This is a genomic window from Streptomyces thermoalcalitolerans (assembly GCF_039525155.1).
Taxonomy (GTDB): Bacteria; Actinomycetota; Actinomycetes; order Streptomycetales; family Streptomycetaceae; genus Streptomyces; species Streptomyces thermovulgaris.
On record NZ_BAAAHG010000032.1, the window covers coordinates 1 to 56,948 of the forward strand.

Here is a 56,948-nt window from a genome sequence, read left to right on the forward strand (position 1 = left end):
CCCGGTCCGGCCCGGCCGGGCCGCGGCGGCCGGTGCCGGGCTCGGCGCGGTCACCGGTGTGCTGGGCGTCGGCGGCGGCTTCCTCGCCGTGCCGGCCCTGGTGGGCCTGCTCGGTCTGCGCATGCGCGCGGCGGTGGGCACCAGCCTCCTGGTCATCACCGTCACCTCACTGGCCGCGCTGGTGATGCGGGCCGGTACGGTCCCCGGGCCGGACTGGGCGGTCGTCGCACCGTTCGCGGGGGCCGCGGTCCTCGGTGCCTGGGACGGCGGGCGGCTGGCCACGAAGGTGTCCGGGACTGCGCTGCAACGGGTCTTCGCCGTGATGCTGCTGGCCGTGGCGGCGTTCATGCTGACCGACGTGGTGGTGTGATGCGCGACCGGCCGGTGCGGCGGGCGTCAGGCCAGCGACAGGAACAGCTTCTCCATACGGGCCCGCATCCGGGTGGCGTCCTCACCGTTCGTCCGGCCGGACTCGATGTCGGCCACGCACTTCTGCAGGCCGGTGGCGATGATGGCGAAACCGGCGCGGTCCAGGGCTCGGGAGGCGGCGGCGAGCTGGGTGACGACCTCCTCGCAGTCCCGTCCCTCCTCGATCATCCGGATCACCCCGGAGATCTGCCCCTGCGCACGGCGCAGCCGGTTCAGGACGGCCTTGAGGTCGGCCTCCTCGAGCTCCAGATCCACGATCACTCCTTGCGAAATACCCCTGGGGGTACTGTACGTCCCGATTCGGGAGCGTGTCGACCACATCTGTGTCCGGAAAGGATCCGAACCGTCATGACCCTTCCCACGCCCTCCACGCCCTCCACGCCCGAGGCCCTCGCCGTCGAGCAGGCGCACTCCCGGCTCGAGGGGCTGACCGTCATCGACGTGCGCACCCCCGGCGAGTATGCCTCGGGGCACCTTCCCGGAGCGCTCAACATCCCGCTGGACCACATCCGGAAGGCGCTCCCGGAACTCCGGCAGGCCGCGGCGCGCGGTGACCTCCTGATCGTCTGCGCCTCCGGTGCCCGCTCGCAGAAGGCCTGCGCGCTGCTGGCCGAGCAGGGCGTGTCCGCCGCCACCCTGACCGGCGGCACCGAGGCATGGGCCGCCGCGGGCCACGAATTGAGCCGGCCCCTGGCCTGCGAGACACGGGCCTCCTGGAGCATGGAACGCCAAGTGCGCCTCACCGCGGGCGCCTTGGTGCTGCTCGGTCTGCTCCTCGGCCTGGTCGTGCACCCGGCCTTCCAGATCCTGTCGGCGGGCATCGCGGGCGGGCTGGTCTTCTCCGCCCTCACCAACACCTGCGGCCTGGCCGTCCTGCTCGCCAAGCTCCCCCACAACCGGCCGCGCCCGGCCGGGCTCGACACGGCACTCGCGGCCCTGCGCAACCGGTGAGGACCGCCGGACGGGGCCGGCCCGCTCCCGGACTCCCGTGGGCCGAGAAGCCCCGGTCACGCCGACGCCCTCCGCCCGCTCGAAGGCGGAGGGCGTCGGCGGCCGGCTGGTGCCGCCGGGACGGCGAACGGGACCCGCCCGTCAGACCGCGCCGGGTCGCGGGACGGACGGTCCGGCGGCCCGGCCGCGGAGCACGGCGACGGGCACGGAGAGCCCGTCTCAGACGGACGGCGCGGTCGTGGGGCGGGCGACGAGGGCGATCGCACCCAGGTGGGCCTGGTGACGGCGGAAGACCCGGCGCATGCGCAGCACCCGGCGCAGGGCCACCGGATCCCGCAGAGCCCGGCCGGTGATGCGCAGGGTGCGCGCGAGTCCTTCGTCGGCGACGAGCCGCCGGGGTTCGAGCAGCGCCATCGGGGCGATGCGCCGGGCGGTGACGGTGAAGCCCCCGGCGGTCAGCAGGTCGCTCCAGCCGGACGGGGTGAGGGGGCGGGCGCCGACATGAAGGGCATCGTTGAGATCCGCGCCGATGCGCTCGGCGAGCGCCGGATCGATGCCGTCGGGAAGCAGGCACAGCTCGTGCAGGGCGTACCGGCCGGAGGAGTCCGCCAGAAGGCGGCGCGCCTCCGCGACGATGCGCCGTTTGGCGGGGTCGGGCCGCATGGACAGCATCGCCTCGCCGTAGACGACGGTGGCCGTGCCGTCCGGCAGTCCGGTGCGTGCCGCGTCGGCCCGCACCGCGCGGACATCGGTCCGCCCGGGCACGGTGAGGGCGCTGAGCGACGCCACCGCCGCGGGATCGCGGTCGACGGCGGTGTAGTCGGCCGGACCGCGGGCGAGAGTCAGCCGGGCGGTGGCCCCCAGCCCGCCGGCCAGCTCCACCACCCGGTCCTCGGGGCCGATGCGCAGGGTGTCCAGCATCCAGCGGGTCAGTGCCACACCGCCGGGGCGCAGCACTCGCTTGCCGAGCCGGGCCAGCAGCCAGTGGCCGGGCATCCGGGCGGGGTCCAGCTCGTCGCCGGGCAGGGGAGGAGAGGAGTGGGACGGTTTCGGGTGGCCGGTGGTCGCCATGAGCGCGCCTCGCTTCCTGCCGGCGTTCGGCCTTCTCGGCTCGGGCCTGCCCACGCCTGCGTGAGCAAGCCTATGCCCCAATTCTGTCCGTGTATGGGGCCTGATGTCCCTTCTTGAGTGCTCTGCCGTGAACACCCCTCCTGGGGGTGGCCGGCAGGGTTCAGTGCGGGTACGCCCCGGCCGGTGCCGACCGCAGACCACCTTCACCGGCCGGGGCGCGATGTGCGCCGCTCTCACACAGCGCGTCGGGAAGGCAGACGGTGTGCCTCCCCGGATACCGGCACCGGGGTGGAGGACCGGCGCCGGTAGACCAGGTAGGGGCGGACGAGATAGCCGATCGGGGCGCTCCACACATGCACCAGCCGGGTGAACGGCCAGGCCGCGAAGAGCAGGCAGGCGCTCAGGGCGTGCAGCTGGAACAGCAGCGGCGCACCGGAGATCGCCTCCGGCTGCGGCTGGAGGGTGAACAGCCCGCGGAACCACACCGAGACGGTCTGCCGGTAGTCGTAGCCGCCGCCGAACACGTTGTGCGCGACCGTGGCGAGGAAGCCGAGCAGCACGGTGGCGGACAGCAGCGGGAAGAGCACCTTGTCGCTGCGGTCGGTGCCGAGCCGGATCCGCCGGGTCAGCAGCCGGCGGGCGCACAGCATGCCGAGCCCGGTGACCATGGCGACGCCCGCCACCGAACCCGCCCACACGGCGACGGTGTGGTAGGCGTGCTCGCCGATGCCGGCCGCCTCGGTCCAGGACGCGGGCACGGCGAGCCCGACCACATGCCCGGCGATCACCATGAACGCCCCGAGGTGGAACAGCGGGCTGCCCCAGCGCAGCCAGCGGTGCTCCAGCAGCTGGCTGGTGCGCGAGGTCCAGCCGAACTGGTCCTGCCGGTAGCGCCAGACGTGCCCGACGGCGAACACGGCCAGACAGACGTAGGGGAAGGCGACCCACAGCAGGAGGTCGGTTCCTGAAGCATTCATCGAGGACCATCCGGAGACGTCGGAAGGGACGGTGGCACAAGGGTGGGGGCGGCCCGGTCGGGCGGGACGAAGGTGCCGGGCGGGGCGAACAGGTCGCCCGCGTACGGCTCCAGACCGACGTCCTCGTCCGGCGGTCCCTCGGCGGCCAGTTCGGCCACGGCCGCGAGATCCGCCTCGGTGGCGGGCGGCATCAGCGTGAGCAGCGCGGCCAGCAGATGCCGGTAGGGCGAGGCCGCGTCGGCGAGCGCCTGGTGGATCAGCATCAGACCGCGCCGGTGCCGGCGCAGCGGCGCCTCGCCCGCACCCGGTCCGGACAGCGCGGCGAACTCCAGCACCACCGGCAGATGGTCGGGCAGTTCACCGCTGCCGTTCTCCCAGCCCGCGGCCCGGTAGCACTGGGCCAGGGCGAGCAGGGCCATGCCCCGGCGGCGGGTGTCGCCGTGCAGGTAGTAGGTGAGGTAGAGGCTGCTCTTGCGGCGCAGGTCGAACATCTCGACGTAGTGCTGCTCCAGGGCCTCGGGCTTCTGCTCGGTGAACCAGGCGGTGAACGCCGCCAGTTCGGTGGCGGCCGGGGACGGGGGCAGCGCCTCCACGGCGGCGGCCACGGTGGGCCGCGCGGCGACCAGCTCGGCGTCCGGGTACTGCAGCAGCAGGGACAGCAGCCGCAGCACCAGCGCCCGCTGCTCGGTCTCCTCGGGCGTGAGCCGGGGCGGGCGGCGCGTGGTGGCCGCCCGCAGCCGGGCGCGTACGATCGAGGGCACCGTACCGGGCAGGGGGCTCATGGCCGGCCTCCGGCGGGGGCCTCGGAAGCACTCCGGCGCAGGGTGGGGATGCCGAGCATGACCTTCCGCTCGGCCGGCCCGCCGTGGGACTCCACCGGGCAGCGGTTCTCCAGGGCGGTCAGCGCCGCCGCGTCCTCCTTGTGCGCGGCCGGTACGACGTACCGGTCCTGGTACTTGGCCACCGCCAGCAGCCGGTGCAGATCCTCCGCCTGGCGGGCGGTCAGCCCCACGGCCTTGAGCGCCGTCTCGTCACCGGTCCCGCTCAGCATCTTCTCGCGCATGTACGAGCGCAGCGCGGTCAGCTTCATCAGCACCCCGGCGACCACGTCCGTGTCCCCGGCGGTGAACAGTTCCGCCAGGTACTCCAGCGGAATGCGCAGCCGGGTGACGGCGGCGAACACATGGTCCGGGTCGTCCTGGTCGCCGCCCGCGGAGGTGACGGCGTCCAGGACGGGGGAGAGCGGCGGCACGTACCAGACCATCGGCAGCGTGCGGTACTCCGGGTGCAGCGGCAGCGCCACCTTGTACGTGGACACCAGCGCGTACACCGGCGAGCGGCGGGCCGCCTCCAGCCAGTCCTCGGGAATGCCGGACTCCCGGGCCCCCGCGATCACCTCGGGATCGTTCGGGTCGAGGAAGAGGCCGCGCTGCGCGTCCAGCAGGTCCCGCTCGTTGGGGGTCGCCGCGGCCTCGCCCACCTTGTCGGCGTCGTACAGCAGCAGCCCCAGGTAGCGCAGCCGGCCCACACAGGTCTCCGAGCAGACCGTGGGCTGCCCCGCCTCGATGCGCGGGAAGCAGAACGTGCACTTCTCCGCCTTGCCGGTGACGTGGTTGATGTACACCTTCTTGTACGGGCACGCCGTCACGCACATCCGCCAGCCCCGGCAGCGGTCCTGGTCCACCAGGACGATGCCGTCCTCCACCCGCTTGTACATCGCGCCGGACGGACAGGCCGACATGCAGGCCGGGTTGAGGCAGTGCTCGCACAGCCGGGGCAGATGGAACATGAAGGTCTGCTCGAACGCGAACTTGACCTTCTCGGCCCACTCGCCCCTCAGATTGGGGTCGCCGCCCGCGTGCTCGGGCGCACCGCCCAGGCCGTCCTCCCAGTTGGCGCCCCAGGTGATGGAGGCCGGCTTGCCGGTGAGCACCGAGCGGGGGCGGGCGACCGGCATGTCCGGGCCCGCCGGGGCGCTGACCAGGTTGTCGTAGTCGTACGTCACCGGCTCGTAGTAGTCCTCGAGGGACGGCAGGTCGGGGTTGGAGAACAGCGACAGCAGCCGCTTGCCCCGTCCGCCGGAGCGCAGCACCAGCCGGCCCTTGCGGTCCAGCATCCAGCCGCCCTTCCACTGCTCCTGGTCCTCGTAGCGGCGCGGATAGCCGACGCCCGGCTTGGTCTCCACGTTGTTGAACCAGGCGTACTCCACGCCGGTCCGGTTGGTCCAGGTCTGTTTGCAGGTGACCGAGCAGGTGTGACACCCGATGCACTTGTCGAGGTTCATCACCATCGCGATCTGGGCCAGTACACGCATCAGTAGTCGACCTCCTGGCTGCGACGGCGGATGACCGTGACCTCGTCACGCTGGTTGCCGGTCGGGCCGTAGTAGTTGAAGGCGTAGGTGAACTGGGCGTAGCCGCCCGCGAGGTGGGTGGGCTTGAGCAGCAGCCTCGTCAGCGAGTTGTGGATGCCGCCGCGTTTGCCGCCGACCTCGGCCTTCGGCACGTTCACCGTGCGGTCCTTGGCGTGGTACATGTACACCGTGCCCTCGGGCATCCGGTGGGTGACCACCGCACGGGCGACCACGACGCCGTTGCGGTTGTACGCCTCGATCCACTCGTTGTCCTTCACGCCGATCTTCTCGGCGTCCGCGGTGGACATCCAGATCACCGGGCCGCCGCGGGACAGCGCCAGCATGTAGGCGTTGTCCTGGTACTCGGAGTGGATGGACCACTTGGAGTGCGGGGTCAGATACCGCACCGTCACCTCGGCGCGGCCCTCTTCGTGCAGATGCTCGTCGCCGTAGTGCCGCAGCGCGTTCAGCGGCGGCCGGTAGACGGGAAGCTGCTCGCCGAGCTCGGCCATCCAGTCGTGCTGGACGAAGAAGTGCTGGCGGCCGGTGAGGGTGTGCCAGGGCTTGAGGTGCTCGACGTTGATCACGAACGGGGAGTAGCGGCGGCCGCCGGTCTCCGACCCCGACCACTCGTAGGAGGTCATCACCGCGCGCGGCTGGGTGCGGGTGTCGGCGAAGGTGATCCGCTCGGCCTCGCGCTCGGCGGACAGCTCCGCCAGGCCCTTCCTGCCGGTCTGCCGCTCCAGTTCCCGGAAGCCCTCGGTCGCCAGCCGGCCGTTGGTGGTGCCGGACAGGGCGAGGATCGCCTCGCACATGTTGCTCGCGGTGGCCAGCGACGGCCGGCCGGCGCCGACGCCGTCGCGCACGGTGCCGCAGCGGCGTCGCAGCTCCTCGATCTCCCGGTCCGGGCGGACGGTGACCCCCTTGGTGGTGGTGCCGAGGGTGTCGAGCAGCGGGCCGACGGCGCGGATCTTCTGGGCCACGGCCGCGTAGTCGCGCTCCACCACGACCAGCTTCGGCATGGTCCGGCCGGGAACCGGTTCGCACGCGCCGGTCCTCCAGTCGCGTACGACCCCGCCCGGCTGGGCGAGTTCGTCCGGGGTGTCGTGGGTGAGCGGCACGGCGAGGACGTCGGTGCGGGTGCCCAGGTGCTCGGCGGCCAGCTCGCTGAACCGGTCGGCGATGCCCAGGAAGATGTCGTAGTCGGTGCGGGCCTGCCAGGGCGGGGCGATGGCCGGGGTGAAGGCGTGCACGAAGGGGTGCATGTCCGTGCTGGACAGGTCGTCCTTCTCGTACCAGGTCGCGGCCGGCAGCACCACGTCGGCCAGCAGACCGGTGGAGGTCATCCGGAAGTCCAGGGTGACCAGCAGGTCGAGCTTGCCCTCGGGTGCCTCCTCGCGCCACACCACCTCCTCGGGCCGCTTGTCCTTTGGGGTCTCGGCCGAGCGGACGGCCGCGTCCGTGCCCAGCAGATGGCGCAGGAAGTACTCGTTGCCCTTGCCGGAGGAGCCCAGCAGATTGGCCCGCCACACGGTCAGCACCCGGGGGAAGTTGGCCGGGTCGTCCGGGTCCTCGACGGCGAACCTCAGCCGTCCGGACTTCAGTTCGTCCACGATGTACTCGGCGACCTCGCGTCCCTGGGCCGCGGCCTCGTCGCACAGATCCAGGGGGTTGCGGTTGAAGCCGGGGTGGCCCGGTGTCCAGCCCAGACGCACGGCCTGCGCCAGACAGTCCGCGAACCCCTTGCCCTTGAAACGGCCCGCGCCGAGCGGCGAGGCCAGCTCCTCGGGCCCGAAGGCCTCGTAACGCCACTGGTCGGTGTTGAGGTACCAGTAGGAGGTGCCCGCCATGTGCCGGGTCGGCCGCTGCCAGTCGAAGGCGAACGCCAGGTGCTGCAGGCCGGTCACCGGACGGACCTTCTCCTGGCCCACGTAGTGCGCCCAGCCGCCGCCGTTGACGCCCTGGCAGCCGGTCATCGTGGTCAGCGCCAGGAACGCCCGGTAGATCGTGTCGGAGTGGAACCAGTGGTTGGTGCCCGCACCCATCGCGATCATCGACCGGCCGCGTGTGCGCTCGGCGTTGCGGGCGAACTCCCGGGCGATCCGGGCCGCCTGCTCGGCCGGCACCGAGGTGATGGTCTCCTGCCAGGCCGGGGTGTACGGCTGCGACGCGTCGTCGTAGCCGAGCGGCCAGGTGCCCGGCAGACCGGGCCGGGCCACCCCGTACTGGGCGAGCAGCAGGTCGAGGACGGTGGTGACGAGCCGGCCGCCGATGCGCCGCACGGGCACCCCGCGCATCATCACCGAACCGCCCTCGGTGGCGCCCTCGTCGAACCGGGGCAGTGCCACCTCGACCGTGTCCTCGGCCGTCTCCAGCAGGCTCAGCTCGGGGACGACGTCGCCCAGGTCGAGGTTCCAGCGGCCTCGCTCGGCCTCACCCCATCTGAAGCCGAGCGAGCCGCCCGGGACCACCGGCTTGCCGGTGGTCCGGTCCAGCAGCACCGTCTTGAACGCCGCGTTCTCCTCCTCGGGCTCCTGTCCGCCCTCTTCCCGGCCGAGGTCGGCGGCGGTCAGGAACCCGTCCGGGACGAGCCCGTGGGAGCTCTCCCGCAGCGTCACCAGGAACGGTGCGTCCGTGTAGGTCCGCAGATAGTCGCGGAAGTAGGGCACTTCGCGGTCGATCAGGAATTCGCGCAGAATGACATGGCCCATGGCCATCGCCAGTGCCCCGTCGGTGCCCGGGTGCGGGGACAGCCACTCGTCGGCGAACTTCACGTTGTCCGCGTAGTCGGGGCTGACCGCGACGACCTTGGTGCCGTTGTAGCGGGCCTCGGTCAGGAAGTGCGCGTCCGGGGTGCGGGTGACCGGGATGTTCGACCCCCACATGACCAGGTACCCCGCGTTCCACCAGTCGGCCGCCTCGGGGACGTCCGTCTGGTCGCCGAACACCTGGGGCGAGGCGACCGGCAGGTCGGCGTACCAGTCGTAGAACGACAGCAGGGTGCCGCCGATCAGCGACATGAACCGGGCGCCGGCCGCGAACGACGCCATCGACATCGCCGGGATCGGCGAGAAGCCCGCCACCCGGTCCGGGCCGTAGGTCTTGATGGTGTGCACATGGGCGGCGGCCACCAGCTCGGACACCTCGTCCCAGTCGGCGCGCACCAGACCGCCCTTGCCACGGGCCCGCTTGTACGCCCGTGCCTTCGCCGGATCCCCGGTGATCTCCGCCCATGCGGCCACCGGGTCACCGAGCCGGCGCCGGGCCTCGCGCCACATCTTCAGCAGCGTGCCCCGCACATACGGGTACCGGACCCGGCTGGGGGAGTAGGTGTACCAGGAGAACGAGGCACCGCGCGGGCAGCCGCGCGGCTCGTACTCGGGGCAGTCCGCGCCGATCGACGGATAGTCGGTGGCCTGGTGCTCCCAGGTGATGATGCCGTCCTTGACGTACACCATCCACGAGCAGGACCCGGTGCAGTTCACTCCGTGCGTGGAGCGCACCACCTTGTCGTGGGCCCAGCGGTTTCGGTAGAAGCCTTCCCACGTGCCGTCTCCCTCGCCGAAGACGGCGCGCCCGTCGGCGGAGACCTCGCCACGGGTCAGCAGCCGGCGGGTGGCCAGAGGCCAGCCCTGTCCGGCACGAGGCTCCCGCTGCCGTGCGTTCTCGTCGTTCTCCATGGCCGGAAAACTAAGGCTGGGCCCACCGGGAGATCCTTGGGCCGAATGCCCTCGGCACGGTGTCCGAGGGCCCTCGTCCGCCCGCCCGATCAGGGACCAAGGGCCCTATGGAAAGGGTCTCTTGGCGGAGGAGACACAGGGCCCGCACGGTGCAGGCTGGCGCTGACCGAATCGGAGGCAGCGCATGTACGACAACACCCGGTGCCGGCCTGGTCTCATCCCCCGTCCCAGGCCGAGGCCGGCACGTCGTACGACATGCGCCGTCCTCCGATTCGGTCGCCGTCCGGCCGTCAGCCTCGTCTGCCCTGACTCCCAGGCGGCCGGACGGTGGGAAGGGCGGGAGAAGTGAGCGCCGGCCGGGCACCCGGGGGCGGACCCGGGGTGCGCGACGGCCGAGCGGTCCGGATGCAGCGGCAGGACGTGGGGGAACGGCCCTTCATCGTGATCTGGGAGTCCACCCGGGCCTGCCCGCTGGCCTGCGTGCACTGCCGTGCCGAGGCCGTCCCGGACCGGGACCCGCGCGAGCTGGACACCGAGGCGGCCAAGGACCTGATGCGGCAGATCGCCGCCTTCGGACAGCCGGCCCCGCTGTTCGTGATCACCGGCGGTGACCCCTTCCAGCGGCCCGACCTGCTGGAACTCATCGCCTACGGCAAGGAGGCCGGGGTCCGTGTCGCCGTCTCGCCCTCGGGCACCCCGACCCTCACCGCCGAGCGGCTGCGGGCCGTGCACGAGGCGGGCGCGGTCGGCCTCTCGCTCAGCCTGGACGGCTCCACCCCCGAGCTGCACGACGGCTTCAGAGGAGTGTCCGGCGTCTACCGCTGGACCCTCGACGCCTGGGACACCGCCCGCGCGCTCGGCATGAAGGTGCAGATCAACACCACCGTCGCCCGGCACAACCTGCACGACCTCCCGGACATCGTCCGTCTGGTGCACACCCATGGCGCGATGCTGTGGAGCGCTTTCTTCCTGGTGCCGACCGGACGCGGCACGGCCCTCGGCGCGCTGACGCCCGAGGAGACCGAGGACGTGCTGAACTTCGTGTACGACATCGGCCTCACCGTGCCCGCCAAGACCACCGAGGCCCACCACTTCCGTCGCGTCGTCCTTCAGCGCCGGGTCCTCGCCGGCCTCGGCGAGGACCACGAGAAGGTCCTCGGGCTCGGACCCCTGTACCGGAAGCTGCGCGACCGTGCGGCGGAACTGGGCCTGACCGGCGGAGGCCGCCGGGCCCGCCGCCCGCCCCTCGACGTCAACGCCGGCCGCGGTTTCGTCTTCGTCTCGCACACCGGGACCGTTCACCCCAGCGGGTTCCTGCCGCTCGGCGCGGGCAGCGTGCGCGAGCAGCCGCTGACCGAGATCTACCGCACCTCCGAGCTGTTCACCGGCCTGCGCTCCCCCGACCGGCTGGGCGGCCGGTGCGGTTCCTGCGAGTTCCGCCGGGTCTGCGGCGGCTCCCGCTCCCGCGCCTACGGCGTGACCGGCGACCCGTACGCCGAGGAGCCCTGGTGCGGCTACGTCCCCGGATCCTTCCCCCACCAGCGGGAACTGGCCGCGCTGCTGTCCGGAGAGCTGTCCAGAGAGGCAGAACGCGGCAACGGCAGCCGGCCGACGGACCTGCGAGGAACATCATGAACGAAGTCGAGGGCGCTCCCCAGGCGGAAGGACGCAAGCAGCTTCCGCTCCTTCCGCCCGCCGACACCGATGCCCGGTCCAGCCGGTTCACCCGGTCGGGAGTGCGCTCCCGCCATCTGCGGGCGCACATCCTGGTCGCCGGGTGGGCGGTCCTGGCACTGCTCGCGGCCACCGCGCAGGGAACGCTGCCGGTGGCCCGCTGGCTGGCGGTCCACCTGTTCCTGCTGGGCGCGGCCACCACCGCGATCGTGGTGTGGAGCGAGCACTTCGCCGTCGCGATGCTGCACGCCCGGCGGCCCGACCGGCGGTGGAGCGCCGTACGGCTGGGCGGGGTGAACCTGTCCGTGGCCGGGGTGCTGACCGGGGTGTGGGCCGATCTGCCCGCACTGATCGTGGCGGCCTGCGCGGGACTGGTCGCCGCCGTCGTCGCGCACCTGGTGGTGCTGGTGCGCATGGGCCGGGGTGCGCTGGGCGGCCGGCTGGCGCCGATCACCGTGTACTACCGGGCGGCCGCGGCGGCCCTGGCCGCCGGAGCGGTGCTGGGCGGGCTCCTGGCCGTCGGCGCGGTGGGCCCGCACGGGCACGCCGGTCTGCGGCTCGCCCACATCCACCTCACCCTGCTCGGCTGGATGGGACTGCCCGTCCTGGGCACCCTGTTCATGCTCTGGCCGACCGTCCTCGGCGTCCGGATGCACGAGAACACCACACGGACGGCCCGCTGGGTGCTGGCGCTCACCGGAGGCGGACTCGCGGTCGCGGTGACCGGGATGGCGGTCGGACGGCACGAGGCGGCGGCGGCCGGGCTCGCCGTGTACGCCGCCGGAGTGGCCGTCGCCGTACGGCTGCTGACGGTCACCGTGCGGCGGGGACGCAGCCCTGTCTCGGCGTCCGCCGCCTGGACACTGGCGGCGTCCGCCGGATGGCTGGTGGCCGGGGTGGCCGTCGACCTGGTGCTGCTGGCCACCCGCTCCGCGACCGCCGCCCTCGACGGCGTCGACGTGCTGCTTCCGCTGTTCCTCCTCGGCTTCGTCGCACAGGTGCTCATCGGCGCGCTGACGTATCTGCTGCCGGTCGTGCTGTCCGGCAGCCCCGGGGAGCGGGCCGGACTCCGGGCGGTGCTGGAGCGGGGCTGGGCGCCCCGGCTGATCGCCCTCGACCTGGCCGTCGCACTGCTCGTCCTGCCCCTGCCCGGCCCCGCCGCGACGGCGGGGACGGTGCTGGCAGCGGGCGCCGCGGTGGCGTTCCTCGTGCCCGTCGTGGCGGTGCTCGGCCGCCGTGTCCGGCCGGACGGGCCGTCCCGGGCGCCCGCGCTGATCGGCACCGCGGTGGCCACCGTCGTCACGGTACTGGCCGTGCTGGTCGCCAACAGCGGGACCGGCGGGACCACGGGCAGTGGTTCGCACGAGGCCGCCGGAGCGGGAGGCGTCGGCACCGTCACCACCACCCGCACGGTGTCCGTCTCCCTGCACAACATGCGCGTCACCCCGAGCCGGATCGAGGTCGCCCGCGGAACCGCACTGCGCCTGCGGGTCACCAACCGCGACGCACAGCGCCACGACCTGAGGATCGAGGACGGCCCCGCCACCCCGCTGCTGTCCCGGGGGGAGTCCCACACCCTCGACCTGGGCACCGTCACCTCCGACCGCAAGGGCTGGTGCACGGTCCCGGGCCACCGCGCCGCCGGCATGAGCCTGGACATCGTGGTCGACGGCGGCACGCACGGTTCCCCGGAACAGGACGGCCACACCATGGCCACCGCACCGGGCAAGGGCCTCGACCTCGCCGCCGGCTTCTCCCGCGGCTGGCGGCCGCGCTCCGCCGTGCTCCCCGCGGCCCCCGGTGCCACGGTGCACAAGGTCGAACTGCGCGCCCGGCGCACGACGGTGGAGGTCGCCCCGGGCGTACGGCAGGAGATGTGGACCTTCGGCGGGACCGCTCCCGGCCCCACCCTGCGCGGCAAGGTGGGCGACATCTTCGAGATCACCCTCGTCAATGACGACCCCACGATGGGGCACGGCATCGACTTCCACGCCGGCGCCCTCGCCCCCGACCGGCCGATGCGCACCCTCCAGCCGGGGGAGCGGCTCGTCTACCGGTTCCGCGCCGAGCGGGCCGGCGCCTGGCTGTACCACTGCAGCACCGCGCCGATGCTCCAGCACATGGGCAACGGCATGTACGGCGCCGTGATCATCGATCCGCCCGGGCTGGCGAAGGCCGACCAGGAGTACGTCCTGGTCTCCTCCCAGCTGTACCTCGGCACCCCGGGCAGCGAGGGCCAGGTCGCGAAGATGCGTCAGAACACCCCGGACGCCTGGATGTTCAACGGCGTCGCCGCTCAGTACGCCAAGGCGCCGCTGAAGGCACGCGCCGGGCAGCGGGTCCGCTTCTGGGTGGTCGCGGCCGGTCCGAGCGACGGCATCGCCTTCCACGTCGTGGGCACGGTCTTCGACACCGTCTACAAGGAGGGCACCTACCTGCTGCGGCCGGGCGACAAGGGCGGATCCCAGGCGCTCGACCTGGCGCCCGCCCAGGGCGGCTTCGTGGAGACGGTGTTCCCCGAGGCCGGCCACTACCCCTTCGTCGACCACGACATGCGCCATGCCGAGGCAGGGGCGCACGGCATGGTGAAGGTGGAGTGATGGACGGAGTCGGACTCTGGCAGCTGGTGCGTTTTCTGCACGTCACCGGTGCCGCGCTGTGGGTGGGCGGCCAGCTGGCCCTGTCCCTGGTGGTCCTTCCGCTGTCCCGCCGCATCCTGGCGGCGGAGGCCCGCGGCGACTTCGTCGCGCGGGTGGGCCGCCGGTTCGGCATGCTGACCGGGGCCGTGTTCCTGCCGGTGCAACTGGGCACCGGCTGGGCCATCGCCTGGCACAAGGGCGTCACCTGGGCCTCGCTGGCCGACCCCGGCTACGGCCGGATCCTGGTCACCAAGCTCGGCCTGTTCGTCCTGGTCATGCTCGCCGCGGCCGCGCACGGCTGGGCGCACGCCAAGGGCCGTTCCGAACTGGCCCGCGCCCTCGCCGTGGCCTCCCTGGTCGGCTCCCTCGGCGTCGTCCTGCTCGCCGCCGCGCTGCCCGCCACATGACCTGACGGCGCGCGCGGACGGCTCTGCCGTGGACTTCGCAGGCCACGTCCCTGGCCAGGGCGCAGTGCACGAAGTCCACCGGGCACGCCGGGGGAGCACCCTGCCCGGCTTTCCGGGCGTTCACCTGTCCGCCCGGCTCTTTGGAGCTCATCCGTCCGGCTCTCCGGGTGTCCACCCGTCCGGCTCTCCGGGTGTTCACCCGTCCACGAGGGGCTGCTGGCCCCTCTCATCCCCTGCGTTGCGTGCCGGGACGACCGGGTACCCGGCTCCCTGCGTCGTCCACGGTCGCGTTGTCCATGCCCGTGTCCACGTGCGGTCGGGCCTTGCCGTCACCGGACCGGCCGTCCGGTCCCGGACGCCGGGACGGCGGTCCCTGCGGGGTGGGGACGGTCCGCCCCGAGGCAGGGACCCTCGGTCCCTCCTCGGGGATGTGCGCGGCTGCGGATAGTGACAGCGGGCTGCCGAGCCGGCCGGTACGTGCCGGCGGGCGCTTCCGGGCGCCGCTGAACGCCGGTGAACACCGATGACCGAGGAGCCCGCGGTCCGGGGGAGACCCCGGCGCCGTACGACTGCACGAGCGAAGGGACAAAAACGGCATGCAGGAGCCGTTGAGGACGAAAGAGGAGAGGTCGGCGCCGGACCCCGCGCCCGTGCCGGGGCGGGCCTGGCTGATGCTGGCACTGGCCACGGTGGGCTTCGCCGTGAACTTCTGGGCCTGGGCGCTGCTCAGCCCGTTGGGTCCGCGTTTCAAGGACACCCTGGAGCTGTCCTCGTTCGAGCAGTCGCTGCTGGTGGCGGTGCCGGTCGTGGTCGGGTCCCTGGGACGCATCCCCGTGGGGGCGCTGACCGACCGGCTCGGCGGGCGGACGATGTTCTCGCTGGTGTCGGCGGTGACCATCGTGCCGGTGCTCTATCTGGGCCTGGCCGGGCACTCCTCGTTGCTCGCACTGCTGGTGGGCGGTTTCTTCCTGGGCATCGGCGGTACCGCCTTCGCCGTCGGTGTGCCCTTCGTCAACGCCTGGTTCCCGCCGCGGCGGCGCGGTCTGGCCCTCGGCATCTTCGGCATGGGCATGGGCGGCACCGCGATCAGCGCGCTGACCACGGTGCAGCTGGTCGACGCCCATGGCATGGCCACCCCCTTCCTGGTCACCGCGGCCGTCCTCGCCGTGTACGCGGTCGTGGCGGCCCTGGTGATGCGGGACGCGCCCGGACACACCGTGTCGACCGAGCCCATGACCCGCCGGCTGATCGCGACCTGCAGGCTCGGCGTCACCTGGCAGGCCTCGGCGCTGTACGCGGTGGCCTTCGGCGGTTACGTCGCCTTCTCCGTCTACCTGCCCACCTACCTGAAGAACAGCTACGGCCTGAGCCAGGCGGACGCCGCGAACCGGATGGCCGGGTTCGTGCTGCTGGCCGTGGCGATGCGGCCGGTCGGCGGCTGGCTGTCGGACCGCATCGGCGCGGTGCGCGTACTCGGCGGAACGCTGGCCGTGGTGCTCGTGGGCGCGTTCGTGCAGTCCACGACCCCGTCGCTGATGCCGGCCGGCACCATCGCCTTCCTCGCCATGGCCGCCGCGCTCGGCGCGGGCAGCGGCGCCGTGTTCGCCCTGGTGGCCCTGCTGGCCCCGCCCAAGCAGGTCGGCTCGGTCACCGGCATCGTCGGCGCCGCCGGAGGCCTGGGCGGCTTCGTGCCGCCCCTGGTGATGGGGTCGCTGTACGGCGCCTACGGCTCCTACGCGATCGGCCTGATCCTGCTGGGCCTGGTCGCCACCGCGGCCCTGGCCTTCACCGGGACCGGGGTGCGCAGTGCCGTCACCCGGCGCACCCGCCGGGCGACCGCCCAGCCCCTGCCGCACTGACCGGACCGACCGGACGGGGAGAGAGGCCCAACGGCCCCCGTCTCGTGCCCCGGCGGCCCCTGGCGGGGCACGCCGGGGCACGAGACGCTGGCAGGGGAGCGGATCGAAGCACAGGAGGTGTGCGCCATGGTTTCGCCCGTTGTCGCCGGAGTCGATGGTTCCGAGGAGAGCCTGGCCGCTGCCGAGTGGGCCGCGCGCGAGGCCGAGCGCCGGGGGCGCAGCCTGCGGCTGTTCCACGCCTGGAACTGGCATCCGGGTCCGGCCGGCGTGCGGGTGGACGCGGCCCGGCGGCGCCGGGCCCGGCAGGTGCTGGGCCGGGCGGAGGAGCGCATCCGCAAGGCCTGCCCCACGGTGCGCCTGGAGGAGGAACAGGTCCTGGGGCCGGCGACCACGGCCCTGCTCAGGGCGGCGGGGCGGGCCGATCTGCTGGTGCTGGGATCGCGCGGCCTGAGCGGCTTCACCGGCTTCCTGGTGGGCTCCGTCGCCCTGGGCACGGTGGCCCGGGCCACCTGCCCGGTCGTCCTGGTGCGGGCCGGTGAGGAGGCCGCGGACGAGCACTTCCCGGAGGCCGACGGCAGTCCCTCCACCCGTACCGGCTACCGGGACGTGGTGCTCGGCCTGAACGTCGCCCTGCCGTGCGACGCGGTGATCGATTTCGCCTTCCGGGAGGCGCAGCTGCGCCGGGCCCGGCTGCGGGCCGTGTACGCCTGGCAGCAGCCGTCCGCGCTGGGTCTGGGACCCGGTGAGATCGCGCTGGTGGACGACCCCGGGCGGGCCGAGGAGTGGCAGAGTTTCCTGTCCGCGGTGCTCCGGGTGTGGCGGGACAAGTACCCGGAGGTGGACGTCGTGGAGACGGTGGTACGGGACAAGCCCTCGACCGCGCTGGTGCGGGCCGCCTCCGGCGCGAGCCTGCTCGTCGTCGGCCGCCGCCCGTCCGCCCGCCCGGCGGGCCCGTCCACCGGACCGGTCACGCACGCCGCCGTCCACCACGCGGGCTGCCCGGTGGCGGTCGTCCCCCACGAGCCCCACGGATGAGCCGCCCGCGGTGAGGGCCCCGGAGCCTCTCGGGCGTGAGCCCGGCGGCCCCGGCGGCCCGTACAGCGGGACGGGCCTCTCCGCCGCACCGGGTAACCTGTCGGGGTGACCGGCTCGGATGCATCGGATGCAGCTGCCTCGTTCCGACTCGCGTACATCCCTGGGGCGACGCCCGCCAAGTGGGTGCGGATCTGGAACGAGCGCCTCCCCGACGTCCCCCTCATCCTGGTCCAGGTCCCGGCCGCCGAGGCCTGTGAGGCGCTGCGCGACGGCGCGGCGGACGCGGGGATCGTCCGTCTGCCGGTGGACCGCACCGTCTTCAGCGCGATCCCTCTCTACACCGAGACGACGGTGGTGGTCGTCCCCAAGGACCACGTGGTGACGGCCGTGGACGAGGTGTCCCTGGAGGACCTCGCCGACGAGGTCGTCCTCCACCCCCTCGACGACGTCCTCGGCTGGGACCGACCGCCCGGCGAACCCGCCTTCGAACGGCCCGCCACCACGGGGGACGCCGTCGAACTGGTGGCGGCGGGCGTGGGCGTGCTCATCGTCCCCCAGTCGCTGGCCCGCCTCCACCACCGCAGGGACCTCACCTACCGGCCTGTCGTCGACGCCCCGCAGTCGAGCGTCGCGCTGGCGTGGCCCGAGGAGGCGTACACCGACCTGGTCGAGGAGTTCATCGGGATCGTCCGCGGCCGGACGGTCAACAGCACCCGGGGACGCGGCGCCCGGACCCAGGCCCAGCGCACGGAGCAGCAGGCCGGCGGCAAGGGCTCTCGCCGCAAGCCCGCGGCGACGGGCCGGTCCGCCGGGAAGGGCCGGTTCGCCGGGACGACGGCCCGCGGCCGGCGCGGCGGCGGCGTCAGGGGCGGCCGGCGGGGCAGGCGGGGCCGCAGGGCGTAGCCGCGCCGGACACGGAGAGCGCGCCCGGACGGCGTACGGCCGGACGCGGCAGAAGAGCCCGCTCCCCGGTCACCAGGAGCGGAAACGGCCACAAGGAGCGCAGACCCCGGTCGCGAGAGCGGAAAGGGCCCGTTCCCCACGCGTGGGGAACGGGCCCTTGTCGTACGAGGGACGGACTGCGGGTCAGCGGACCGGCGCGCCCTGCGGCTGCTGCGGGGCGATGCCCAGCGCCGTCGTGTACTTGGTCACGACGAGCTTGCCGATCGCCGGGTACGGGCCGAGCGCCTCCGAGGCGGGGCAGTCCACCTCCTTGGCGGCGGCCTCGACCAGCGCGGTGTCGATCTCCGGGCCGATCAGATACGGCGCCAGGGCCAGCTGCTGCGAGCCGGAGGAACGCAGCTGCTCGGCGACGCCGGCGATCGAGCCCTCCTGGTCCAGGGCGGCCGCCATCACCGGCACGGCGAGGCGGGCGGCGAGCAGCATGCCGGTGATCCCGGCCGCCTGCACGGCCTCCTCGCCGCCGACCGACGCGAGGATGATCCCGTCCGCCGCGGTCGCCACGGTGAACAGGCGGGCACGGTCGGCGCGGGCCAGCCCCGCCTCCGACAGACGCACGTGCAGGGCCTCGGCGAGCAGCGGGTGCGGGCCGAGCACATCGGTCAGCTCGGCCGCGATCCGGCTGTCCATGACCGCCTGCCGGATCTGGCGCAGCAGCGCGCTGTCCGGACCGGCCAGCAGCGGCACGACGATCCCGACGGGACCCTCGGGCTCCTTGGCCTCCACACCGGCGGCAATGGCCTGTTCGTAGCGGGCGGTCCGCTCCTCGGCCGCGTGAGTGAGCACAGACTGCAGGGTCGGGTACTCCGCGTCGTCCCCTTCGAGGTACCCGATACGGGCCTCAAGGCCGGGAAGCTCGGAGCGGGCGATGCTCACGATCTCCTCGGCGAGGCTGCGCGTGGCGGTGCCGGCGGTGCCCGGTACCGCGAGGACGAGCGCGGGCGCGCCCTCGGGAACCGTCAGCGGTTCGGGCCGGCGGTGCCGTCCGGGCTGACGGGGGCGCGGCATTCGTACTGGCAGGCCGGACGCGGGCCCAGTGGGGGAGCTCATGGCGCCGCATGTTACTGGCTTTGCGGGTTTCTCTGTTCGGGGAGGGGGCGGGTGAGCGTTATCCGTCCGGTTTTGTCTGTTGAGTTGTGCGCGGATTCGAGCCGAGCGGCTTGTGGACGGGATCAGTTTCCCGGTGGAGGCGGTACGTACAGCAGCTTCTCGTCGCTCGGCAGTGCGAGGACGTCCCTGGCCAGATCGATGGCGATCCGCACGCAGCCGTGCAGGGGATCGCCCTCGGCGCGCACCAGCCGCGCATGCGGCAGCCTGTCGGCCAACTCGTGTTCCAGCGGCATGAGGAGAGGGCTGCCCAGCCTGAACAGGCCGCCGGTCAGGGCGAGGAGAGGCTCCCCCGAGGAAGGGCAGACCGCCGCGGCCGCCTCGGCCATGTGCCGGGCCGCCGCACGCAGAATGTCCGCCGCGACCGGGTCGTCCGCAGCGCAGAGCGCCACCTGGGGAGCGAAGGAGGCCAGGAAGGCGGCGCGGTCGGAACGCGGATAGAGCCTGCCGGGCAGTTCCTGCACCGGCCCGAACGCCTCCTCCGCGCGGGCCAGCAGGTGCACCGAGCCGCCGTCCCGTCCGTCGTGGGCGCGCAGCGCCGCCTCCAGGCCCGCCCGGCCGATCCACGCGCCGCTGCCGCAGTCGCCGAGCAGGTGGCCCCAGCCGTCCGCGCGGTGCCAGCCCGTCAGATCGGTGCCGATCGCGATCAGACCGGTCCCGGCGGCGATCACCGCACCCGGCCGCGGCCCCAGGGCGCCGGTGTACGCGGAGACCGCGTCGGCGACCAGCGCGACCCTGCGCACGCCGAGGTGCTGCGCCAGCGCGCCGGGCAGTTCGGCGCGCAGCGCGTCGCCCAGGGTGGCGAACCCGGCGGCGCCCAGCACGGCCGTCTCCAGGTGCTCCACGCCCGCCTCGGCGGCCAACGCCCGTGCCATGGGCACCAGTTGCTCCATCAGGTGCTCCGGGTCGATGCCCCGGGTCCCGGTGCGCACCGGCTCCATGGACTCGTGCCGCGCCAGCGGTCCGCGGCCGGGCACGCCGACCACGACCCGGACCCCGGAGCCGCCCGAGTCCACGGCGAGGAAACCGGTGGTGCAGGTTCCGGCCGTCATGACGGACGCCGGTCCACCGGCTGTCCCCGCCGGCCGGACGACGGGCCGGCGGCGCGGCCGGACGGCGAGGGGAGGGAACAGGCGGGGCGGGCCGACGGGAACCGGCCGGCCGGCGGCCGCACCCCGGGCACGGCGGATAACGACAGTTCCACCGCGGGAACGAACGATGCGGGGGATCTGTGTCCGGGACGAAGGGCCGGCCGGGCGTGACGGCCGTGGCGGCGGTGGCGGAGCGGTGCGGTCACTGAGTGCAACGGACTTCCCTCCTCCCTTCCCTCCCTGCGGCCGGCTGCGCGATCCACGTGATCCGCTCGAGCGGTTCGAGCGGTTCGATCGGCTCGATCGGCTCGACGGCCTCGGGGAGGAGGAAGACTAGCGCCCGGGGAGGCCCTTCTCGTAGGGGTTGGTCCGCAGGTACGGAATGTCGGTGTGGGCCACTAGAGTGGCGTGGCGTGGCACGACGACCGTTGCATGAACTTGTTGAGGCCGGCTGGGCGAAGGCTCTGGAACCGGTGGCCGGACGCATCGCGGCGATGGGGGACTTCCTGCGCGCCGAGGTGGCGGCGGGGAGGACGTACCTCCCGGCGGGGCACCATGTCCTGCGGGCGTTCCAGCAGCCTTTTGACGAGGTGAAGGTGCTGATCGTCGGTCAGGACCCCTACCCGACACCGGGTATGGCGATCGGCCTGAGCTTCGCGGTCTCGCCGGAGGTGCGGTCGCTGCCGGGCAGTCTGGAGAACATCTACCGGGAGCTGACCTCGGATCTGGGTCTGCCCCGGCCGTCCAACGGTGATCTGACCCCCTGGACCCGGCAGGGCGTGCTGCTGCTGAACAGGGCGCTGACCACGGCTCCGCGCAGGCCGGGCGCCCACCGGGGCAAGGGCTGGGAAGAGGTGACCGACCAGGCCATCCGTGCCCTTGTCGCACGGGGGCGGCCGCTGGTGTCGATCCTGTGGGGGCGGGACGCGCGCAGTCTGCGTCCGCTGCTCGGGCAGTATCCGGCGATCGAGTCGGCGCACCCCTCGCCGATGTCGGCGGACCGGGGTTTCTTCGGCTCGCGGCCGTTCAGCCGGGCCAATGAGCTCCTGGTGCAGCAGGGGGCCGAGCCGGTGGACTGGCGTCTGCCGTAGGCCGCCGTGCACGTGCCGGCCTCGCGGCCGGCGTCCGATGCCGCGGCGGACGGAGCCAAAGCGGTCAGCACTCTCTACTCTCGGCGGCATGACCACTCTGACCGCCGCCGTCGTCCAGGCCGCCGCCCCGCTGTTCGACACGCCCGCCGCGCTGGTCCGCGCCGAGGAGCTGATCCGTGAGGCCGTCACGACCCACCGGGCCGAGGTCGTCGTCCTGCCCGAGGCGTTCCTCGGCGGCTACCCCAAGGGCCTGGACTTCGGCATCACCGTCGGCAGCCGCACCCCGGCCGGCCGGGAGCTGTTCAGGCGCTACCACGCCGCCGCCGTCGACGTCCCCGGCCCCGAGGCCGACGCCCTGGCCGGCCTCACCCGGGAACTGGGCTGCCACGCCGTGGTCGGTGCGGTCGAACGGCAGGGCGGCACCCTGTACTGCGTGGCGCTCTTCTTCGGGCCGGACGGCTACCTGGGCCTGCACCGCAAGCTGATGCCGACCGCTGCCGAACGCTACCTGTGGGGGCAGGGCGACGGCTCCACCCTGCCGGTCGTCGACACCGGCACGGCCCGCCTCGGCGCGGCCATATGCTGGGAGAACTACATGCCCCTGTTCCGCACGGCGATGTACGCCAAGGGCGTCGACCTGTGGTGCGCCCCGACCGTCGACGACCGCGACGCCTGGCAGGCCACCATGCGGCACATCGCGCTGGAGGGCCGCTGCTTCGTCCTCAGCGCCAACCAGTACCTGCGCCGCGACGCCCTGCCCGCCGACCTTCACCCCGTACAGGGCGACGCACCCGGCACCGTGCTGATCGGCGGCGGCTCCGTGATCGTCTCACCGCTCGGCGAGGTCCTGGCCGGGCCGCTGCGCGACGGCGAGGGCATCCTGACCGCCGAACTCGACCTCGACGACCTGGCCCGTGCCCGCTTCGACTTCGACCCGACCGGTCACTACGCCCGCCCGGACATCTTCACCCTCCGGGTGGACGAGTCCGCCCGCACCACCGTGACCGGAGCCGGCGGTCCCGCCGGGGACGGACGGTGAGGACCTGCCGGGCGGTCCGACGCGACGGCGGTGGGCGCGGCTTCCCAGCCTCTCCGTTCCTTTTTTTCTTCCTTCTTCTCTCCTTCTCCTCGTTCTCCGGCCTTCTCCGACAAGTTCCTTCTCCGGCGGGCTCGCCCCCGGGCCGTGCCGCGGCCGTCAACCGATCACCGCCGCGCGCACACAGAGCACGTCCGGCAGATGCGAGGCAAGCAGCTGCCAGCTGTCGCCGTCGTCCGCCGACGCGTACACCTCGCCGTTGCGGTTGCCGAAGTACACGCCCGCCGGGTCCGCGTCGTCGGTGCACAGCGCGTCGCGCAGCACCGTGCCGTAGTGGTCCTCGTCCGGCAGGCCCGCCGTGAGCGGCTCCCAGCTCCTGCCCGCGTCCGCGGTACGGAACACCTGGCACCGGCGGCCGGCGGGCACCCGGTCCATGTCCGCGTTGACGGGGAAGACGTACGCCGTGTCCCCGCGGTGCGGGTGGGCGGCCATGGCGAAGCCGAACGTCGACGGCAGGCCCTCGCCGATGTCCGTCCAGTGCCCGCCCCCGTCGTCGCTGCGGTACACCCCCCAGTGGTTCTGCAGGTACAGCCGGTCCGGGTTCCGCGCATCCTGTGCGATCTTGTGGACGCACTGGCCGAACTCCGGGTTCGGATCCGGCAGGAACACCGCGGACACACCGGAGTTGGACGGCGTCCAGCTCGTCCCGCCGTCGGACGTGCGGAACACGCCCGCGGCGGAGACGGCGACCGTGACCGCCTTCGCGTCGCGCGGGTCCGTCACCACGGTGTGCAGGCCCTCACCACCGCCGCCCGGCGTCCACTTCGACCGGGTGGGGTGCTCCCACAGCGGACGGACCAGCGCGAAGCTCTCGCCCCGGTCCCCGGAGCGGTACAGCGCGGCCGGTTCCGTACCCGCGTACACCACGTCCGGCTCCGCGGCCGCCGGGTGCAGCTGCCACACCCGCTCCAGTGAGGCGCCCGTGTCCTGGGGGAACTTCACCGCCGGCCGGGCCGGTTCGGTCCATGTGCGGCCCAGGTCGTCGGAGTGGAACACCGACGGCCCCCAGTGCGCGCTGTCACCGCCGGCCAGCAGCCGCGGAACGGTGCCGCGGGTGTCGACGGCGACCGAGTACACGGCCTGCGCGGTGAAGTACGGGCTGTCGTCGAACTCCCAGACGCCGCCGCGCCGCCGCCCGATGAACAGGCCCTTGCGTGTGCCCACGGCGAGCAGTACCTCGGTCATGCCGGTCACCTCCGCGAGGTCTTCGTCCGGACCTCTTCGTCCTGGACACCGGTCAGTGTGCACCTCGCCACTGACAGTCACGCCAGGGCGGCGTCGTCGCAGGTCACCACGGCATGGCCGGGGCTCCGCCCGGTCTTGTGCGCGTCCCGGGAGCCCCCGTACGGATCCCGGAAGCCCCCATACGGACGCTGGGAGCCCCCTACGGACGCCGGGGCGGGGGACTCGTCGTTGAGCACCGGGGAGCCGCCCTTCGTACGGGAGGGCGGCCCGTCAGGTCATCGGTCCGTCAAGGTCCATCGGCCCGTGAGGAGGATGCCGTCGATGGCGTTCCGTGTTCCGAGGGCGTGGCTGTGGCGGTGGCGCCGCAGTCCGCTCAGACGCCGCGTCGACACCGTGGAGGCCTGGGTTCTGCTCGGCACCTGGGTCCTCACCGTTCTCACCGGGGTGCTCGCCGGCTGGACGGCGGCCCGGGAAGTGGAGCGCGGGCTGGCCCAGGAGCGCCTTCAGCGGCGGCCCACGACCGCGCTGGTGACCGAGCGGGCACCCGGCCTGCCCGCAGGGAGCAGCCAGGTCCGGGTGTGGGGAAAGGTGCGCTGGACCGCCGGGGACGGCACCGAGCGCACCGGGCATGCCCGGGTACGGCCCGGCAGCGCGGCCGGCACTCCCGTCACGGTGTGGACCGACTACCGGGGCCGCCTGGTGGCCGAACCGGCCACGCCTGCCGTGGCCCGCGCCCGGGCCGGGGCGACCGGCACTCTGGTGGGTGCGGGTGCCGCCGCCGTCCCCCTTGCCGCGGGCCGCGTCCTGCGCACCCGCCTGGAGCGCCGCCGCATGGCCCGGTGGGACGCCGAGTGGGCCCGCTTCGGCCCGCTGTGGAGCCGCACCATCCGGTGAGGCCCGGTGCGTGCGCCCGGAGGTCCTACCCCGGCAGGGACCGCTCCAGGATGGCGTCGAGGTCCGCGCCGGCCGGCAGGGTGCCGAAGGAGTGGCCCCAGTCGCCGCCGAGCCGGGTCGCGCAGAAGGCGTCGGCGACGGCGGGCGGAGCGTACCGGACGAGCAGGGACGCCTGGAGCGTCAGCGCCATCAGCTCCACCAGGCGGCGTGCGCCCACCGGTGAGGCCTCGCCCAGACCGGCCTTCAGCCGGGTCACCGCCGCGTCCAGACGGGCGTCGGCCCCCTGGGCCGCGCCGAGTTCGGCGAACAGGGCCTCCGCGGTGGCCGGCTCCCGGCTCAGCGCACGCAGCACGTCCAGGGCGTTGACGTTCCCCGAGCCCTCCCAGATCGACAGCAGGGGCGCCTCGCGGTAGTGCCGGGGCATGCCCGACTCCTCGACATAGCCGTTGCCGCCCAGGCACTCCAGGGCCTCCGCGGTGAAGGCCGGGCCCCGCTTGGTGACCCAGAACTTGCCCACGGCGGTCGCGATCCGCCGGAACGCCGCCTCGCCCTCCCGGTCGCCGTCCGCGCGCACCGCCCGGTCGGCCGCACCGGCCAGCCGCAGCGTGAGCGTCGTGGCGGCCTCCGACTCCAGCGCCAGGTCGGCCAGTACGTTGCGCATCAGCGGCTGGTCGATCAGCGGCGCACCGAAGGCGACACGGTGCCGTACATGGTGGCCGGCCTCCACGAGCGTCTTGCGCATCAGCGCCGCCGACATCATCACGCAGTCCAGACGGGTGCAGTTGACCATCTCGATGATGGTCTTGACGCCCCGCCCCTCGGGCCCGACCAGCCAGGCCACGGTGTTGTCGAACTCCGGCTCGGAGGAGGCGTTGGACCGGTTGCCCAGCTTGTCCTTGAGCCGCTGGATGCGGAAGGTGTTGCGGCTGCCGTCGGGCAGCACGCGCGGCACCAGGAAGCAGGACAGGCCGCCCGGGGCCTGCGCGAGGACCAGGAAGACGTCGCACATGGGCGCCGAGGTGAACCACTTGTGCCCGCGCAGGGTGTAGACGCCCGGCTCGGCGGTCGGCGTGGCGGTCGTCGTGTTCGTCCGTACGTCGGAGCCGCCCTGCTTCTCGGTCATCCCCATGCCCGCGAGCAGGCCCCGCTTCCCGGTCGGCGTCCGCAGTCCGGGCTCGTACACCCGGCTGGTCAGCAACGGCTCGTAGACGGCGGCGAGTTCGGGCTGTGCGCGCAGGGCGGGCACGGCGGCGTACGTCATCGACGTCGGACACCCGTGCCCGGCGTCGGTGTGTCCCCACACCAGTGCGCCCGCGATACGGGCCACATGGGCGCCGGGCCGGTCGTCCGCCCAGGGTGCGCCGGCCAGCCCCTCGGCGACCGCGGTCCGCATCAAGTGGTGCCAGCTGGGGTGGAACTCGACCTCGTCGATCCGGTTGCCGTACCGGTCGTGGGTGCGCAGCTCGGGCTCGTACCGGTTGGCCTGCTCGGCCCACTCCTGCGCCTCCTCACCGCCCGCCAGCGCCCCGAGCCGCCGCAGGTCCGGCTCGGCCCAGCCCGCGCCCTCCCGGCGCAGGCCCTCCAGCAGCGCCGCGTCGTCGGACGCGTCGTACGGGGTCAGGGGAGGGGGCTGGTTGGTGACGGTGTGGGTGGAGGACGACGGTGCGTGCGCGAGTATCGAGGCCATGCGGCTCATGTTGCACTGTCTCTGCGGTCGCATCAATAGTGCAACATCGGGGACGTACAGTACGTGCCCGTGAACGCCTCCCAGGAGCCCTCCGGAATCGAGCTGCGCCCGCTGTCCGCACGGTCGGTGGTCCTGAGCCTGCTGCTGGGCACGCACCCGCCCGAACTGCCGGTGAGGGACCTTGTGCGGGCCGTCGAACCCCTCGGGGTGAGCGGATCCACCCTGCGGGCGGCGCTCAGCCGGATGGTGGCCGCCGGGGACCTGCGGCGCTCGGACACCGTCTACGGCCTCAGCGACCGGCTGCTGGAGCGCCAGCGGCGCCAGGACGCGGCCGTGCACCCCGCCACACGGCCCTGGGACGGGGAGTGGGAGATGGCCGTGGTGACGGCGACCGGCCGCGGGCCCGCCGAACGCGCCGATCTGCGCGCCCGGTTGACCGCCCTGAGACTCGCCGAACTCCGCGAGGGCGTCTGGCTGCGCCCCGCCAACCTGTGCCGCCCCTGGCCCGACGACCTGGACCGGGTGACCCGGCGCTTCACCGGCCGCCCCGGGCTCTCCGCACCGGACCTGGCCGCGAGCCTGTGGCCGCTCGAGGAGTGGGCGGCCACCGCCCAGGCGCTGCTCGCCCACCTGGCGCGCGCGGAGCGGCCGGCCGACCGCTTCACCGTCCTCGCGGCCGTCGTACGGCACCTGCTGGCCGACCCCGTCCTGCCCGCACCGCTGCTCCCCGCCGGCTGGCCCGGCCCCGGGCTGCGCGCCGCGTACACCGACCACCGGCGGGAACTGACCGAGGAGATGCTCGGCCGCACGGGGCGGTGAACCGGTCGCCGCCCACCGGCGGCTCGCCGCCCGCGTCCCCGTCCGAGGGCGTCCGCGTCCACGCCCGGAGCACACCACGCCCATGTCCGGGGCGCCCGCGTCCGCGGCGTCGTCCTGCTCGCCGTCCCGCGCCGTACGGCAACGGAGGGAGCACCCGGCGGGAGGAGTGTCCGGTGGCGGGGGCGTGACCGGTGACGTTCCCTGGGAGTGGGCCCGAGAGGGAGGGGGTGACCGGCACGGCCGTGGGCACCCGGGCGGCACGCAGGACGGTCTCACCTCGCGAGGAGAGTCATGGCTGGGCAGAAGTCGTCATCGGCCCTTGCGGCGCCGTTCCACGGCGCGGCCGCGGCGCTGCGAAGGGTGCCGGGCGCCGGGGTGGTGGGCCGGGCCGCGCACGAAACGCCGGACAAGGCCGGCGCCGTGTCGCCGCGCGGGCGGGGGAGCGCGGTCCGCACCGGGGCCGGAGTGCTCGGTGCCGCCGGTGGGGTGGAGCGGCCCGTCGCGCTCACCGGCGCGGCGGCGCCGAGGCCCGAGGAAGGAACCGGTTCCGGGAGGCGGGCCGCCCCGCCGGACACCGGAACGTCGGGCAGGACGCCCCGGGAGAACGCGTCCACCGGCCCTCTCGGCCCGACGGCGCGGCCCGGCCGCACCATCCTCTGAGGGGGGCGTCATGGTGCTCGGTCTGCTGACGGCACCGTCGGCCGCCGCCGGCCTGCTCGCACGGGCGGCGGCCCCCGTGGTGGGAGCGGCCGCCGGCGCGGTGGCCGGAACCGCGCGGGCCGGTGTGCGCGGCGTGGACGCCGCCGTACGGGTCGTGCGCGTCGCCGGGAACGCGCTGCCCGGCACAAGCCCCCACTGGCGGTCCGGCACACGGGCGCACCTCGCGCTGCGGCCCGCGGACCCGGACCGGGTGCGACGCGCGGGCGGAATGGAACACCTGACCCGGCACCTGGCCGCGGCGCTGGCCGAGCGTCCGGACGTGCTCTTCGCCTACTGGGACCAGGGGCTCGCGCGTCTGGTCGTGACCGTGGCGGAGGAGGAGGCCGCCGACCGGGTCGTGGACCACGCCTGTGAACTCGCCGTCCGGCACGGGCTGGTCCTGGCGGGCGACGACCCGGAGGAGATGACGCATCCCGCCGACCCGGCCGGAGTGCGGGACGCCGCGGTCGCGTTCGCCGCCGACCTGGTGGGCATCTTCGCGGCCCTCGGCGCCTACTTCCTGCGCCTGCCGCCCTCGCCCCGCATGGTGACCGCCGTGGTGACGCTGCTGCGGGAGAACCCCGGATTCCGCGACCGGCTGCGCGCCCGGCTGGGCAGGTCCCGCATGGAACTCCTGCTGGCCTGGGCGAACGCGGCCGCGCACGGCGCCGGCCAGACCCCCGCCTCGCTGATCCTGGACGGGGCGCTGCGTGCCGGCCAGCTGGCCGACACGATGGCCCGCTCGGCCGCCTTCGACGCGGTCCACGACGAGCTGTGCGCCCCTCGTCGCACCAGCGTGGCCACGGACGTCTCCGCCCGCCCGCCGCTGCGCATCTCGCCGGCCCAGGAGTACGCCAACCACGCGTCCGCCGGCAGTCTGGTGGGCGCGGTGGCGACCCTGCTGGTCAAGCAGCAGCTGTCCGAGGCGGCCGAGGCGGTGCTCGCGGGGTCGCCCAAGGCCGCGCGCTACGGACCCGCCGCCTTCCAGTGCGTCCTCGGCACGGCGCTCGCCCGGACCGGTGTCCTGGTCCGCGCCCCGGAGCGGCTGCGGCAGCTGGAGATGGCCGGCACCGTCGTCCTGCATCCGAGCGCGCTGCGCACCGGCGGCGGCGAGGCGGACCCGTGGGTCGAGCCGGTCCTGGACGCGGCCCGCCGGGCCGGTCTCAGGGTCGTCGTGGTGGAGGACCCGGCCCTGGAGGACTTCACCGCCCTCGCCGACCAGGTCGTGGACGCCCGGCGTCCCCTGGACGACGTGGTGTACGGGCTGCGCGGCGGAGAGGGGGCGGTCATCACCGTCGCCCGGGTGCGGACCGCCGACGACCGCGACATCCTGGCCGGGCTGCGCGGCAGCGACATCGCCATCGCCCTGACGGACCGTGACGCCGCCGTGATGTGGGACGCGGACATCATGGCCCTGCACGGACTGCCCGACGTGTGGCGGGTGCTGACCGCCGTCCCGGCCGCCCGGACGGTGGGTCACCGGGCCCAGACCCTCGCCAGGTCCGGCGCCGCGCTGTCCGGACTGCTCGTGGCCATCGGCGAGGCACGGTCCAAGGTCAAGGCCAAGGGCGGCGTCGGAGCCGTGCGCCGTGCCCTGCTGCCGGGACTGCGGCACGCACCGGTCGACATCGCCGCGGCGATCGCCCTGCTGTCCGGGACGCGAGCGGCCCTCGGCGTGGTGTCGGCCCCCGCCCCGCACCCGCACCCGCGCGTGCACTGGCACGAACTGGACCCGGACGAGACCCTGGAGCGGCTGGAGCACCAGCCGGACGACGCCGTACCGAGCCCGCTGGAGCAGGTCACCGAACGGATCGGCAGGACCGCCGGCCGTCTTCTCCGGCACCCCGCCCTCACCCCGGTCCGCTGGACCTACGACCTCGGCCGGGCCGTGCGCGGCGAACTGCGCGACCCCCTCACCCCCGTCCTGGCCGTCGGTTCGGCGGCCTCCGCGATCCTCGGCTCCGTGACGGACGCCCTGCTCGTCGTCGGCGCCCTCGACCTGAACGCCCTGGTCGGCGGCGTTCAGCGGCTGCGCGCCGAGCGGGCGCTGTCCGGGCTGCTCGCCGAACAGAAGCGGAAGGCGCGCATCGCGCCCTCCGGGAACGGGGCCCCGGCCGGCGAGCCCCGTACGGTCGACGCCGGAAAGCTGCGGCCCGGCGATGTGATCGAGCTGAAGGGCGACGACGTGGTGCCCGCCGACGCCCGGCTGCTGTGGGAGGAGGGCCTGGAGGTCGACGAGTCCGCGCTGACCGGGGAGTCGCTGCCGGTGCAGAAGCAGGTCGCCCCGACCCCGCACGCCGCGGTCGCCGACCGGCTCTGCATGGTCTTCGAGGGCACGACCGTGGTGGCCGGACAGGCCCGGGCCGTCGTGGTCGACATCGGGGAGCACACCGAGGCCGCCCGCGCCGTGCACCTGGCCGCCCGCACGCCCCCGGCCGCCGGGGTGCAGGCCCGGCTCCAGGAACTCACCCGCAAGGCCCTGCCGCTGACCCTGGCGGGCGGAGCCGGGGTGACCGCTCTGGCGCTGCTGCGCGGCACCCCGATCCGCGAGGCGGTCAGCGGCGGCGTGGCGGTCGGCGTGGCCGCCGTCCCCGAGGGGCTGCCGCTGGTGGCCACGGTGGCGCAGCTGGCGGCGGCACGGCGGCTCAGCCGCGGGGGCGTCCTCGTACGGACCCCGCGGACGCTGGAGGCGCTGGGCCGGATGGACACCCTCTGCTTCGACAAGACCGGCACCCTCACGGAGAACCGGCTGCGGGTGGTGCGGGTCTCCGACACCGCCGGGACGATCCACGCGGCCGGCGACGAGGAGGCCGCACCGACGCTGCGGGCCGCCGCGCGGGCCTGCCCGCGGCTGAACGGCGGCTCCGACCGGCCGGTGCACGCCACCGACGAGGCCGTCCTGGAGGCGGCCGGCCCCGACCCGGACTGGGTGCAGCTCGAGGAACTCGGCTTCGAGGCCGCCCGCGGATACGCCGCCGCCGTCGGACACACCCAGGACGGCCCCCGGGTGCTCGTGGTCAAGGGCGCCCCCGAGACCGTCCTGCCCGCCTGCGCCGGCCTCCCGGCCCACGCCCCCGGCACCTCGCAGGAGCTGGCCGGGCGCGGACTGAGGGTGCTGGCGGTGGCACAGCGGCGGCTCGACGAGCACGAGGACGTCGGCGACGCGCTCGAACACGACCTGCGGGAGCTGGAGTTCATCGGTCTGCTGGGGCTGTCGGACGTGCCCCGCGAGACGTCCACGGCCCTGGTGCGCGGTCTGTACGAAGAGGGCGTACGACCGGTCATGCTCACCGGGGACCACCCGCAGACCGCCCGGGCGATCGCCACCGAACTGGGCTGGCCCGAGGACACCGTCGTGGTCACCGGCGACGAACTCGCCGCCGCGACCCGCAGGGTCCGGGCCCGGATGCTGCGGGACGCCGGGGTCGTGGCCCGGGTCGCGCCCGAGCAGAAGCTGCAGGTCGTCGAGGCACTGCGGGACGCGGGACGGGTGGTCGGCATGGTCGGCGACGGCGCCAACGACGCCGCGGCGATCCGCGCCGCCGACATCGGCGTCGGCATCAGCGCCCGCGGCTCGGCGGCCGCGCGCAACGCCGCCGACATCGTCCTCACCGACGACGACCTGACCGTTCTGATCGACGCGATCGGCGAGGGCCGCGCCCTGTGGCACAGCGTCGCCGACGCCATCGCCATCCTGATCGGCGGCAACGCCGGCGAGGTCGGCTTCGGCCTCCTCGGTACGCTGCTGTCGGGCACCGCGCCGCTGTCCACGCGCCAGATGCTCCTGGTGAACCTGTTCACGGACCTGTTCCCGGCGATGGCGGTCGCGGTGACCCCGAAGAAGGGCGGCGAACAGGCACAGTCGGCGACGCCGGAGGACGCGGCCGGCGGAGTCCTGGGCGATGCGCTGATCCAGCAGATCCGCCATCGCGCCCTGACCACATGCCTGGGCGCGCTCACGGCCTGGCTGATCGGCCGCTTCACGCCCGGCACCCACCGCCGCTCCAGCACGATGGCCCTGTGCGGGGTGGTCGGCACCCAGCTCGCCCAGACCCTGCTCGACCGCCGTGACAGCAGGCTGGTCCGGGGGACGTCCCTGGGCTCCGCGGTCGCCCTCGTCGCGCTGATCCAGACGCCCGGCGTCAGCCGTGTCCTGGGCTGCACCCCGCTCGGCCCCCTCGCCTGGACCGGCGTCGCCGTGGCGATCGCCCTGGCCCTGGCAGGCCAGCGAGCCCTGCCCCGCCTGGAGGAGGCGGTCGTCCGCCTCCTTCCCGAGGACGAGTCCCCGGAACCGGCGCGGTCCTGACGGCCGGCGGCCCCCTGACGCCGGGGGACTCGTTCCCACCGGGCGGGCGCTGGGGACGGCGGCCGGCTCGCGGCCGATTCGACGAGAGGTTTCTACGAGACCCCGCTGCGTGCCGCCGCGCGCAGGGACTCCCAGTCCGGGAGCTTGACCACGTCGCGGCCCAGGGAGGCGCCGAGAGCCGCCTCGGCGCGCTCGATCGCCCGCCAGCCCGCCCACTCCACGGGCTCGACGCCCTCGGCGCGCAGAACGGGGACGGCGTCGTCCGGGACCTGCCTGCGGACGAGCGCGGGCACGTCCGCCAGCAGCGAGGCGACCGTCTCCTTCGCACAGGGCCGGTTGGTGCCGATGACCCCCGTGGGGCCCCGCTTGATCCACCCGGCCACGTACTCGCCCGGCGCGACGGCGCCGTCGCGCAGGACACGCCCGGCCCGGTGCGGCACCGTGCCGGTACCGGTGTCGAAGGGCAGCCCCTCCAGCGGCACCCCGCGGTAGCCCACGGAGCGCAGCACCAGCTGGGCCGCGATGTCCTCGTACCGCCCCGTCCCGGTCACGCCGCCGTGCCCGTCCGGCACCGTGCGTTCCAGCCGTACCGCTCCCACCCTGCCGTCCACGGCGAGCAGTTCGGCGGGCCGCAGGAAGAAACGCAGCCGGATCCGGCGGGAGCCGCCCCTCGCGGGCGCCTCGGCCCAGCCGCGCAGGACCTCGATGTTGCGGCGCTGGGCGGTGGGCAGCGCCGAGGGGTCCGTGTACGCCGGGTCCAGCGCCAGCTCCTGCGGATCGACGACGACGTCGGTGTCCGGCAGCAGACCCAGCTCGCGCAGCTCCTTGGTCGTGAAGCGGGCCTGTGAGGGGCCACGCCGGCCCACCATGTGGATCTCGGTCACCCGGCTCGCCGCGAGAGCGGTCAGCGCGCCCTCGGGCATGTCGGTGCGCCTCAGCTCGGCCGCGCCGCGGGCCAGCATACGGGTGACGTCCACGGCGACGTTGCCCACGCCGATGACGACGGCCGACCGCACACCCCGTACGAAACCGTCGTCCACGGCATCCGGATGGGCGCTGTACCAGGAGACGAACTCGGTCGCCGACCAGCTGCCCGGCAGATCCTCGCCCGGGATCCCCAGACGCCGGTCGGCGGCGGCGCCCACGCAGTACACCACCGCGTGGTACAGCTCCCGCAGCCGGGCGACGGACAGCCCGCCGGAGCCGCCGACGTGCACGCCGCCCAGGAACCGGACCCGCTCGTGCTCCAGGATCGTGCGCAGGTTGTTCTGCAGGGACTTGATCTTCTCGTGGTCCGGCGCCACGCCGTAGCGCACCAGCCCGTACGGGCACGGCAGCCGGTCGAGCACGTCGACACGCACCGAGGAGTCCTGCTGGACGAGGCCCTGAGCGGTGTAGCACCCGCTCGGCCCCGAGCCGACGACGGCGACACGCAGCACGGCGGAACTCCTTACCCCGGGGGATCGGAGGAGATCGCTGATGGCTCCAGCATCGCACCAACAGGCCCGCCGGAGCAGACCGGCGCCACGGGACCGCCCGCGTGTCGCCCGACGAGCCGTACCGCCGGCCGCGCCGGACCGGGGCTTCGGGGCCGCCGGCCCCTCCGCCCGGACCTACTGCTCCGGTGGAGGCTCCGGGTCCCGGCCGGTGGCGAAGAAGCGGGACAGATCGGTGTCGCAGGATCCGCCGGGCTGCTTCTCGGGCGGCAGGCCCATGTCCCAGTCGAGCCGGTAGCGCTTGAACAGCTCCGCCCGCAGCACCGGCACCGGCATCGGTGCCCCGGGCACCAGCGCCGCGTAGACGGCGCCCATCAGCAGGGCCCGCAGCATCGGGTAGTCGGTGTCGACGTCCGTCGAACCGTGCCGGGCGATGGTGTCCCGCAGGAGCTGGGCGAGCCGCTGCTGCTCCGGGCACTGCACGAAGCCCTCCTCCTGGAGGATCCCCGCCATGTGCTCCCGCATCAGCACCGGCCGGTCCCGGGCCAGCCCCAGGATCGCGTCGATGGCCCGCGCCAGCCGTTCCCGGCCGTCCTCGGTGCGCGGTTCGCGTTCCAGCGCCTCCTGGAGCGTGCGGTGCATCAGCCGGTGCACGGCGGACTGCACCAGCCGGCGCTTGCCGGGGAAGTAGTAGGAGACCAGACCACGGGCCGCCCCCGCGCGGTCGGCGATGGCGCTGAGCGTCGTCGCCTCGTACCCGCGTTCACCGACCAGCTCGACCGCAGCCTGCAGAAGCCGCTCCCGGGAACGCCGCCGCAACTCTTCATTGGCCGAGGCGCTGCGCGGAGACATGCGAAAACTCCTAGGTTGACTGGCCGCCAGCCAACTATACTCGTCCCAGAGCGCCGGCCCCGGCGGAGCGAGGGGCCGGACTGCCGTCCGTCTCGGGCGACGCGGGGGATCGCCCGAGACGGACCCGCGGTGCTTCCCGCCGAACCGGCATCCCGGGAGAGTCCGCAGGTCATCCCGGATCGACCAGGCGGCGACCTCTTCCTGCGCGTCCTGCGTCCCGGCCTTGGGAGATTTCTGGGAGATCACCTCTCCGGCAGGTGCCTTCCGACGAGGCCGCGGTGCGCTCCTCGCTCACCTCGGTGACCGCACCGACGGTTCCTTCTCCGCGTTCTCGCTCGCCGCGCCGGCTCTGCGGGCCGACAGCATCAAGCCTCGATCCAGGGAAAGAAGCCGTCCCGCCGGCGCGACGCCCGGCCACGATGACGCCCTCGCAGCTCCTGGCTGTGAGGGCGTTGTGCTGTCGGGGGTTCAGCCCCAGGTGGTGTTGTCGCTCAGGGCCTCTTTCCCGGTGCGCCGGTCACGTCGGTGACGGTGTGCGGGGTCCTGCCGCCCTGTCACTGGCCGTGCGGCACCACGGACTGCAGCGCCCGCCGCACACGTCCCCCGTCGCAGCGGGCCATTGTCCGTCAGCCGCGGTCGCAGCCGACACCGTCGCCGTCCCGGTCGAGGTGCCGGCCGTAGCCGGGCTCACCGCGGTAAACGGGCGCGGCGCCGGCGGCGCGGGCGGCAGCGCAGTTCGGGTAGTAGGTGCTGCCACCGCCGCTGTTGTCGCTGCTGCCTCCGCCTCCACTGCTACTGCTGCCTCCGCTGCCCCCGCTGCTTCCTCCGCTTCCGCCGGTGCGGCTGGCGGGCTGCACGGTGACGGTCTCCTTCACCTCCACTTCGACGATTTTGGTGACGGTGGGCGCCGGCTCGGGGCCGGCGGTCGTCGTCGCGGTGACCGTCACCGTGGGCTGGGGTTTGGTCATGGCAGGCTTCGCATCGTCTTTGGGCTGGGAGTCACCGGTGCCGACGCCGGTGCCGAGGAAGAAGGCAAACCCGAGCGCGGGCAGGACGAAACGCTTGCGCGCCCACTTCGGCGCGGGCCGGGCCGGTGCGGTGTATGGGTTCGTCATGGTTACCCCCGGGGGTTGATCGTGGAAGCGATGAACTTAGCGACTTTCGGGGCGACTTGCGTGCCTCTAGGGGCACAGTCATTGATTTGTGACGATTCGGCGACGTGGTTCCGGCACGCTGGAGGGGTGTCGCTCGTCTGCTCCGGGAAACCGGGGCCTCGGCTCTCTCCGTCAGGAGCGGATGCGCACTGACCCCAGTCGGGCGGGCCTGTTGACGCGTCACCGTGGCTGGCGCTCAGAGGTGATGGCCCGCAGCCACGGGCGATCGCCGCATTCCGGGCGCCCGTTCCGCCGGAGCAGACGCTCGCGCCTGTGAACCTGGACCATGTGCGGCTCGACCGTTTCCACCTCGTCCTCGCTGCTGATGGCCGGCCGGTGGCTCACGGCTGGTGGGGCGAGGAGGCGATCGCCCGCTGCGGGTTCACCGAACGGATGAGGAGAACGGCCGGTCCGCGACCGGCAAATGGTCCACGAAGTGCACGGCACAGCCCAGGGCCGCCGCGCCGCCGTCCGCATGGCGGCTGTCGCCGGCCATCAGCACGTCCCCCACGCCGGCGCCGAGTGCCGTGCAGGCGGGTGCGAACAGACGCGGGTCCGGCTTCTGGATGCCGCGCTCGTACGACAGCACATGGGTGCCGACGTACGGGGCGAGGCCGTGGACGCGGAACACCGGGCGCAGGTCCCGGCCGATGCTGCTCACCACCCCCACGCCGATCCCGCGCTCATGCGGGGTGCACAGCACCTCGGCCGCGTCAGGGTAGGGCGTCCAGGCCGCCGGAGTCATGCGCCGGTCGTACAGCGCGTCGTGCAACACGGGGTCCGGCAGCGGCACTTGGCGGGAGAGGCCGGTGCACGCGGCCCGGCGCTGTTCGGTGCCGCGGTCCCGGACCTCCCACAGCCCGGCCGGCTCCTCGAGCAGCCGCACGGGGACGCGTCGCCCGGCAGCGTCCCGCCTCCTCCAGCGCCCGCGCCGTCTCGGTCGACTCCCGTTCCTCCAGCGTGATGCCCGCCTCGTCGGGCACGGCACGCAGCCAGGACTCGGTGGGCTCGACGCGGAAGAGAGTCCCGGAGAAGCCGAAGAGCACGGCGGCCATGGGGGAACGTCGCGCATCCCGGACACCCCGGCCACCTGGTTGCGGAAGGGCGTCGGTGGTCCCCGCGGCCGGAGCCGCCGGTCAGCCCAGCGCCCTCAGCCCCGGGACGAACGCCACCAGGATCGGGATCACCGGTACGAGCGACGCGAGTGCCGTCAGGCGCAGTCTGCGGGCCGCCGTCATCCGGGCCGGGGGAGTGAGGAGGCGGTGCACCCGCTCGGGGACCTGGGCCCCGGAAGGGGAGTAGGGACCGAACACGCCACGGTGCTCGTTGAGTTCGACCAGGGCGAGGGCGGTCGTCAGACGGCCGAAGCGGCGCGAGGCCACGTCGTCGGCGGCGAGTTCGACCAGCCGGTGCATCTCGTCGCGGAACGCGGCGAACACCGGCACCTGGGGAAAGCCGTTCGCCAGCGCGGAGGAGCAGTGCAGCAGCCAGTCGTGCCGGGCTCGCGCATGGCCCTGCTCGTGCGCGAGGACGGCGTCCAGCTGCCGCCCCTTCAGCCGCTGCAACGCGGCCGTGGTGATGACCAGCCGGGGCGAGGGACCGGGCAGCCACCAGACGTTCGGCCGCTCGTCCTCCAGGACGACGAGCCGGTCGTTGCCGGGTTCCTCACCGGGCAACAGCGGAACACGGGCGAGGAGTTCGGCCCGTCGGCGGCGCCGCCGCGCCCGGGCCCGCAGGACCTCGCGGACCAGCATCACCGCGCTCCACACCCCGCCGCAGGCGAGGGCCACCGCGGCGGCCGGTGCCCAGACCCCGGCCGCGCCGAACGCATACGCCTCCACCACCCCGCGCGGGGCCATGGCGAACACATGGCCGCGCACCTCCTGCCAGGCGGCCGCGGCGCTGAGCGTCATCGACAGCGCGCAGCACAGCAGGACCGCGACCACCACGCACTGCCACACCCACAACGCCAGCACCGGTTCCCGGTCCGGCCAGTCGGCCCGGGCGAGCAGTCGGGGGGCAACGATGGCGATGAGCGCGCCGAGCAGCAACAGGACTGCGGGGACCACCATGCATGCAGCCTATGAGCGGGCGGCTGCCCATAGGTACGGCTCCGCAGGGCAAAGTGACACAGACCACGGTGCCGCACCCTTGCGTCCGCCGACGGCCGATGCCGTCTCACGCGTGTCCCATGCCGTCCCGTGCCGTTTCGTGCTGTTTCGTACAGTTTCGCGCCGTTCTCACATGGCCAGCAGCATGGCCACCATGGCCATCCCCATCGAGAGGCGGCACGCCCGCTCCAGTTCCGGCCGGCCGCCCCAGCCCGTGCCTTCGCCCGCCGTGCTCCCGGCCACCGCCCCGGCAGGGGCCAGCCGGATGCCGGACAGCAGGACGTAACCCGCGAAGTACAGCAGCAGCGCGCCCGTCACCAGGGGTATCCCCGTCCCGCCGGGCATGTGGTGGGAGCCGGGCGAGACGGCCATCGCCGCCGACATGTAGACCATGGCCGACGCGCCCACCGCGTGGTGCAGATGGCGCGGACCGCGCCGGGCCGACCACAGCGCGTGCAGCGCCGCCGCTCCGAAGACCACCGCGTAGGCCGACCACACCCACGCGGGAGGCGTGAACACCGCCGCCGGTACGGCCATGGCGGCCATGCCGAAGCCCATCAGCGCCTCACCGCCCGCGGTCCGGCGCTGTTCCCCGGTGGTGCTGCGCATGCGCAGCAGGCAGTACGCCCCGGTCACCGTGCACAGCGTCACCAGCAGCCAGGCGGCCGCAACCGGTCCGTGCACCCCCCACCTCCCCGTTCGACCCGCTCGACGGATCCGGGCCGCCGCCGGACGGCAGACCGTCGGTCAAGCGATGCCCGCGGCCCGGGGTGTGCATACGGGCGCAAAGGGGTGCACGGGAGCATTCAGCGAAGCGCAGCAGGTCAGCGCCAGGTCACGCATATATTTTACTATTAAAATATCTCTGGGGTCTGTTCGTCATGAGCAGCGCGCCCTGCCCAGGAGCGGATGGTGCTCGCCGAGCGGTCCGCGCACCGTACGCCCGCTGCGGCGATACGACGCCAGGGCCCGCACGCCCCGGTGACCGGCGCGGACGTGACCACGGAGACCGGGCGCGCCCTCATCGACGGCGTCCTGCCGGAGCAGCCCGCCCACGAAAGCGCCGTCCTGTCCGGTCCGGACAGGACGGCGCGGGGAGAGCCGGCCGCGCTCCTCGGCGAGCTGCTGAGACGGCCGGAGGGCCGCCCGGAACGCTGCGGGCCTGAGCGCGGCGGGGACTGCGGTGCTGCGGCGCGGGCCTCGGCCTTCCCGGCCCGATCACCCGATCACCCGATCACCCGATCACCTCGATCGCCCCGGTCACTCCGTCACCGGTCTTCCGGACCCTCCTGCCCCGTCTGCTCCTCCTGCCCCGCCAGGGGCTCCTGTGCGGACCGGTAGACGCCGAACGTCGCGCCCTGCGGATCGCGCAGCACCGCGATACGGGGGCCCTCCGGGACGACGGTGGGCTCCAGCAGGGCCTTGGCACCGGCCCGTACCGCGACGTCCGTGGTCGCGTCGACGTCCTCCACCGCGAAGTACGGCATCCAGTGCGGCGGTATGTCGGCCGGGAACCGGCCGTGCATCGCGGTCACCCCGCCGAAGTCCTCGCCGTGCAGGCCCCACTGCGTGTACCACTCCGAGGCGTTGACGCTCCAGCCGAACACGCTCGTGTAGAAGTCCCGGGCCCTCTCGACGTTCCGGGTGGCGAGCTCCACCCAGCCCAGGGACCCGGGCCGGTTGAACACGTCGGCACCGTGGAAGTCCCGGGGCTGCCACATCTGGAAGGCCGCGCCGGACGGGTCGAGCGCCACCGTGAAGCGGCCCTCGTCGTAGATGTCCACCGGCCCGTGGATCACCGTTCCGCCGGCCTCCACGACCTTGTTCGCCGCCTCGTCGGCGTCGGCGACGCAGAACGAGACGTTCCACGAGACCGGCTGGGACTCCTGGTACAGGGGGGTGATCGCGGCGACCGCCGCGTCACCCAGATGTGCGATGGTGTAGTCGCCCGAGACCAGCCGGGGGTCGCGCCGCATGCGCCAGCCGAAGATCTCGCCGTAGAACCGTGTGGCCGCCTCCGGATCGCTGGTCCCCAGTTCCGCCCAGCAGGGTCCGCCGACCACCGGCTTGTCGAACTCCATGGCACCCTCCGGGAAGGCTCGTCCCCACCCACCAGCACGCTAGCCCCGCCCGCCGACACGGGCCAGCGGGAACGGTCCGGCCGGTACTCGGTGCCGGACGCGCCGCCCGGACGGGCCGGTGACGCGCCTCGGGTCAGATCCCGGGCCGGAACCGCAGCGGATGGTCCGCCGGCACCTCGACGAGGACGATGGGCGTGCCGTCCGGATCGGCGATCCACATCTCGATCAGACCCCACGGTTCGCGCACCGGCGGACGTGTGATCCGTACGCCCTTGGCCCGCAGCTCCTCGTGGGCGGCGGCCACGTCCTCGACCTGGAGCCAGAGCCGCACGGCGGGGGACGGCGGGGTGTCGGAGCGCCCCGAGAGCTCCAGGAAGCCGCCGCCGAGGAAGTAGACGGTGCCCCGCTCGGGCCCCGTCCCGAACTCCCGGTACACGGCGAGTCCCAGCTGTTCCCCGTAGAAGGCACGGGAGCGTTCGGGGTCGGTGGGCCGGAGCAGTGTCCGACTGCTGAGCACATGCACCATGCACCGGGAGCCTAGTGGCAGGATTGCCCCATTCGCCGCACAGCCGCGCCCCCAGTTCGAAAGGCACCCCCATGGAGACAGCCGTCACCGGACCACTGACCTTCCGCGACGCCTCGGACGCCGATGTCGACACGCTGGTGCACCTGATCCAGTCGGCGTACCGCGGGGACGCCAGCCGGGCCGGATGGACCACCGAGGCGGACATCCTCGAGGGGCAGCGGACGGACCCGGACGGTGTACTGGAGGTGATCAAGTCCCCCGACAGCCGGATGCTGATGGCCGAGCGGGACGGCCGTGTGGTCGCCTGCTGCCAGCTCGAGCGCCGTGGTGACCACGCCTACTTCGGGATGTTCGCCGTCAGCCCCGGGCTGCAGGGCGCCGGCCTGGGCAAGGCGGTCCTCGCCGAGGCGGAGCGACTGGTCCGGGAGGAGTGGGGCGCCGAGGAGATGCACATGACCGTGATCACGGTGCGCGAGGAGCTGATCGCCTGGTACGAGCGCCGCGGCTACCGCCGTACGGGAAAGACCAGCCCCTTCCCGTACGGCGACGAACGCTTCGGCATTCCGCAGCGCGACGACCTGGAGTTCGAGCTGCTGGTCAAGGAACTTGGATAACCGGGATAACCGGGACAACCGGGACGGGCGGGCCGGCCCGGACCGGCTACGCCGTGAAGCGGCCCGTGCGCTTGATCTCCGGGTAGTCGGTGGTCACCCCGTTCAGCTCGAACGCGCGGGCCAGCCGCAGATGCTCCGGGGTGTTCACGACCCAGCCGATGACCCGCAGGTCCGCTCTGCGCGCGTGCTCGACGACCTCCAGGGTGAGCCGGCGGAGGTCGAGGCAGAGCGTCGCGGCACCGGCCGCGACGGCGCGTTCGACGACATCGGTGCCGTAGTACTGGGCCACGAGCGCCGTGCGGACGCCCGGCACCAGGCGGGCGATCTCGATGATCGCCTCGTCGTGGAACGAGGACACCTCCACCCGGGAGGTCAGGTCCCGCTGCCGCATGACCTCGCCCAGCGCACGGGCCGCGGCCACGTCCTTGATCTCCGCCTGGAGCGGAGTGCGCACGGCGTCGAGGACCTCCTCGAAGGTGGGGATCCGCTCGCCGCGCCCCGCGTCCAGCGAGCGCAGCTCGGCGAGGGTCTTGTCGGCGATCGCGCCGCTGCCGTCGGTCGTACGGTCCACTTCGGCGTCGTGCATGACGACGAGCGCGCCGTCCTTGCTCAGGTGCAGATCGAGTTCGATGACATCCAGGCCGGCCTGCTGGGCGGCGACGAAGGAACGAAGGGTGTTCTCGGGCTCGACACCCATGACTCCGCGGTGACCGATGGTAAGGAAGTACAAGATTCAACTCGCTTCCGTCGACGGCGGCTCGGAGCGGCGCGGAGCGGACAGACCCTGTCCGCGCGGCAGTGCCGCAGCCTAGTGGCCCGGCGCCGCGTTGGAACCCCGCGTACATGGGGCAGTGGAGTGACAGCCGGGGTGGCACGGGGGCACACCGGCCGGAGAGATCACCCCGGTGTGGGCGAGTCGTCGCGCGTGTTGACCGCTGAAGCCGCGGCCCGCGCGTGATCGCCCGCAGCGGGGAACCGCGCCCGGTACGGAGAGGACTGCGAGGAGACCGCGAGAAGAGCGCGGCGCTGATCGAACCGACGGAACTCGCGTCATCCGGGTGCTCAACAGGAAAATAAGCGGTTACAGCGGGTGTGCACGGGATATCTTCCCGAAGATCCCCTTGCTGGGAGAAACCTCATATGTATACGGTCTTCTCACGCAAGGTTCTCCCGTGGAGGATGGGTCATGACGGAAATTCTTGTGCAGCCGGGTGCGGAGGGGCAGGTTCCTTCGGTGAGCAGGGTGATTGATCACCCGGCGTGGCCCGTGCTCAAGGATGCCGTGGAGCGCATCCGGCCATGGCAGTCCAAGGACGGCTCGATCGACTTCACCGCCGAGGGCGCCCCCGACCGCGCGGACGCCGAGGCCGCCGTACGCCGTGTGATCGGCGCCGTGGAGGAGCTGTCCCCGCTGCTGCCGCATGACGCCGCCTACCACGAGGCGCTCGTGAAGGATCTGCAGCGCTGGGCCGAGGGCGGCTTCGAGGTGCCCGACTTCCTCGACTCCCTGATGGCCTTCCAGCCCGCCGCGCACCGCGAGCACGACCGGCAGCACCTGGTCGTCTTCCCGATGTACACGCAGAACGGCAATCCGAACCGCAACCTGGAGGCGGTCGTCCTGCGCATGGTCTGGCCGGACTGGCTGGCCGAGCTCGAGCGCACCCGCTACGACAACCCGCTGTTCTGCGCCATCACCTTCGAGGACTTCACGGCCGGCTACGACACCAACTCCGCCGTGCTCTTCCCCGAGACCGTCGCCGTGCGCGAGGTGCCGGGGCAGTTCTCCTGGGGCGCCATCTTCTGCGACCGCGAGGCGGCCCGCTTCCGCCGGGTGACCGCCGCCGCCGTCGACCTCCTCGGCCTCGAGCTGCCCGAGGACATCGCCGGGCTGATCCACGACCAGAAGCGCTGCGAGGACGCCTACGTGCTGTGGGACATGATCCACGACCGCACCCACAGCCACGGCGAGCTGCCCTTCGACCCGTTCATGATCAAGCAGCGCCAGCCGTTCTGGATGTACGGCCTGGAGGAGCTGCGCTGCGACCTCACCGCCTTCAAGGAGGCCGTGAAGCTCGAGGCGGAGGGCGTCGCCCAGGCCCGCGACGTGCAGTACGCCGTGCTGTTCGACCGCATGTTCCGCTTCCCGGTCACCGGTGAGCGCGTGCGCAACTACGACGGACTGGGCGGCCAGCTGCTCTTCGCCTACCTGCACCAGCACGACGTGGTGCGCTGGAAGGACAACAAGCTCTCCATCGACTGGGAGCGCGTCCCGCAGGTCACCAACCAGCTGTGCGCCGAGATCGAGAAGCTCTACCGCGACGGCATCGACCGGCCGAAGCTGGTGCACTGGTTCGCCGGCTACAAGCTGGTCTCGACCTACCTCGCCCCGCACCCCGCCTCCAAGTGGGCCAAGGGTCCCGACGCCCTGGACCTGACCCAGCCGCCGCGCAAGCTCGTCGACGACGTGCTTCCGGACGAGTTTCCGCTGAGCATGTTCTACGAGGCGCTGTCCAGGAAACTGAAGAAGGTGATCGCCTCGACGCGGGGCATCACGAGGAACAGCCCCGAACAGGTCGCCGCGTGAAGGACCGCGAGACCGGGAACGCTGCTCAGGAGGCGAGGAACATGGCGGGGAACGGAGCGCTCGGCGGCGCGGTGATCGCGGTGGCCGGCGCGGGCGGACCGGCCGGCCGGGCGACGCTGCTCCGGCTCGCCGAGGCGGGCGCGACCGTCGTCGGCGCGGACAACGACGCGCAGCGGCTCTCGGAAGCCGTGGACGCGGCGAGGTATGCCGCCGGCGGCGCCACCGTCACCGGGGACACGGTCGATCTGCTCGACCTCAAGGCCACCCATGAGTGGGCCGCGAGCATCGAGAGGAACTTCGGCCGGGTCGACGGGCTGGTCCATCTCGTCGGCGGCTGGCGCGGCAGCGAGACGTTCACCAGGACCAGCCTGGACGACTGGGACTTCCTGGAACTGCTGCTGATCCGCACCGTGCAGCACACCTCCCTCGCCTTCCACGAGGCGCTGCAGCGCAGCAGCCGCGGCCGGTATGTGCTCATCAGCGCCGCGGGCGCCAGCAAACCGACCGCGGGCAACGCCGCGTACGCCGCCGCCAAGGCCGCCGCCGAGGCGTGGACGCTGGCCATGGCCGACTACTTCCGCAAGGCGGGGGGCCCCGACGGGCCGACGTCGGCGGCTACGATCCTGGTGGTGAAGGCATTGGTGCACGACGCTATGCGCGCCGAGCGCCCCCACGCGAAGTTCGCGGGCTTCACGGACGTCAAGGACCTGGCCGACGCCATCGTCGACGTGTGGAACAAGCCCGCCGCGGAAGTGAACGGAAACCGTCTGTGGCTGACCGAGAAGCCGTGAACCCTCCCAAGACCGACGCACGTCGCCGTCACGACCCCGAGGTCCGCGGTTTCGCCAGTGACAACTACGCCGGAGTCCATCCCGAGGTGCTCGCCGCCCTGGCCGTGGCCAACGGCGGGCACCAGGTGGCGTACGGAGAGGACGACTACACCGAGAACCTCCAGCGGGTCGTCCGCAGCCACTTCGGCGCCACGGCCGAGGCGTTCCCGGTGTTCAACGGCACCGGTGCGAATGTGGTCGCCCTCCAGGCGGTCACCGACCGCTGGGGCGCGGTGATCTGCGCCGAGAGCGCGCACATCAACGTCGACGAGGGCGGTGCGCCCGAGCGCATGGGCGGTCTGAAGCTGCTCACCGTGCCCACCCCCGACGGCAAGCTCACGCCCGAGCTGATCGACCGGCAGGCGTACGGCTGGGAGGACGAGCACCGCGCGATGCCGCAGGTCGTCTCGATCACCCAGAGCACGGAGCTGGGCACCGTCTACACGCCCGGGGAGATCCGGGCGATCTGCGAGCACGCCCACGCCCGCGGGATGAAGGTGCACCTGGACGGCTCCCGCATCGCCAACGCGGCGGCCTTCCTGGACGTCCCCATGCGGACCTTCACCAACGCGGTCGGCGTCGACATCCTCTCCCTGGGCGGGACGAAGAACGGCGCGATGTTCGGCGAGGCGGTCGTCGTCATCAACCAGGACGCCGTGCGCCGGATGAAGCACATCCGCAAGATGAGCATGCAGCTCGCCTCCAAGATGCGCTTTGTGTCGGTGCAGCTGGAGGCGCTGCTCGCCAAGGACCTGTGGCTGCGCAACGCCCGCCACGCCAACGAGATGGCGCAGCGGCTCGCGGAGGGCGTACGGGCCGTCGACGGCGTGGAGATCGTCCACCCCGTCCAGTCCAACGGCGTCTTCGCCAGGCTCCCGCACGAGGTGAGCGAGCGCCTGCAGAAGCGCTTCCGCTTCTACTTCTGGGACGAGGCCGAGGGCGTGGTGCGCTGGATGTGCTCCTTCGACACCACGGAGGACGACGTGGACACGTTCGTGGCGGCCGTGAAGGAGGAGATGGCCCGCCGGTAGCCCGCATGGATATGCGGTCACCTGGAAAATCATTGGCTTCCGGGTGGCCGCATTCCTGTGCTCCGCGGGCATGGAGCTGATCCAGGGCACCCCCGACCTGTCCGCCTGTCTGGCCGCCGGCGAGGCGATCGACCACGGGCATCCGGTGGTCCGGGAGACGGCCGCGCATCTCGCGAAGGGGGTGGTGGATTCGCATGATTATGCGCGAGCCGCATACGAGTTCGTCCGCGACGCCATTCCGCACGCGCAGGACTCGGGCGACCCGCGGGTCACCTGGCGGGCCTCGGACGTCCTGCGGCAGCGCACCGGTATCTGCCACGCCAGGGCCCATGCCCTGGCCGCCCTGCTGCGGGCCGAGGGCATCCCGGCCGCGCTGTGCTGCCAGCGTCTGACGCGGGACGCGGGCGGCGGGCACGTGGCGCACGGTCTGGTCGCCGTATGGTTCGACGGAACCTGGCACCGGCAGGACCCGCGCGGCAACAAGCCGGGCGTCGACGCGCAGTTCTCCCTGACCGGTGAGCGCCTGGCCTTCGTACCGGACCCGAAGTCGAGTGAAGTGGACTATCCGGTACTGTACGCTGAACCGCATCCGGCCGTACTGGCCGCCCTCAAGGCTGCTCCCGACCGGCCGCGGCTGTGGAAGTCGCTGCCGGACGCACTCCGAGTCCGAGGCGGAAGAAGATGACGCTGTCCCTCACCGTGTCCGACGAGGTGCGCGCGCTCGCACCCGGCTTCACCTATGTGGCCATCGAGGCCCATGGCCTGGTCAACGGCCCGAGCACCGAGGCCAGTTCGGCACTCCTGGACGATGCGGCCCGCCGTCTGGCCGTACGTCTCGACGGGCGCGCCCCGCAGGAGGACCCGCACATGGCCGCCTGGCGCGCGGTGTACTCCGCGTTCGGCTCCAAGCCCTCCCGCACCCGCAACTCGGCCGAGGCGCTGGCCCGGCGGGCACTGTCGGACGCCGGGCTGCCCCGCATCAATGTGCTCGTGGACCTCTACAACGCCGTCAGCGTCGCCCACCTCGTTCCCGTCGGCGGCGAGGACCTCGACCTGATCCAGGGCGCCATGAGCCTGGTGCGCGCCGGCGGGGAGGAGGACTTCGTGACCATGGCCGACGGCGAGGAGACCGTCGAGCACCCGGACGCGGGCGAGGTGGTGTGGCGCGACGAGGCCGGGGTGACCTGCCGCCGCTGGAACTGGCGCCAGGGCCCCCGCACCCGCCTCACCGAACGGACCACCTCGGCCCTCTTCCTCCTGGAGAGCCTGCCCCCGATGCCGGCCGCCGAGGTACGGGCGGCGGCCGGTGAACTCGCCGAACTGCTGGAGAAGTTCAGCCCCGGGGCGCGTGTCACCGTGGGGGAGCCGCAGTCCGTGTCCTGACCCGCCCGGCCGCCTCACCGACGGCGGTGGTGCAGGTCGCTCATGACCGGGCCGGCACTGAGCACCGTCGAGGCGTCGAACGACACGCGGTCCTGGTGCGCCTGGAGCCGGCGGGCCTGCTCGATGAGAAGCCCGTCGGCGTTCTCCGTCGCGCGGTTGCCGCGCCGCGGGATCACGACGATCAGCAGCAGGGCGGGCATCGCGAACGCACCGAACATGAGACCGAACGTGACCACGGGCACCCCCCGCTCGCGGTACGGGAACTGACTTTCCGTCAGCTTACCCGGCGGTGCGTCGCGCTTACGTGGCAGTGCGTCACGCGTCAGAGCGCCTCGGCCGTGCGCAGCTGCTCCGGGGTCGGGGCGGTGCCGCCGAGGTGGGCCGGCAGCCACCAGGCGTTGTGCTGCTCCCCGGGGCGGAGGGGATAGGCGCGCTGGGCGGCTTCCAGCAGTTCCTGGACCCGCTCGCGCAGACGGCGGGTGATGGCGCCCGCGTACTGGTCGCGAGGGGCGTCCACGGCCTCGCCCACCCGGATCGTGATGGGGGTGTGGCTGCGTCTGAGGTTGCGCGGATGCCCCTTGGTCCACAGGCGCTGCGTGCCCCAGACCGCCATCGGGATCAGGGGGACGCCCGCCTCCTGGGCCAGCCGTGCCGCACCCGACTTGAAGCTCTTCAGGGTGAACGACTGGGAGATCGTGGCCTCCGGGAACACCCCGACCACCTCACCGGACCTCAGCGAGTCCAGCGCGTGCGCATACGCCGTCTCGCCCCGGGAGCGGTCCACCGGGATGTGCTTCATGCCGCGCATCAGCGGCCCGGAGAGCCAGTGCCGGAAGACCGACTCCTTCGCCATGAAGCGCACCAGGCGCTTCTGCGGAAGCGCGGCGAGCCCGTTGAAGACGAAGTCCAGATAGCTGATGTGATTGCTCACCAGCACGGCGCCGCCCGAGCGCGGGATGTACTCCGATCCCCGGCAGTCGATCCTGAGGTCCCACACCTTGAGCATCGTGCGGGCGAGACCGATGACGGGACGGTAGACGAGTTCTGCCATGAACGCGGCGGACCCTTCTCTCTGCCAGGGAAGGGAATCCCGGCGGAAGTTACGCTGCCGTAGGTTTACGGCCTGCCGCAGATCGTGCCCCAAGAACGGCCGCGGAGCCAGCCCACGTGCCCGTCCTCGGCGAGATCCTCGTCACGTCGGCCCTGTGATTGACCCTTTCGGCCCACCGAACGGGAATCCCCGTGCCCCCGGCGGCGCTGAAGAGAAGGCCGAAAAGCCGGAGAGAAGAACGGAAGAGAAGAACGACCGGGCCGGTGGTGCGCGGCGGTGGAACGGAGAGCACGGGTGGGCGGACAGGACGACGAAAGCAGGCGGCTCGGGCCGGCCGAACTGGGCGGGGATCTCGGCGCACGCGCCACGCTCGTGCAGTTCTCCAGTGCCTTCTGCGCCCCCTGCCGGGCGACCCGCCGTATCCTCGGCGAGGTGGCCGGCATGGTTCCCGGGGTCACGCACATCGAGATCGACGCCGAGGCCGATCTGGAACTCGTACGCCGGCTCGGGATTCTGAGGACACCCACCGTGCTCGTCCTCGACGCCGACGGCCGCATCGTGCGGCACGCCGCCGGACAGCCGCGCAAGGCGGACGTCATCGCGGCCCTGGGAGAGGCGGTGCTGGGCCCGCGCCCCTGAGGGGTGAGACATCTCCCACAGGAGAGAAGATGCTTGACTGCGCCTGCCAACCATCGTCAGCCTGACTGCATGCCCATGGAACTCCTTCCTTCCGGACGAGCCCGCCGCACCGGTCTCGTCCGCTGTACGAGCGCACGCTGTCCGGACTGCTAGCAGCCACGGCTCCCGCTCGTCTCCCAGCAGAAGGACCACTCCATGACGGCCTGCCCCCCGACGGCCACCACCGACCCGACCGCTTCCGGCACTCCCCGGCCCGCCTCCGCCGATCTGCTGCGCTCCGTCTTCCGGCGGCACGCGGCGGGGGTCGCGGTGATCACCGCCCGCGGCGAGGCCGGTCCGGTCGGCTTCACCGCCACCTCCCTCACCTCCGTCTCCGCCGAGCCCCCGCTGCTCTCCTTCGGCATCGCCACCGGCGGGTCCAGCTGGCCGGTGATCGCCACGACCGGTCACGTCGGCGTCCACATACTCGGCGAGCACCAGGAGGAGCTGGCCGCCACCTTCGCGCGCCGCGGGGCCGACCGCTTCGGAGCACCGACCTCCTGGCGCGAGGGCCCCGAGGGCGTCCCCGTCCTCGACGGCGTGCTCGCCTGGCTGGTGTGCCGCGTCGTCGCGCGGATACCCGCCGGGGACCACCGCATCGTGCTGGCCGAGGTCGTGCACGGCGACCCCACGGGCACCGGACGTCCGCTCCTGTACCACCAGGGGCGCTTCACCGCACTGCGTGATTGATCACGGCTCCGCTCTCCTGCGGACTTGTCGGATTCCGATTACGCTGCGTTGCGAAGGTCACAGTTCAAAGCGCTTGCTTAGCGGGCATGGACTGAGTGTACTGACGAGTAATATGCGGCCCGGAGCGTGCGGTCGCCCCCGCCCGTGATCGGCCGCTTCAGGCGCCTATGCTGCCTGCAGGAAGGCAGCCCACATGACGATGCAGTAGGAGAGCCGGCGTGAGCTTGAGGATCGTTGTCACTGTGAAGTACGTGCCCGACGCCACTGGCGACCGGCACTTCGCCGATGACCTGACCGTCGACCGGGACGACGTGGACGGTCTGCTCTCCGAGCTGGACGAGTACGCGGTCGAGCAGGCCCTGCGGATCGCCGAGAACTCCGACGACGACGTCGAGGTCACGGTGCTGACGGTGGGCCCGGAGGACGCCAAGGACGCGCTGCGCAAGGCGCTGTCCATGGGTGCGGACAAGGCCATTCACGTCGAGGACGAGGACCTGCACGGCACCGACGCCATCGGCACCTCGCTGGTGCTGGCCAAGGCGATCGAGAAGGCCGGCTACGACCTGGTGATCTCCGGCATGGCCTCCACCGACGGCTCCATGGGTGTGGTGCCGGCCCTGCTGGCCGAGCGTCTGGGCGTGCCGCAGGTGACGCTGCTGTCCGAGGTGTCGGTGGAGGACGGCGTCGTCAAGGGCCGCCGCGACGGGGACACCGCCTCCGAGCAGCTTCAGGCCTCGCTGCCGGCGGTGGTGTCGGTGACCGACCAGTCGGGGGAGGCCCGCTACCCGTCCTTCAAGGGCATCATGGCGGCCAAGAAGAAGCCGGTCACCTCCTGGGACCTGTCCGACCTGGACATCGACGCGGACGAGGTCGGCCTGGAGAACGCCTCCACCAAGGTCGAGAGCGCCGCGGAGCGTCCGGCCCGTACCGCGGGCACGATCGTCAAGGACGAGGGCGAGGGCGGCAAGCAGCTCGCCGAGTTCCTCGCGAGCCAGAAGTTCATCTGAGCCTCAACGGTTCGAGCTCGCTTCCCGCCCCGCACACCTTCGCACGCAGGAGAGAAGAAGTCCCATGGCTGAAGTCCTCGTCTACGTCGACCACGTCGGCGGCGTCGTCCGCAAGCCCGCCCTGGAGCTGCTGACCCTGGCCCGCCGCATCGGCGACCCGGTCGCCGTCGCCCTCGGCGAGGGGGCCGCCGACACCGCCGGCACGCTCGCCGAGCACGGCGCGGTCAAGATCCTCACCCATGACGCCGCCGAGTACGCCGAGTACCTGGTGGTGCCGAAGGTGGACGCCCTGCAGGCCGCGGTGGAGCAGGTCTCCCCGGCCGCGGTGCTGGTCTCCTCCTCCGCGGAGGGCAAGGAGATCGCCGCCCGTCTGGCGCTGCGCATCGGCTCCGGCATCATCACCGACGCCGTCGACCTGCAGGCGTCCGACGAGGGCCCGGTGGCCACCCAGTCGGTGTTCGCCGCGTCCTACACCACCACCTCCCGGGTCACCAAGGGCATCCCGGTCATCACCGTCAAGCCCAACAGCGCGGCCGTGGAGCAGGCCCCGGCCGCCGGTGCGGTCGAGACGCTGAACGTCACGTTCTCCGAGCAGGCCACCGGCACGAAGATCACCAGCCGTACGCCGCGTGAGTCGACGGGCCGTCCGGAGCTGACCGAGGCCGCGATCGTGGTCTCCGGCGGCCGCGGTGTGGGCGGCGCGGAGAACTTCGCGCTGATCGAGGCGCTGGCCGACTCCCTCGGCGCGGCCGTGGGCGCCTCGCGGGCCGCGGTGGACGCCGGCTGGTACCCGCACACCCAGCAGGTCGGCCAGACCGGCAAGACCGTCTCGCCGCAGCTGTACATCGCCGCCGGTATCTCCGGCGCGATCCAGCACCGCGCCGGTATGCAGACCTCGAAGACCATCGTGGCCATCAACAAGGACCCCGAGGCCCCGATCTTCGACCTGGTCGACTACGGCGTGGTCGGTGACCTGTTCGAGGTCGTTCCGCAGCTCACCGAGGAGATCAAGGCCCGCAAGGGCTGACCTTCCGGCATCATCCGAGGCCCCGTGACCCCGTGCGGCACGGGGCCTCGGCCTGTTCCGGGCGGACGGCCTCGGGCGGTGCGCCTGGGCGGTGCGCCTGGGCGACGAAGAGAAGCCGTCCGGCGGAAACCGCACCGCCTCCGCCCCGCGGCGGTCACTCCTCCGGCGGCAGCTCGCCCGAGCCGCGGGTGATCAGCCGGGTCGGGAGCTCGATGCGCTCCGGGGCGACGAGGGTGCCGTCCAGCTGGCGGAAGAGGCGTTCGGCGGCCGTGCGGCCGAGGGCGGCGGCGTCCTGGGCGACGACGGTGATGCCCGGCTGGAGCAGATCGGCCAGTTCGATGTCGTCGAAGCCGACGAGGGCGACCCGGCGCGGCTGCTCGGCCAGGACCCGGAGCACGGTGACGGTCACCCGGTTGTTGGCCGAGAAGATCGCGGTGACCGGGGCGGGGCCGGACAGCATCGCCTCGGCGGCCCGGCGCACCCGCTCGGGGTCGGTGGCGCCCAGGGACATCCAGGAGTCCTCGACCGCCATCCCCGCGTCCTCCATCGCCGCCCGGTAGCCGCGCAGGCGCTCGGCGGCCGTGTGGATGCGCGGCATGTCGCCGATGAAGCCGATCCGGCGGTGGCCGTGGGCGATCAGATGGGCGACACCGTCGCGGGCGCCGCCGAAGTTGTCCGACAGGACCACGTCGGCGGCGATGCGTCCGGCCGGACGGTCCACGAAGACGGTGGCGACGCCCGCCTTGATCTCCGGCTCCAGATACCGGTGGTCGTCGCCGGCCGGGATGACGACCAGCCCGTCCACCCGCCGGGCGCACAGCGCCAGCGCCAGCTCCTGCTCGCGCTCCGGGTCCTCCGCGCTGGAGCCGTTGATGAGCAGGGCGCCGTGCGCGCGGGCGACCTCCTCCACCGCGCGGCTGAGCGGGCCGTAGAACGGGTCGGCGAGGTCCTCCAGGACCAGCCCGATGGTCGACGTACGGCCCTTGCGCAGCACCCGCGCGCTGTCGTTGCGCCGGAAACCGAGGGCCTCGATGGCCTCCTGGACGCGCCGTTCGGTCTCCGGGGTGACCCCGGGCTCGCCGTTGACCACACGGGAGACGGTCTTCAGACCGACCCCGGCACGTGCCGCCACGTCCTTCATCGTCGGACGGCTGCCGTAACGGGGGGCGGAGCGGTCGGCGCGGCGAGTGGTCTCTGGCACGATGCGGCGTCCTGTCCTGTCGTCCACGAAGGGTGCGGTGGTCCCTGGGGTTCTGGGGTCATGCAGCCGTATGAGGATGTGGCATCGTCGAGCATAGAGCCTGGACAACGTTGTCATAGGCGCGAGAGACTGTTCGGCGCACACTCCGGCGGCGTCCCCCACCGCGAGACCGGGCTGCGCCCCTCTCTTGGCTTGTTCATGGTTGACGGGGAGATTCGACTCTGATGCACACGGACCTCGTGGCTGCGCTGGACATCGGCGGCACCAAGATCGCCGGAGCGCTGGTGGACGGTCACGGCAGCATCCTGGTGCGCGCACAGCGCGCGACGCCCGCGCAGAAGGACGGCGACACCGTCATGCGCGCCGTGGAGGAGGTGCTCGGCGAACTGATCGCGTCGCCGCTGTGGGGGCGGGTCACGGCGCTGGGCATCGGCAGCGCGGGCCCGGTGGACGCCTCCACGGGCACCGTCAGTCCCGTGAATGTGCCCGGCTGGCGCGGCTATCCGCTGGTCGAGCGGGCCCGTGCCGTCGTCGGCGGTCTGCCCGTGCGGCTGATCGGCGACGGGGTGGCCATCGCGGCGGCCGAGCACTGGCAGGGCGCCGCCCGCGGCCACGACAACGCGCTGTGCATGGTGGTCTCCACCGGTGTGGGCGGCGGCCTGATCCTGGGCGGGCGACTGCACCCCGGCCCGACCGGCAACGCCGGCCACATCGGCCACATCAGCGTGGATCTCGACGGCGATCCGTGCCCGTGCGGCTCGCGCGGCTGCGTGGAGCGCATCGCGAGCGGCCCGAGCATCGCCCGCCGTGCGCTGGCGGACGGCTGGCGGCCGGGCCCCGACGGCGACACCTCGGCCGCCGCGGTGGCCGCTGCCGCCCGGGCCGGCGACCCGGCCGCCCTGGCCTCCTTCGAACGTGCGGCCCGCGCCCTGGCCGCGGGCATCGCCGCCACCGCGGCCCTGGTCGAGATCGACATCGCGGTGATCGGCGGAGGGGTGGGCAAGGCGGGCGACATTCTTCTCGCTCCCCTCCGCAAGGCCCTGGCCGACTACGCCACGCTCTCCTTCGCCCGGCACCTGACGGTCGTCCCGGCCCGGACGGGCACGGACGCCGGCCTGGTGGGAGCGGCGGCGGCCGTCCTCACGGCACGGATGGACGCGACGGCGGGGGTCTGAGGGAGCCGCGGCGGCGGATGCCGGGGCAGCGGGTGCGGCAGGGCCGCCGCGGGCAGCGGCCCTGCGGTCAAAGCCCCGATCACTGAGCGACAGGAGAGGCGGAGGAGCAGCGGCAGGAGGGGATCATGTCCGTTGTGTCGCTGTGCGTTTGCGGTTGGAGATGTCGGATTCCGTTGGAAGAAGTAGATAACATTTGTTCGATATCCCGTCAGACCCCTTGACGACCGGGTGAAAAGGCGGTGAGATCCAACTCCCGCGTTCGTTTGTGTTGGATGGCACCCCGAGGAGGGGGACATGGCGCAGTCATCGTTCGCACGGCTCGCCCTGCCGGGGGAAACGGCAGGACATCCGATGTCCCGGCGCAGTCTCTTACGGGGTGCGGCCGCCGGAGCCTGCATGGTCACGCTCCCCGCCCTGCTGTCCGCCTGCGGTTCCGGGCCCGGTGGGAACAAGAACACGGTCACCGTCGGGTCGAACGCCTCGGACGCCGTCCCGAGGAAGGCGTACGCGGCGGCCTTCGAGGCCTACCAGAAGCAGTCCGGCAAGAAGGTGAAGGTCAACACCAAGGACCACAACGACTTCCAGGAGAACATCAACCGCTATCTGCAGGGCACGCCCGACGACGTCTTCATGTGGTTCGCGGGATACCGCATGCAGTACTTCGCCCAGAAGGGGCTGCTGACCGAGATCAGCGACGTGTGGGCGTCCTTCTCCGGGTTCTCCGACGCCATCAAGGAGCAGTCGTCGTACGACGGCAAGCAGTACTTCGTGCCGTACTACTACTACCCGTGGGCGGTCTTCCACCGGAAGAGCCTGTTCCAGCAGAGGGGCTACCAACAGCCCAGGACCTGGGACCAGTTCATCGCGCTGGCCAAGCAGATGCACAAGGACGGCACCCCGGTCGCCTTCTGCGACAAGGACGGCTGGCCGGCCATGGGCACCTTCGACTACATCAATCTGCGTCTCAACGGCTACGACTTCCACAAGGCCCTGATGGCGGGCGAGGAGGCCTGGAACGACAACCGGGTGAAGAAGGTCTTCGACACCTGGCGCGAACTGATGCCGTACTACCAGAAGGGCGCCCTCGGCCGGACCTGGGAGGAGGCCGGACAGAGCCTGCAGCAGCGCAAGACGGGCATGGTCGTCCTGGGCATGCAGCACCCCGGCACCCAGTTCCCGGAGAACGAGCGCGACGACATCGACTTCTTCGCCTTCCCCGAGATCGACCCGAGCCACGGTCAGGACGCGGTCGAGGCGCCCATCGACGGCTTCCTGGCCGCGAGGAAGGCCAAGAACACCGACGGTGCCAAGGAGCTGCTCAAGTGGCTCGGCACACCGAAGGCCGAGGACGTCTATCTGCGGCACGACCCCAGCAACGTGGCCGTCAACTCCGGTGCCGACACCTCCGGTTACAGCGCCCTGCAGAAGAAGTCCGTCGAACTCGTCGCCGGCGCCAAGCAGATCTCGCAGTTCCTGGACCGCGACACCCGTCCCGACTTCGCCTCGACCGTGATGATCCAGGCGCTCCAGGACTTCATCCGGAACCCGAAGGACGTGGACGGGCTGTGCAACCGCATCGAACGGCAGAAGAAGACCATCTTCTCCCAGCCCGTCGACTGATCACCGGGGGAGACCTTCCGTGGCGCTCACCTTTCCGCGGCGCGCCGGACGGCGGCGGTTCACCCGCCGTGACCTCGTCGTCCTGGGCGTGCTCCTCGGCATTCCGGTCCTGCTCGACATCGCCGTCGTCTGGGGCCCGACCCTGGCCTCCATCGGGCTGTCCTTCACCGCCTGGGACGGCATCGGGGACATCCACTGGGTCGGCGGGGACAACTACGCGAATCTCGCGGACAATTACCCGCCGTTCTGGCCGGCGGTCCGCAACAACGTCCTGTGGCTGCTCTTCCTGGGCCTGATCGCGACCCCGTTCGGACTGTTCCTGGCCGTCCTCATCGACCGGGGCATCCGCTTCAGCCGCTTCTACCAGTCCGTGTTCTACATGCCGGTGGTGCTCTCGCTGGCCGTGGTCGGTTTCATCGCCCAGCTGGTGCTGGGCACCGACCAGGGCGCGCTCAACACCATCATCGGCAACCGCGACGACCCGATCGACTGGCTCGGCGACTCCCGCCTCAACATCTGGATGATGATGATCGCCGCGAGCTGGCGGCACGTCGGCTACGTCATGATCCTGTACCTGGCCGGCCTCAAATCCGTCGACCCGGCCCTGAAGGAGGCGGCGGCGATCGACGGCGCGGGCGAGCGCCAGACGTTCTTCCGCGTGGTCCTGCCGACGCTGCGCCCGGTGAACGTCATCGTCGGCGTCATCACGGTCATCGAGGCCCTGCGCGCCTTCGACATCGTCTACGCGGTCAACAAGGGCCGCAACGGCCTGGAGCTGCTGTCGGTGCTCATCACCGACAACATCATCGGCGAGGCCAGCCGCATCGGCTTCGGCTCCGCCATCGCCGTGGTGCTGCTCGTCGTGTCCCTGGGGTCCATCGTGACCTTCCTGGTCCAAGAGCTGCGAGGTGCCCGCCAGACATGACGACCGACATCCGCACCCCCCTGCCCGTGCGCCGCCCGGCGCCCGCCCTTCTTCAGCCGCCGCGGCCCCGCCGGCGCCGCGGCCGCTGGGGCGCGCAGATCTTCCTCACGGCGGTCTCGCTGGCGTTCCTCGCCCCGCTGCTGCTCGCCGTCTACGCCTCGCTGCGCCCGTACCAGGAGACGGCCCAGTACGGATACTTCTCCTGGCCCAGGGAACTGTCCTTCGAGTACTACCGCCGTGCCTTCACCGAGTCCGGCATGGGCAAGTACTTCGTCAACACGCTGATCATCACGGTGCCCGCGGTGATCGTCACCCTGTTCCTGGCGGCGTTCGTGGCGTTCGCGGTCTCGCGTCTGCGGCTGCGCGGCGGCCTGGTCCTGCTGGTGTTCTTCACGGCGGGCAATCTGCTGCCGCAGCAGGTGATCGCCACTCCCCTGTACGTGCTGTTCAACAGGATCCCCCTGCCGTGGTGGATGTCCGACTCGCTGACGATGTACGACTCCTACTGGGCCGTCATCGTCGTCAACATCGGCTTCCAGCTGGGTTTCTGCGTCTTCGTCCTGGCCAACTTCATGCGCACGCTGCCCCAGGAGATCCTGGAGGCGGCGGTCGTCGACGGCGCCGGCGTGTGGACGCAGTTCTGGTGTGTCACCCTGCCGCTGTGCCGTCCGGCCCTCGCGGCCCTGGCCACCTTGGAGTTCACCTGGATCTACAACGACTTCCTCTGGGCCCTGATCTTCATCTCCGACCCCGACAAGCTCCCGATCACCTCCTCCCTGAACAACCTGCGCGGCCAGTTCTTCACCGACTACAACCTGCTGGCGGCCGGTTCGGTCCTGGTGGCCCTTCCGACGGTCCTGGTCTTCCTGCTCCTGCAGCGGCATTTCATCGCGGGGCTGACCCTGGGGTCGACCAAGGGATGACCGTGACCGGCACACATGCGGGTGCCGGCCCTCGGCCGG

The 56,948-nt window shown here is 72.7% G+C and carries 49 protein-coding genes and 1 pseudogene; 28 read left to right on the top strand and 22 right to left on the bottom strand.

The annotated features are described in order from the left end of the window. Positions 1–370, top strand: a 370-nt coding sequence (locus ABD224_RS18355; protein ID WP_344051137.1) for a TSUP family transporter, incomplete at its 5' end; no start/stop codon positions are given. Positions 371–396: 26 nt separating this feature from the next. On the opposite strand, the gene ABD224_RS18360 is transcribed toward ABD224_RS18355, so the two are convergent. Next, the gene (locus ABD224_RS18360; protein WP_344051139.1) at positions 397–684 is read right to left on the bottom strand and encodes a metal-sensitive transcriptional regulator; all 288 of its coding nucleotides are present in this window, start codon (positions 682–684) and stop codon (positions 397–399) included. 93 nt (positions 685–777) lie between these two features. On the opposite strand from ABD224_RS18360, the gene ABD224_RS18365 reads away from it, so the two are divergent. Further along, on the top strand, positions 778–1,380 hold the full coding sequence (locus ABD224_RS18365) for a rhodanese-like domain-containing protein (RefSeq protein WP_344051141.1): 603 nt from the start codon (positions 778–780) through the stop codon (positions 1,378–1,380). A gap of 219 nt (positions 1,381–1,599) precedes the next feature. On the opposite strand, the gene ABD224_RS18370 is transcribed toward ABD224_RS18365, so the two are convergent. The 5 genes from ABD224_RS18370 to ABD224_RS18390 form a co-directional block, all read right to left on the bottom strand. After that, positions 1,600–2,451, bottom strand: coding sequence for a class I SAM-dependent methyltransferase (locus ABD224_RS18370; RefSeq protein WP_344051143.1), 852 nt, complete (start codon positions 2,449–2,451; stop codon positions 1,600–1,602). A gap of 233 nt (positions 2,452–2,684) precedes the next feature. After that, positions 2,685–3,428: a respiratory nitrate reductase subunit gamma gene (gene narI, locus ABD224_RS18375; RefSeq protein WP_344051145.1), complete on the bottom strand. Its 744-nt coding sequence runs from the start codon at positions 3,426–3,428 to the stop codon at positions 2,685–2,687. Further along, complete coding sequence (narJ, locus tag ABD224_RS18380) at positions 3,425–4,210, bottom strand: nitrate reductase molybdenum cofactor assembly chaperone (RefSeq protein WP_344051147.1); 786 nt, start codon at positions 4,208–4,210, stop codon at positions 3,425–3,427. The genes narI and narJ overlap by 4 nt, the downstream gene beginning before the upstream one ends. Next, the gene (gene narH, locus ABD224_RS18385) at positions 4,207–5,742 is read right to left on the bottom strand and encodes a nitrate reductase subunit beta (protein ID WP_344051149.1); all 1,536 of its coding nucleotides are present in this window, start codon (positions 5,740–5,742) and stop codon (positions 4,207–4,209) included. Before narH ends, narJ begins: the two co-directional genes overlap by 4 nt. Beyond that, positions 5,742–9,461 carry a nitrate reductase subunit alpha gene (locus ABD224_RS18390; RefSeq protein ID WP_344051151.1) on the bottom strand — a complete coding sequence of 1,240 codons (3,720 nt, stop codon included), beginning with the start codon at positions 9,459–9,461 and terminating at the stop codon, positions 5,742–5,744. The genes narH and ABD224_RS18390 overlap by 1 nt, the downstream gene beginning before the upstream one ends. A 381-nt stretch (positions 9,462–9,842) precedes the next feature. Here ABD224_RS18390 and ABD224_RS18395 point away from each other — a divergent pair, with 381 nt between their 5' ends. The 6 genes from ABD224_RS18395 (at position 9,843) to ABD224_RS18420 (ending at position 17,978) form a co-directional block, all read left to right on the top strand. Further along, positions 9,843–11,096: a TIGR04053 family radical SAM/SPASM domain-containing protein gene (locus tag ABD224_RS18395; RefSeq protein WP_344051153.1), complete on the top strand. Its 1,254-nt coding sequence runs from the start codon at positions 9,843–9,845 to the stop codon at positions 11,094–11,096. Continuing rightward, positions 11,093–13,735, top strand: a complete 2,643-nt coding sequence (locus tag ABD224_RS18400) for a multicopper oxidase domain-containing protein (protein WP_344051155.1) — start codon at positions 11,093–11,095, stop codon at positions 13,733–13,735. Before ABD224_RS18395 ends, ABD224_RS18400 begins: the two co-directional genes overlap by 4 nt. Further along, positions 13,735–14,181, top strand: coding sequence for a hypothetical protein (locus ABD224_RS18405; protein ID WP_344051157.1), 447 nt, complete (start codon positions 13,735–13,737; stop codon positions 14,179–14,181). The genes ABD224_RS18400 and ABD224_RS18405 overlap by 1 nt, the downstream gene beginning before the upstream one ends. Positions 14,182–14,777: 596 nt before the next feature. Next, positions 14,778–16,040 carry a nitrate/nitrite transporter gene (locus tag ABD224_RS18410; protein ID WP_425581001.1) on the top strand — a complete coding sequence of 421 codons (1,263 nt, stop codon included), beginning with the start codon at positions 14,778–14,780 and terminating at the stop codon, positions 16,038–16,040. A gap of 126 nt (positions 16,041–16,166) precedes the next feature. After that, entirely contained in the window at positions 16,167–17,075 is a 909-nt protein-coding gene (locus tag ABD224_RS18415) for a universal stress protein (protein ID WP_344051160.1), read from the top strand. Positions 17,076–17,180: 105 nt separating this feature from the next. Continuing rightward, positions 17,181–17,978: a LysR substrate-binding domain-containing protein gene (locus ABD224_RS18420; protein WP_344051162.1), complete on the top strand. Its 798-nt coding sequence runs from the start codon at positions 17,181–17,183 to the stop codon at positions 17,976–17,978. Between the two features lie 183 nt (positions 17,979–18,161). On the opposite strand, the gene ABD224_RS18425 is transcribed toward ABD224_RS18420, so the two are convergent. Beyond that, complete coding sequence (locus tag ABD224_RS18425; protein WP_344051164.1) at positions 18,162–19,085, bottom strand: sirohydrochlorin chelatase; 924 nt, start codon at positions 19,083–19,085, stop codon at positions 18,162–18,164. 122 nt (positions 19,086–19,207) lie between these two features. Then, positions 19,208–20,194 (bottom strand): N-acetylglucosamine kinase, encoded by a 987-nt coding sequence (locus tag ABD224_RS18430; RefSeq protein WP_344051166.1) that lies wholly within the window; start codon positions 20,192–20,194, stop codon positions 19,208–19,210. Positions 20,195–20,646: 452 nt separating this feature from the next. Between ABD224_RS18430 and ABD224_RS18435 the strand changes: the two genes are divergently transcribed. Both ABD224_RS18435 and ABD224_RS18440 read left to right on the top strand, forming a co-directional pair. Beyond that, complete coding sequence (locus tag ABD224_RS18435) at positions 20,647–21,324, top strand: uracil-DNA glycosylase (protein ID WP_344051168.1); 678 nt, start codon at positions 20,647–20,649, stop codon at positions 21,322–21,324. Between the two features lie 88 nt (positions 21,325–21,412). Continuing rightward, positions 21,413–22,363 (top strand): nitrilase-related carbon-nitrogen hydrolase, encoded by a 951-nt coding sequence (locus ABD224_RS18440; RefSeq protein WP_344051170.1) that lies wholly within the window; start codon positions 21,413–21,415, stop codon positions 22,361–22,363. Positions 22,364–22,519: 156 nt separating this feature from the next. On the opposite strand, the gene ABD224_RS18445 is transcribed toward ABD224_RS18440, so the two are convergent. Beyond that, on the bottom strand, positions 22,520–23,605 hold the full coding sequence (locus tag ABD224_RS18445) for a WD40/YVTN/BNR-like repeat-containing protein (RefSeq protein WP_344051172.1): 1,086 nt from the start codon (positions 23,603–23,605) through the stop codon (positions 22,520–22,522). A gap of 321 nt (positions 23,606–23,926) precedes the next feature. On the opposite strand from ABD224_RS18445, the gene ABD224_RS18450 reads away from it, so the two are divergent. Continuing rightward, the gene (locus ABD224_RS18450; RefSeq protein ID WP_344051174.1) at positions 23,927–24,499 is read left to right on the top strand and encodes an Rv1733c family protein; all 573 of its coding nucleotides are present in this window, start codon (positions 23,927–23,929) and stop codon (positions 24,497–24,499) included. 25 nt (positions 24,500–24,524) lie between these two features. Here the strand turns inward: ABD224_RS18450 and ABD224_RS18455 are convergent, their stop codons facing one another. Then, positions 24,525–26,186 carry an acyl-CoA dehydrogenase family protein gene (locus ABD224_RS18455; protein WP_344051176.1) on the bottom strand — a complete coding sequence of 554 codons (1,662 nt, stop codon included), beginning with the start codon at positions 26,184–26,186 and terminating at the stop codon, positions 24,525–24,527. Positions 26,187–26,255: 69 nt separating this feature from the next. Between ABD224_RS18455 and ABD224_RS18460 the strand changes: the two genes are divergently transcribed. From ABD224_RS18460 to ABD224_RS18470, 3 genes are all read left to right on the top strand, one after another. Further along, complete coding sequence (locus ABD224_RS18460) at positions 26,256–27,005, top strand: PaaX family transcriptional regulator C-terminal domain-containing protein (RefSeq protein WP_425581002.1); 750 nt, start codon at positions 26,256–26,258, stop codon at positions 27,003–27,005. A gap of 291 nt (positions 27,006–27,296) precedes the next feature. Continuing rightward, complete coding sequence (locus ABD224_RS29475; RefSeq protein WP_425581003.1) at positions 27,297–27,665, top strand: hypothetical protein; 369 nt, start codon at positions 27,297–27,299, stop codon at positions 27,663–27,665. A 10-nt stretch (positions 27,666–27,675) separates the two neighbouring features. Next, entirely contained in the window at positions 27,676–32,010 is a 4,335-nt protein-coding gene (locus ABD224_RS18470) for a cation-translocating P-type ATPase (protein ID WP_344051180.1), read from the top strand. A 92-nt stretch (positions 32,011–32,102) separates the two neighbouring features. Here the strand turns inward: ABD224_RS18470 and ABD224_RS18475 are convergent, their stop codons facing one another. The 8 genes and pseudogenes from ABD224_RS18475 to ABD224_RS18510 form a co-directional block, all read right to left on the bottom strand. After that, positions 32,103–33,449 (bottom strand): FAD-dependent oxidoreductase, encoded by a 1,347-nt coding sequence (locus tag ABD224_RS18475; RefSeq protein WP_344051182.1) that lies wholly within the window; start codon positions 33,447–33,449, stop codon positions 32,103–32,105. Between the two features lie 174 nt (positions 33,450–33,623). Further along, complete coding sequence (locus ABD224_RS18480; protein WP_344051184.1) at positions 33,624–34,298, bottom strand: TetR/AcrR family transcriptional regulator; 675 nt, start codon at positions 34,296–34,298, stop codon at positions 33,624–33,626. Positions 34,299–34,924: 626 nt separating this feature from the next. After that, positions 34,925–35,413 (bottom strand): excalibur calcium-binding domain-containing protein, encoded by a 489-nt coding sequence (locus ABD224_RS18485; protein ID WP_344051186.1) that lies wholly within the window; start codon positions 35,411–35,413, stop codon positions 34,925–34,927. Positions 35,414–35,834: 421 nt separating this feature from the next. Further along, positions 35,835–36,507, bottom strand: a pseudogene (locus ABD224_RS18490) (HAD family hydrolase). Positions 36,508–36,588: 81 nt separating this feature from the next. After that, on the bottom strand, positions 36,589–37,524 hold the full coding sequence (locus ABD224_RS18495) for a M56 family metallopeptidase (RefSeq protein WP_344051188.1): 936 nt from the start codon (positions 37,522–37,524) through the stop codon (positions 36,589–36,591). Between the two features lie 168 nt (positions 37,525–37,692). Further along, the gene (locus tag ABD224_RS18500) at positions 37,693–38,247 is read right to left on the bottom strand and encodes a DUF5134 domain-containing protein (protein WP_344051190.1); all 555 of its coding nucleotides are present in this window, start codon (positions 38,245–38,247) and stop codon (positions 37,693–37,695) included. Between the two features lie 584 nt (positions 38,248–38,831). Beyond that, positions 38,832–39,644, bottom strand: a complete 813-nt coding sequence (locus ABD224_RS18505) for a VOC family protein (protein ID WP_344051193.1) — start codon at positions 39,642–39,644, stop codon at positions 38,832–38,834. A 133-nt stretch (positions 39,645–39,777) separates the two neighbouring features. After that, positions 39,778–40,170 carry a VOC family protein gene (locus ABD224_RS18510; RefSeq protein ID WP_344051196.1) on the bottom strand — a complete coding sequence of 131 codons (393 nt, stop codon included), beginning with the start codon at positions 40,168–40,170 and terminating at the stop codon, positions 39,778–39,780. A 71-nt stretch (positions 40,171–40,241) separates the two neighbouring features. Here ABD224_RS18510 and ABD224_RS18515 point away from each other — a divergent pair, with 71 nt between their 5' ends. After that, complete coding sequence (locus ABD224_RS18515; protein WP_344051198.1) at positions 40,242–40,784, top strand: GNAT family N-acetyltransferase; 543 nt, start codon at positions 40,242–40,244, stop codon at positions 40,782–40,784. 46 nt (positions 40,785–40,830) lie between these two features. Here the strand turns inward: ABD224_RS18515 and ABD224_RS18520 are convergent, their stop codons facing one another. Next, positions 40,831–41,514, bottom strand: a complete 684-nt coding sequence (locus ABD224_RS18520) for a glycerophosphodiester phosphodiesterase (protein WP_344051200.1) — start codon at positions 41,512–41,514, stop codon at positions 40,831–40,833. A gap of 456 nt (positions 41,515–41,970) precedes the next feature. Here ABD224_RS18520 and ABD224_RS18525 point away from each other — a divergent pair, with 456 nt between their 5' ends. The 5 genes from ABD224_RS18525 (at position 41,971) to ABD224_RS18545 (ending at position 46,612) form a co-directional block, all read left to right on the top strand. Next, complete coding sequence (locus ABD224_RS18525) at positions 41,971–43,368, top strand: DUF6421 family protein (protein ID WP_344051203.1); 1,398 nt, start codon at positions 41,971–41,973, stop codon at positions 43,366–43,368. A 41-nt stretch (positions 43,369–43,409) separates the two neighbouring features. Further along, on the top strand, positions 43,410–44,159 hold the full coding sequence (locus tag ABD224_RS18530) for an SDR family NAD(P)-dependent oxidoreductase (protein WP_344051204.1): 750 nt from the start codon (positions 43,410–43,412) through the stop codon (positions 44,157–44,159). Continuing rightward, complete coding sequence (locus tag ABD224_RS18535) at positions 44,156–45,229, top strand: threonine aldolase family protein (protein ID WP_344051205.1); 1,074 nt, start codon at positions 44,156–44,158, stop codon at positions 45,227–45,229. Before ABD224_RS18530 ends, ABD224_RS18535 begins: the two co-directional genes overlap by 4 nt. Positions 45,230–45,299: 70 nt before the next feature. Then, positions 45,300–45,914, top strand: a complete 615-nt coding sequence (locus ABD224_RS18540; protein ID WP_344051256.1) for a transglutaminase-like domain-containing protein — start codon at positions 45,300–45,302, stop codon at positions 45,912–45,914. Further along, positions 45,911–46,612, top strand: coding sequence for a B3/B4 domain-containing protein (locus ABD224_RS18545; protein ID WP_344051208.1), 702 nt, complete (start codon positions 45,911–45,913; stop codon positions 46,610–46,612). The genes ABD224_RS18540 and ABD224_RS18545 overlap by 4 nt, the downstream gene beginning before the upstream one ends. Before the next feature lie 14 nt (positions 46,613–46,626). On the opposite strand, the gene ABD224_RS18550 is transcribed toward ABD224_RS18545, so the two are convergent. Next, positions 46,627–46,830 carry a hypothetical protein gene (locus ABD224_RS18550; RefSeq protein ID WP_344051210.1) on the bottom strand — a complete coding sequence of 68 codons (204 nt, stop codon included), beginning with the start codon at positions 46,828–46,830 and terminating at the stop codon, positions 46,627–46,629. 104 nt (positions 46,831–46,934) lie between these two features. Next, entirely contained in the window at positions 46,935–47,663 is a 729-nt protein-coding gene (locus tag ABD224_RS18555; RefSeq protein ID WP_344051212.1) for a lysophospholipid acyltransferase family protein, read from the bottom strand. A 276-nt stretch (positions 47,664–47,939) separates the two neighbouring features. Between ABD224_RS18555 and ABD224_RS18560 the strand changes: the two genes are divergently transcribed. From ABD224_RS18560 to ABD224_RS18575, 4 genes are all read left to right on the top strand, one after another. Beyond that, positions 47,940–48,302: a TlpA family protein disulfide reductase gene (locus ABD224_RS18560; RefSeq protein WP_344051214.1), complete on the top strand. Its 363-nt coding sequence runs from the start codon at positions 47,940–47,942 to the stop codon at positions 48,300–48,302. Between the two features lie 195 nt (positions 48,303–48,497). Continuing rightward, a complete protein-coding gene (locus ABD224_RS18565; protein ID WP_344051216.1) occupies positions 48,498–49,031 on the top strand; it encodes a flavin reductase family protein in 534 nt (177 codons plus the stop codon). A 218-nt stretch (positions 49,032–49,249) separates the two neighbouring features. Then, complete coding sequence (locus ABD224_RS18570; RefSeq protein ID WP_344051219.1) at positions 49,250–50,038, top strand: electron transfer flavoprotein subunit beta/FixA family protein; 789 nt, start codon at positions 49,250–49,252, stop codon at positions 50,036–50,038. Positions 50,039–50,102: 64 nt separating this feature from the next. Then, positions 50,103–51,065 (top strand): electron transfer flavoprotein subunit alpha/FixB family protein, encoded by a 963-nt coding sequence (locus ABD224_RS18575; protein WP_344051221.1) that lies wholly within the window; start codon positions 50,103–50,105, stop codon positions 51,063–51,065. Between the two features lie 154 nt (positions 51,066–51,219). On the opposite strand, the gene ABD224_RS18580 is transcribed toward ABD224_RS18575, so the two are convergent. Continuing rightward, complete coding sequence (locus tag ABD224_RS18580) at positions 51,220–52,266, bottom strand: LacI family DNA-binding transcriptional regulator (RefSeq protein ID WP_344051222.1); 1,047 nt, start codon at positions 52,264–52,266, stop codon at positions 51,220–51,222. Between the two features lie 224 nt (positions 52,267–52,490). Here ABD224_RS18580 and ABD224_RS18585 point away from each other — a divergent pair, with 224 nt between their 5' ends. The 4 genes from ABD224_RS18585 to ABD224_RS18600 all read left to right on the top strand — a co-directional run bounded on the left by ABD224_RS18585 (position 52,491) and on the right by ABD224_RS18600 (position 56,909). Continuing rightward, on the top strand, positions 52,491–53,441 hold the full coding sequence (locus ABD224_RS18585) for an ROK family protein (protein WP_344051223.1): 951 nt from the start codon (positions 52,491–52,493) through the stop codon (positions 53,439–53,441). 351 nt (positions 53,442–53,792) lie between these two features. Then, entirely contained in the window at positions 53,793–55,061 is a 1,269-nt protein-coding gene (locus tag ABD224_RS18590) for an ABC transporter substrate-binding protein (protein ID WP_344051258.1), read from the top strand. A 19-nt stretch (positions 55,062–55,080) separates the two neighbouring features. Next, positions 55,081–55,986: a carbohydrate ABC transporter permease gene (locus ABD224_RS18595; RefSeq protein WP_344051225.1), complete on the top strand. Its 906-nt coding sequence runs from the start codon at positions 55,081–55,083 to the stop codon at positions 55,984–55,986. Further along, positions 55,983–56,909: a carbohydrate ABC transporter permease gene (locus tag ABD224_RS18600; RefSeq protein WP_344051227.1), complete on the top strand. Its 927-nt coding sequence runs from the start codon at positions 55,983–55,985 to the stop codon at positions 56,907–56,909. The genes ABD224_RS18595 and ABD224_RS18600 overlap by 4 nt, the downstream gene beginning before the upstream one ends. Positions 56,910–56,948: the final 39 nt, after the last annotated feature.

Bases quoted from the DNA above. Each gene is read 5' to 3' on its own strand.
- ABD224_RS18365 (WP_344051141.1), top strand. From the start codon at position 778: ATGACCCTTCCCACGCCCTCCACGCCCTCCACGCCCGAGGCCCTCGCC.
- ABD224_RS18370 (WP_344051143.1), bottom strand. From the start codon at position 2,451: ATGGCGACCACCGGCCACCCGAAACCGTCCCACTCCTCTCCTCCCCTG.
- narI (WP_344051145.1), bottom strand. From the start codon at position 3,428: ATGAATGCTTCAGGAACCGACCTCCTGCTGTGGGTCGCCTTCCCCTAC.
- narJ (WP_344051147.1), bottom strand. From the start codon at position 4,210: ATGAGCCCCCTGCCCGGTACGGTGCCCTCGATCGTACGCGCCCGGCTG.
- narH (WP_344051149.1), bottom strand. From the start codon at position 5,742: ATGCGTGTACTGGCCCAGATCGCGATGGTGATGAACCTCGACAAGTGC.
- ABD224_RS18390 (WP_344051151.1), bottom strand. From the start codon at position 9,461: ATGGAGAACGACGAGAACGCACGGCAGCGGGAGCCTCGTGCCGGACAG.
- ABD224_RS18400 (WP_344051155.1), top strand. From the start codon at position 11,093: ATGAACGAAGTCGAGGGCGCTCCCCAGGCGGAAGGACGCAAGCAGCTT.
- ABD224_RS18405 (WP_344051157.1), top strand. From the start codon at position 13,735: ATGGACGGAGTCGGACTCTGGCAGCTGGTGCGTTTTCTGCACGTCACC.
- ABD224_RS18410 (WP_425581001.1), top strand. From the start codon at position 14,778: ATGCAGGAGCCGTTGAGGACGAAAGAGGAGAGGTCGGCGCCGGACCCC.
- ABD224_RS18415 (WP_344051160.1), top strand. From the start codon at position 16,167: ATGGTTTCGCCCGTTGTCGCCGGAGTCGATGGTTCCGAGGAGAGCCTG.
- ABD224_RS18425 (WP_344051164.1), bottom strand. From the start codon at position 19,085: ATGAGCTCCCCCACTGGGCCCGCGTCCGGCCTGCCAGTACGAATGCCG.
- ABD224_RS18430 (WP_344051166.1), bottom strand. From the start codon at position 20,194: ATGACGGCCGGAACCTGCACCACCGGTTTCCTCGCCGTGGACTCGGGC.
- ABD224_RS18440 (WP_344051170.1), top strand. From the start codon at position 21,413: ATGACCACTCTGACCGCCGCCGTCGTCCAGGCCGCCGCCCCGCTGTTC.
- ABD224_RS18445 (WP_344051172.1), bottom strand. From the start codon at position 23,605: ATGACCGAGGTACTGCTCGCCGTGGGCACACGCAAGGGCCTGTTCATC.
- ABD224_RS18450 (WP_344051174.1), top strand. From the start codon at position 23,927: ATGGCGTTCCGTGTTCCGAGGGCGTGGCTGTGGCGGTGGCGCCGCAGT.
- ABD224_RS18455 (WP_344051176.1), bottom strand. From the start codon at position 26,186: ATGGCCTCGATACTCGCGCACGCACCGTCGTCCTCCACCCACACCGTC.
- ABD224_RS29475 (WP_425581003.1), top strand. From the start codon at position 27,297: ATGGCTGGGCAGAAGTCGTCATCGGCCCTTGCGGCGCCGTTCCACGGC.
- ABD224_RS18470 (WP_344051180.1), top strand. From the start codon at position 27,676: ATGGTGCTCGGTCTGCTGACGGCACCGTCGGCCGCCGCCGGCCTGCTC.
- ABD224_RS18480 (WP_344051184.1), bottom strand. From the start codon at position 34,298: ATGTCTCCGCGCAGCGCCTCGGCCAATGAAGAGTTGCGGCGGCGTTCC.
- ABD224_RS18485 (WP_344051186.1), bottom strand. From the start codon at position 35,413: ATGACGAACCCATACACCGCACCGGCCCGGCCCGCGCCGAAGTGGGCG.
- ABD224_RS18495 (WP_344051188.1), bottom strand. From the start codon at position 37,524: ATGGTGGTCCCCGCAGTCCTGTTGCTGCTCGGCGCGCTCATCGCCATC.
- ABD224_RS18505 (WP_344051193.1), bottom strand. From the start codon at position 39,644: ATGGAGTTCGACAAGCCGGTGGTCGGCGGACCCTGCTGGGCGGAACTG.
- ABD224_RS18510 (WP_344051196.1), bottom strand. From the start codon at position 40,170: ATGGTGCATGTGCTCAGCAGTCGGACACTGCTCCGGCCCACCGACCCC.
- ABD224_RS18515 (WP_344051198.1), top strand. From the start codon at position 40,242: ATGGAGACAGCCGTCACCGGACCACTGACCTTCCGCGACGCCTCGGAC.
- ABD224_RS18525 (WP_344051203.1), top strand. From the start codon at position 41,971: ATGACGGAAATTCTTGTGCAGCCGGGTGCGGAGGGGCAGGTTCCTTCG.
- ABD224_RS18530 (WP_344051204.1), top strand. From the start codon at position 43,410: ATGGCGGGGAACGGAGCGCTCGGCGGCGCGGTGATCGCGGTGGCCGGC.
- ABD224_RS18540 (WP_344051256.1), top strand. From the start codon at position 45,300: ATGGAGCTGATCCAGGGCACCCCCGACCTGTCCGCCTGTCTGGCCGCC.
- ABD224_RS18545 (WP_344051208.1), top strand. From the start codon at position 45,911: ATGACGCTGTCCCTCACCGTGTCCGACGAGGTGCGCGCGCTCGCACCC.
- ABD224_RS18550 (WP_344051210.1), bottom strand. From the start codon at position 46,830: ATGTTCGGTGCGTTCGCGATGCCCGCCCTGCTGCTGATCGTCGTGATC.
- ABD224_RS18555 (WP_344051212.1), bottom strand. From the start codon at position 47,663: ATGGCAGAACTCGTCTACCGTCCCGTCATCGGTCTCGCCCGCACGATG.
- ABD224_RS18565 (WP_344051216.1), top strand. From the start codon at position 48,498: ATGACGGCCTGCCCCCCGACGGCCACCACCGACCCGACCGCTTCCGGC.
- ABD224_RS18575 (WP_344051221.1), top strand. From the start codon at position 50,103: ATGGCTGAAGTCCTCGTCTACGTCGACCACGTCGGCGGCGTCGTCCGC.
- ABD224_RS18585 (WP_344051223.1), top strand. From the start codon at position 52,491: ATGCACACGGACCTCGTGGCTGCGCTGGACATCGGCGGCACCAAGATC.
- ABD224_RS18590 (WP_344051258.1), top strand. From the start codon at position 53,793: ATGTCCCGGCGCAGTCTCTTACGGGGTGCGGCCGCCGGAGCCTGCATG.
- ABD224_RS18600 (WP_344051227.1), top strand. From the start codon at position 55,983: ATGACGACCGACATCCGCACCCCCCTGCCCGTGCGCCGCCCGGCGCCC.